Genomic DNA, 57671 nt, shown 5'->3' with positions numbered 1-57671 from the left:
ATAAGTGCGCTCCGCTTTGCCGGCGGTCTTGAGCGCATTCTCGGCGTCGGAATAGCCCCACTCTTGGTCGATCAGACCCAGGACGCGGCCGCTGGCGATTTTGGATTTATATTGGTCGCTCTTTTGCACAAACGTATCCTTATCCAGCAGACCCACATTGTACATATGGTTCAGCCAGCGGAAGTATTCTTTCTCTTCCGGACGCTTGTAGTGCAACTGAGCTTCGTTGGTTTCAGGGTTAATGAAGTATTCTCCGTCATCCGGAGCGCCTGTTGTCAAGAAGGCCGGGTTCGTTACGGTGATCATGATTCTCCAGTCATCCGCGTCCAGTGTCAGCGGAATCGTCGGCTTGCCGTCGATCGTCGGATGTTTGTCTTTGTATTGCTGGAGAACGTTTTCAAAATCCTTAACGGTTTTTACTTCCGGATAGCCAAGCTCTTTCAGGACGGCATTCTGGATTTCAAATCCGCCGCCGGCGTCAAAGTACTGCTGATCCACCGCCCCGTTCGTCGGAAGCACATAGATGGCTTTATCATCGTTGCTGTACGGCAGACGGTTCATGTACTTGCCATATACCTTCTTGAGGTTCGGGCCGTACTTGTCGATCAAATCGGTCAGGTCGATCATCGCGCCGGCTTCCACCAGCTTGTCGACGTCCCCTTTGGCAAAGATAAAGTCAGGATATTCTCCGCTCGCAGCCATCAGGGATATTTTATCGGTGCCGGCGCCGGATACGGCATATTCCGCATTGATGGTCACGCCAGTTCTCTTCGTAATTTCTTTACCGATCTCATCCTGCATCTTGTTCCAGTTCGGGCTGGCGTCAGCGCCAAAGAACGAGAACGTGATCGGGCTCGTATCGTCAGCCTTCTCCTCCTGCGCCGCATTGGAAGACGAGCTGCCGGATTCGGCCGATTTGTCGCCCCCTGAGCTGCTGCAGCCTGCGGAAACGAGCAGCATACTGGCGAGGAGCAGCATTCCAAACTTCTTCTTTGTGTTTCCCTTCATGTGAATCATATCCCCCTTCATTACTAATGGAATTACTTCGTGCTGCATTCTAGAGCCGGCATTGCGTCAAACGTCGCATGGACGCTGGGCACTGCCGCATGTTGTGCCGAAACCTAGATGAATTGAATACGTTTACAAAACTCAGATAACTAAACTTCCTCACTTCACATCTCTGGTTTCTTGTTCGACTCCACCTCTTTGTTTAAAACGTTTTCGAAAACAGCCTGCAGGGAAAATGTGTAATGAAAGTGCTTTCATATTTGAATCATAAAAGATTTAAAAACGACTGTCAAGTCATTTTAATACATATTTTTTAAATTTAATTTTTGATTCGTTTGCGATCAATAATTATCAAAAAATGTTGATACAACAGTAAATAAACACCTTTATATTATATAAGGTATAAAATTGAATAGAGTCACAAAAATCCATCACAAATAGGACCTACTGCTATGAGCAGGCCCTACCTGATGAACTTATTGCTCTTTTTTAAAAATTCGGATTACTTCGCTTCGGTCGTTCCGCCCCACAACTCGACACGGTCCTTCACCAGCTCAGTGTATTGCTGTTCCATTTTTTCCGCACCGGCGGCATTCAGTTCCTTGATCATGTTGTCATAGACTGCGTCGAATTTGTCCGGCGTCGTCAGGATCGCTTCCGGAATGCGCTTGCGGATAATGTCCTGCGTTTTCTGGTACGTTACGGTGTAATCAGAACCTTCTTCAACCGAAATGTTGTATGCTGCTCCCCAAGGCTTAACCGGGAAATCCTTTTCCGATGGGAACAGGTCTTTCCATGTCGTAGCGCCGTAAGCTTTCAGTGTTTCTTTCTCGGCTGGCGTGTAGCTGGCTACGATTTGATCCGGGAAGTTCGTCGTATAGTAGTTGCCGGATGGATCCTTCACGCCGTCACCATAGTGAGCGGAGAAGATCGTGTACAGGCCGATGCCCGACGTTTTCGTAAAGTTGGAAGCGTCGTTGATTTTCTTATCTTGAATTTCTTGAGGAATGACGCGCTTGCCGTCCTCGACATTGTAGTGCTTGCCTTCGATACCCCAGTTGATCAATACTTGCCCTTCGTCGGAAGCGAGCCAATCCATGAATTTAATCGCCCGGACCGGATCTTTACAGTTGTTCGTGATGCCGATGCCCCATCCGGATGTAAAGCCTGTATCCTGGAAGGAGTGATCCTTATATTCTTCCGACAAGGTTACCGGCAGGTGAGCGTAAGTTCTTTCATCCTTGCCCGCAGATTTCAGCGCGTTCTCTGCGTCGGAATAACCCCATTCCTGGTCGATCAGGCCAAGCACGCGTCCGCTCGAAATTTTAGACTTGTACTGGTCGCTCTTCTGTACAAACGTTTCCTTATCCAGCAGGCCTTCGTTGTACATATGGTTCAGCCAGCGGAAGTACTCTTTTTCCTCCGGACGCTTGTAGTGCAGCTGAGCCTCATAGGTTTGCGGATTGATGAAATATTCGCCGTCGTCCGGTGCTCCTGTTGCGAGGAACGCAGGGTTGGTAACGGTGATCATGATTCTCCAGTCGTCCGCATCCAGCGTCAACGGAATGGTTGGCTGGCCGTCAATCGTCGGATGCTTCTCTTTATAAGCCTTTAGCACGTTCTCAAAATCCTTGACGGTTTTTACTTCCGGATAGCCCAGCTCTTTCAGCACGGCATTCTGGATTTCAAATCCGCCGCCGGCGTCAAAATACTGCTGGTTCACCGCCGCATTGGTCGGCAGCACATAGATGGCTTGGTCATCATTGCTGTACTTCAGACGGTCCATGTAGTCGCCATATACCTTCTTCAGGTTCGGCGCGTACTTGTCAATCAGATCGGTCAGGTCGAGCATTGCGCCGGCATCCACCAGCTTGTTAACGTCACCTTTAGCAAAAATAAGATCCGGATAGTCGCCGCTTGCGGCCATCAGGGAAATCTTATCCTGCCCTCCGCCGGATACAGCGAACTCCGCATTGATCGTAACGCCTGTCTTCGCAGTGATTTCCTTGCCGACTTCATCCTGCATTTTGTTCCAGTTTGGACTCGCATCCGCACCGAAAAAACTGAAGGTGATCGGCGATGTCGTGTCGCCTGTATCTTTGGCCGCGGTATCCTCCTTGCCTCCGCCGCAGCCCGCAACCGCTAGCATTGATGCGATGATCAGAGAAATCGCGGTTACCTTGAACGCTTTCTTTGGCATTGCGTAAACCCTCCCCATGATGTCTAATCTTTTTCTTTATCTATTTTGTATAACAGGCTAGCCTGCTGATACCTCTATATAGGAATGTAACTTCTGAAAAAGCGGTATTTTACGATTTCACCGCGCCCAGCGTCATGCCGCTGACAAAATATTTCTGCAGGAACGGATAGACGATCAGGATCGGCACGGTCACGACGATGGTAATGGCCATCTTGATCGATTCCGGCGAAATCTGGGCCATTTGCTTGGCCATATCGTTCGCGTTGATCGCTCCGCCGCCCTGCTGCGTGCTCTGCAGCACCTTCATCAGCTCGTACTGCAGGGTAGTCCAGGTTGCGTTGCTGCCGTTATACAGGTACGTATCGAACCAGGAGTTCCACTGACCTACGGCAAGGAACAGCGCGATCGTCGCAAGAACCGGTTTACAGAGCGGCAGGATAATGCGCCAGTATACCGTAAAATCGTTGGCTCCGTCCAGCTTGGCCGATTCCTGAAGGGCATAAGGCAAGCCGTCGATAAAGGAACGGACGATAAAAACGTTGAATGCACTAACGAGACCCGGCAGAACATATACCCAGAACGTGCCGATCAGGTTCAGGTCGCGCATCAGGATGTATCCCGGGATCAGGCCGCCGGAGAAGTACATCGTCATCGCCAGGAAAGTCGATACGAACTTCCGGGCCTGAAAATCAGGCCGGCTGAGCGTATACGCCAGCATTGATGCGCTGAGCAGTCCCAGAACAGCACCGACGATCGTACGCAAAATGGAAATTTTCAAGCCTTGAAGCAAAGTGTCATAAGCAAATATCGTCTTATAGTTTTCAAATGTGAACGCACGCGGCCAGATGGTGATGCCTCCGCGCACCGTATCGATGGAATCGTTCAGCGATATGGCGAGCACGTTCAGAAACGGATACAGCGTAACGATCAGCACGATCGCCATGAAGATGATGTTGCATATATCGAAGATCTTATCGGATCTGGTCGCATTAAACGCTTTGTTTGGCATCTCGATTTCTCGCCTCCTACATAATGCTTTCTTTCGGAACCTTTTTGAAAATGCCGTTAGCCGTAAACAACAGGATGATGCTGACTACGGAGTTGAATATGCCGATGGCGGTACCGTATGAGAACCTGCCCATATTCAGACCGTAATTCAGTGCGTACAGATCGAGAACCTCCGAGTAATCCGTCACCAGGTTGTTGCCGAGCAGGAATTGTTTCTCGAAGCCGATGCTGATCAAGTGGCCAATCGACATAATCAGGAGAACCGAGATCGTCGAGCGGATGCCCGGCAGCGTAATGTGCCACATCTGTCTCCAGCGGCTCGCACCGTCGACGCGGGATGCTTCGTACAGCTCCGGGTCAATCCCTGTGATTGCTGCCAAATAGATGATCGTATTCCAGCCTGTTTCCTTCCAGACATCGGAACCGGTTACAATGTACCAGAACCAGTTGCCCTTCGCCATGAACTGTATAGGTTCGTCCGTGAGGTGGAGCGCCATCAAAATCTGGTTGACCGCACCGCCGTCAATTGAAAGCATTTTCGTAATAATGCCTGCCACAACGACCCAGGATACAAAGTGCGGCAGGTAAGAAACCGTCTGCACGAACCGCTTGAAGAACATGCCCCGCAGCTCATTAAGGAGAATCGCGAAGAAGATCGGAACCACGAATCCCAGAATGAGGCCCATGAAGCTCATCGCCAGCGTGTTCCGCAGCACCAGATAAAACCGGTCGTCTTGGAACAGCTCTTGAAAATATTTAAATCCTACCCATTTTTGCTCGGAAAATGACCTTGCCGGTTTGTAGTTTTGAAAGGCCATCGTCCAGCCCCAAAGCGGCAGGTAACTGAACACGAACACCCAAATGACAAAAGGGAGCGACATTAAATATAAATATTTTTGCTGGAGCACCGTACTCCAGAAGCCACCCTTTCGTTTTCGCTTTGGTGCTTTAGCAGTATCTTGACCGCTGCGGGGAATGGTGTTAGGTGTGAGCGCTTCCATTCAATAACCCCTCCTCTAATTGATACCTTCATCTTACTAAATGAAGCGCTTATAAAAATACCCATCGGATTTCACCTAAAATCATATAAAAATTAGATATAACGCTTTCATAGTCGAAATTTGACATGACTTTACACAAAAACCCCCCAAAAAATCTAATTTTCGGGGGGGTTTTTTGCCTCGAAAACGTTTTTGAAAGACGGTATAGCCAAAATCATCCTGCAGGATCAGCGAAAGTCAAGAGACTACTCGGAAGGCTCCTTTTTCCGGAATGACGACGGGGATGCCCCGACGTATTTCTTGAATTTGCTGTGAAAATAGTCCACGTTTGCATACCCGACACAGGCCGCCACTTGATGCACCTTAAGTCCCTGGGATAACAGCTCCTTCGCGTGCTCAATCCGCACGTTGTCCAGGAACGCGTTAAAGTTCTCACCCGTATAGTTTTTGAACATTTTCCCCAGGTAAGCGCTGTTGTAATTAAACACCTGGGCCAGAAGCTCCAGCTTCAGGTTCTCCTTGTAGTTCCGGTGAATAAAATCGATCATCTGCTTCAGCACGGCATCCTTGCTCCCGCCGCCGATCCTCTCGATCAGGCTGCTTAAATGGGCGGCCGCTACCGCTTTCAGCTGCTCCCATGTCGGCTGGCGGAACGCCTCCGTAATGAAGAGCGGCGCATCCTGCAGCAGCGGATACAATGCCTGGTTCTGTCCCGACAGCTTGTTGATGGCCATGGTCAAAATATGGGTCACCGCCGACTTCACCGCCTGCTCGGCCTGCCCGAAACCGACAACCCGCTCCTCCAGCTCGTCAAAAAAGCGGCCGACCGCTTCCATGCTCCGGATGTCCAGGGCATAATACAGCATATCCGACAGTTCGATTTCTCCGGTTGGATCGAGCGGCGTCTTCTCCGGGTATGACTCTGCCATCAGGGCCAAATCCCCGGGCAGCATCAAACGCTCTTCATGGAACAGAAAACGATGGTGCAGCAGCTCGGCGGCCTCCGCATACGATTGTCCAATGAGCGAAATATCGGTGATCGCTCCCCCGGCGGCGGCAAACCATCCCTTGTTATCCGGCAGCAGCGCACCCCATTCCGCGTAATAGCGGGCAGCATCGTCTTCCCGGGACATGCCCCGGTCCCACAGCACGGCCGCAAACGGCCCCGCCGAAAACACAATGACACGCTCCGCACCTTCAAAATGGACCGACAGCTTTCGTCTTAAGGCGGCTAAAGGGGCATCGTCCGCCGATCCATGGATTTCGAGCAGGACGATCTGATACCTCGGCCAGTCCAGCCCCAGCTGCATGACCATCGCCGGATCCCGAAGCGCTTCTTCCTGCAGTAGAAAGGATTCAAGCAGGTGCTCACGGAAGACATGGTCCTCTTCCGCGGAACGGTGCGATTGCTTCTCCCGGGTCAGAATCGCGCCAATCCGCTGCAGCTCCTCCCCGAGCTCCTCCTCATCCAGCGGCTTCAGCAGGTATCCGTTTACGCCGTAACCGATCGCCCGCTTGGCATAATCAAAATCGGCATATCCGCTCAAAATTAGAAAATGCGTCGAGATCATGGCGGCCCGGGCCTCTTCAATGACGTCGAGACCGGTCATGCCCGGCATGCGGATATCGATGATAGTCAGATCGGGCTTCAGCTCTTTGATTTTATCCAGCCCATCCCGGCCGTTGGCCGCCGTATCCACCACCGTAAACCCGAAGCTCTCCCAGTCGATGATCGTCTTGAGGCCTTCGCGGATCATCGGTTCGTCATCCACAATCAAAACGTTAAACATGCATTTCTCCCCCTGTTGGTATCATGAATTCCATCTTGGTTCCCTGTCCCAGGATACTCGTAATATGCAGGCCGAAGTCGTCTCCATATGTCAGCTTAATTCGCTGATGGATGTTCCGAAAGCCGATGCGGTTGCCTTCCTCCTCTTCCGCATCCAGCGTCGCCAGAACGAATTGCCTGCGTTCCTCCGACATGCCGGCCCCGTTATCGATAACCTCGACATGCAGCATATCTTCTTTCATCGAGCAGCGGACGCGCAGCATCCCGTCCACTTCCTTGCCTTCCAGGCCATGGATAATCGCATTCTCCACCAGCGGCTGAATGATCAGCGGCGGAAGCAGCACCCGTTCGGTTTCCGGCTCGACGATCAGCTCGTAGTTCAAGCGGTCCTCATACCGGAACTTCTGGATTTCCAAATACGCGCGGACAATGTCCATTTCCTCTTTCAGCGTTTTTTTCACACTGCCGACTTCGAGGTTTTTGCGCATCAGCTTGCCCAGCAGCCGCACGATGTTGGCGATTTCCTTCTCCCCGTTCAGATGAGCCTTCATCCGGATCGATTCCAGGGCATTGAACAAAAAGTGCGGGTTGATCTGGCTGGCCATCATTTTGAGCTTGATTTCTTTTTGCGCAACCTCAAGCTTGGTGTTCTTCTCATTGCTCTCATACACCTGGTTCAGCAGGTCGTTGATGCTTCGGACCATATAGTTGAACTGGCGGGAGAGCTGCCCAATTTCGTCATTGCCATCCAAGAAGGAAATCGTATCGAAGTTCCCCCGGGCCACCTTGTTCAGCTGTCTGCTCAAATGCAGAAGCCGGTTGGTCGTCAGCTTGGATACGACGAATATCAGCGTAAGCGCCAGGATCAGCACGCCGATCACCAGCGCCATGCCGATCCATCCGACCTTTTTGGCGTCCTGGACAATGCCCTGGGTCGAAAAGACCGACACGACGCTGAGGCCGTTCAAGCTCGTCTGCGGCGTCAGCTTGTCCACGATAATGTTGGAGGAGACCCCGTTGACGCGCCGGCTGATCGTCTGTTCCTGTCCTTGATGCATATCGATGTTCAAATCCAGCTGTTTCAGGGTTTTGCCGACGTTCTGCGGATTTTTGGCGGCCACAATGTATCCGCTGTCATCCGCAATGAGCGTGTTGAACGTTTCCTTGCTCAGGATCGAGTTCAGCATGCTCTGGTTGAGCGTAATGACCAGCACTCCCGGGGTTCGGTAATCCTTGAACTTGATCCGGCGCACCAGGCTCAGCTTCTTTTCGGTGCCGATGTCGCTTCCCTCCATAAAAAACCAACCGATCCGCGGGTTGTTCATGGCCGTTTGGAACCATTCTTCCCCCTCAATCTTGGCGGTAACGTTAATAAACTGGGTGTTGTTGATCATCGTCCTGTTGTAATGGTAGAAGCGGACGTTGCTGATTTCGTTATAGAGCCGCGGAAGCTCTTCAAAATCGTTGTATTTCGAATAGGCCTGCACCATTTGCAGAATGGTCGTGTAATTTGTATTGACCAGGTCCTTCAGGTTATCGTCCAAGTACAGCTTGTTGGAAATCGAGATCGGCACGGACAGCATGGTGGACAGCTGGCTTTTGATTTTATCCACATCGTTGGCTGTCTGCTCTATCGCATTGTCCAATGCATCCTGTCTGAAATAGGCGGTAATGATGCCCCCCACGATCAGCACGGGGATCATGACGACGAACAGGTAGGAAAAGATCAATTTATTCCGGATCCTCATGTTGTTGGTTGCTTGCACAAAGTACTTCCACATGGTAACGCAGTCACCGCCCGCAAAAATATAAAACGCTTTCGTAAATAGGAAACCTTAGACTCATGCTTTTATATTCTAACATAAATCGACATGAAGACTGCATTAATTTCCGGGCTGCTGGGATTTGCCAACAACCTGATCCGGGACAGAATCCGGACTTTCGGCCGGCCATGTCAGTTCATACTTGAGGTGCTGCTGAATATATTGAAATATAGTCCCGATATCATATTTTATTCTTCCGCAGAAGGAAGGAGCAATGAACGAATGAGCGACGAGATCAAACAGCTGGAATACGCCATTAGTGAAATTATGGAGATCGCTGACGGCTTCGGCCTGGATTATTATCCGATGCGTTACGAAATTTGTCCGGCGGACATTATTTACACCTTCGGTGCTTACGGGATGCCTACCCGTTTTTCACACTGGAGCTTCGGCAAGACGTTCAACAAAATGAAAATGCAGTACGACTTCGGCCTGAGCAAAATCTATGAACTGGTCATCAACTCCAATCCGTGCTACGCCTTTCTGCTCGACGGCAACTCCCTGATCCAGAACAAGCTCATCGTGGCCCACGTCCTGGCGCACTGCGACTTTTTCAAAAACAACTACCGGTTTTCCGCCACCAACCGCAACATGGTCGAGAGCATGTCGGCCACCGCGGAGCGGATCAGCCAATACGAACTCGAGCACGGCACCGAAGTCGTGGAGCGCTTTATCGATGCCGTGCTGGCCGTCCAGGAGCATGTCGACCCGCAGCTGATCAAGCCGCAGCACCTGGATAAGCAGCGCTATATGGAAATGAAGCTGAAAGCGCAAAAAGAGTCCGGCAAAATCCAGACCCAGCCCGGCGAATACGACGACTTGTGGAACCTCGATCACAAGCCGGAGCCTGAGTCCCAGGAAAGTGCGGCCAACCGCAAATTCCCGCCTGAACCGGAAAAGGACATCGTCTGGTTCATCCAGGAATTTTCCGAAGTGCTGGAGGACTGGCAGCGCGACATTATGACGATGCTCCGCGACGAAATGCTCTATTTCTGGCCGCAGATGGAGACCAAAATCATGAACGAAGGCTGGGCTTCGTACTGGCATCAGCGGATCATCCGCGAGCTGGACCTGACGAGCGACGAGACGATCGAATTCGCCAAGCTCAACTCTTCCGTCGTGCAGCCGTCCCGGCACAGCCTGAACCCCTACTATTTAGGGCTGAAAATTTTCGAGGACATCGAGCGCCGCTGGGACCATCCGACCAAGGAGGAAATCGAATTCGGCGGCCGCAAACCCGGGCAGGGCCGTGAGAAAATTTTCGAGGTGCGCGAATTCGATTCGGACATTTCCTTTATCCGCAACTACATGACGAAGCAGTTGACCGAGGATCTGGACCTGTACGTCTTTGAGAAGAAGGGCCCCGAGTGGAAAATCACCGATAAAAGCTGGGAAAACATCCGCGACCAGCTCGTCTTCGCCCGAGTCAACGGCGGCAGCCCTTACCTCGTCGTCGAGGACGGCGATTACCTGCGGACCGGCGAGATGGTGATCAAGCATATGTACGAGGGCATCGAGCTCGACCTGAAGTACATGGAGCGCACGCTGCCTTACGTGTACCAGCTGTGGGGCCGCGCCGTGCATCTGGAGACCATCGTCGAGGACAAAAAGGTAATGTTCTCCTACGACGGCAAGAAGCTGCATCGGCGGTTCGTGTGAGGGAGGTTCTAAGCCGCTCATTGGAGCAGATCATGTAAATGTTGAGCTGCGATGACCGCTCCGATGCCGGATCGTTCTTCCGATCGCTGTTGTCCCCAGATTTCCTGATCGGTAACATGCCAAGGTGGAAATCCGGGGACAAAGGCGACCGCTCCCCGCTTCTCCAGAACGATTCCGTCCTCTTCGCTGACCACTGTATCTCTAAGCCGCTCTTAGGAGCAGATCTTGTAAATCCATACGTTGAGCCTTGTAGCGGCTCATTGGAGCAGATCTTGTAGATGTTGAGCTTCGTTGACCGCTCCGATGCCGGATCGTTCTTCCGATCGCTGTTGCCCCCAGATTTCCTGATCGGTAACATGCCTAGGTGGAAATCCGGGGACAAAGGCGACCGCTGCCCGCTTCTCCAGAACGATTCCGTCCTCTCCGCTGGTGCGTGCAAATCCGATACGTGTAATTAACATCAAATACCTCTGGACCAAAAGAAAGCTTTACGCAAAAACCTCCCGAGCGGCATGGTGAACTCTGCCATGGACGCTCGAGAGGTTTTTTGGTTTGGTAAGGAATAGCCCGAACAACCGACAACTCAATCACTATATCGTCCGCTACATAAAATCCATGCTTCCTAGATGAGCTATGCAACATGCAGACGCCTAGCTCTCTGCCACCAAGTATAACTCCCTCCCACTGATGACCTTCATTCCTCCCTATCAAAATGTAGCTTCTGACCTTCCAGCTTTTTTAGGCTTCATCCTGATACCGAAAATGATAAAGGCCACATAAATGACGATTGCAACCGAGTCAATTAACGTATCCGTAAGAGACGAAGCGTCTTGAAATGCGGTTACGCCAAGAATGACCATCAGCCGTACGCTCAGAAGCGACACGATCATCCAAGCGGCAAACCGGACCTTTGATCGATCGCTTTGGAATGACATCCAAATAAACATGACCCCGAAAACCAGATTTTCCGCCGTGATGATGTGCCAAACATACATGAATACCGTCCGTGTCCCCATCGTGATCGCACCTACCTGGAGCTCCGGAAGAACAGCGGATTGCCCGTTCCATGCGTGCGTAGCGGCAAACAGTACTGCAAAAATGCCTGCGATCAGGTAATAAAAATTGCTAACCTTGATGATCATCACATCCCTCCTCGAAAATTTCCGTTTCCTTCTTACGGATACCCTGATAAATTTCGCGCACGATCTCCGCCAGCCGCTGGTCTTTTTCTGGATTGAAGTCTCTTAATGTATCGGCAGCTACGTCGAGCAGCTGACTGACCTTCTGAAGATGATCAATCTTTTTGCGTGTCTCGGCATTCTTGGCATCGAGGAACGCAGCAACCTCTTGGCAGTAAGCAGGGTCCACCTTCTCCATCCTGTGAAACCCAAACTTCCCCTTGATTTCGTCGAGAGAAAAGTCCGCATACTGCATAATTTGAACGTTCATCAAATCGATGAGGTCGTTCTTCGAGTACCTGCGGTACCGATTGTTTTCCCGCGTCGGCGAGACAATTCCGAGACGGTCATAATAGCGGAGCGTATCCTTCGGGATTCCAAGCATTCGTGAAGCTTCTTGTATAGAATATAGTTTTTCCATGAATTCACAATAACATTGGAGCAGACTCCAAGGTCAAGTCGGTTTTTACATTTTTTTCTTATAAAATCTGATGGCCTCGCACATATACAAAAAAGCCACCACATTGAGTGGTGACTTATTTTCTAAATATGACCGCCATCGCCTCGAGCATAAAGCCTGATCAGCACGTTCCAAGTTTCCCCTGCTAACATGCCCGCTACAAAGCACTGCCCCTTGCCATGCCCCGTCCTTGCGGTGCTGCACAGCCACCGCAAGGACCTTACTCCCCCACTCACCGCTGGCAGCAGCGGAGCGGGCGGAATCATGCCGGAGAAGCGGCAGCGGTCGCCTTTGTCCCCGAATTTTTACCTTCGATTCCATTCCCGAAAAATTCGGGGGCAACAGCGATCGGAGGCATGATCCGCACGCGGAGCGGGCTTCCCCGCACACATGCGCTCATCCGTCGAGCGCTCAGAACGCGCAACCTGCAGCGCCAACGCTCTGCATCGAAGCACAGCCCGCACGAAGCCTGCCTAGCAGCACGCAGAGCACGCGCCAGCCGAACGCTTTGCACCAAAGCATATCCCTACGCCGTTCCCGTCCTTGCGGTGCTGCACAGCCACCGCAAGGACCTTACTCCCCCCACTCACCGCTGGCAGCAGCGGAGCGGGCGGAATCATGCCGGAGAAGCGGCAGCGGTCGCCTTTGTCCCCGAATTTTTACCTTCGATTCCATTCCCGAAAAATTCGGGGGCAACAGCGATCGGAGGCATGATCCGCACGCGGAGCGGGCTTCCCCGCACACATGCGCTCATCCGTCGAGCGCTCAGAACGCGCAACCTGCAGCGCCAACGCTCTGCATCGAAGCATTAGCCCGCGCTCGCCGTCGCCCGCACGAAGCCTGCTCAGCAGCACGCACAGCAAGCGCCAGCCGAACGCTTTGCATCGAAGCACAGCCCGCTCCCACTCCCGTCCTTGCGGTGCTGCACAGCCACCGCAAGGACCTTACTCCCCCCACTCACCGCAGGCAGCAGCGGAGCGGGCGGAATCATGCCGGAGAAGCGGCAGCGGTCGCCTTTGTCCCCGAATTTTTACCTTCGATTCCATTCCCGAAAAATTCGGGGGCAACAGCGATCGGAGGCATGATCCGCACGCGGAGCGGGCTTCCCCGCACACATGCGCTCATCCGTCGAGCGCTCAGAACGCGCAACCTGCAGCGCCAACGCTCTGCATCGAAGCACAGCCCGCACGAAGCCTGCCTAGCAGCACGCAGAGCACGCGCCAGCCGAACGCTTTGCACCAAAGCATATCCCTACGCCGTTCCCGTCCTTGCGGTGCTGCACAGCCACCGCAAGGACCTTACTACCCCACTCGCCGCTGGCAGCAGCGGAGCGGGCGGAATCATGCCGGAGAAGCGGCAGCGGTCGCCTTTGTCCCCGAATTTTCACCTTCGATTCCATTCCCAAAAAATTCGGGGGCAACAGCGATCGGAGGCATGATCCGCACGCGGAGCGGGCTTCCCCGCACACATGCGCTCATCCGTCGAGCGCTCAGAACGCGCAACCTGCAGCGCCAACGCTCTGCATCGAAGCACAGCCCGCACGAAGCCTGCCTAGCAGCACGCAGAGCACGCGCCAGCCGAACGCTTTGCACCAAAGCATATCCCTACGCCGTTCCCGTCCTTGCGGTGCTGCACAGCCACCGCAAGGACCTTACTACCCCACTCGCCGCTGGCAGCAGCGGAGCGGGCGGAATCATGCCGGAGAAGCGGCAGCGGTCGCCTTTGTCCCCGAATTTTCACCTTCGATTCCATTCCCAAAAAATTCGGGGGCAACAGCGATCGGAGGCATGATCCGCACGCGGAGCGGGCTTCCCCGCACACATGCGCTCATCCGTCGAGCGCTCAGAACGCGCAACCTGCAGCGCCAACGCTCTGCTTCGAAGCACAGCCCGCACGAAGCCTGCCTAGCAGCACGCACAGCACACGCTCCGCCGCTGACCGCGGCGATCACTTCAGATGGACCACATACGTCACATTATACGACTTCTCGCCTTCGTACACGGTCTGGTACACCATCAGCGACTTGCTGTCAGGGCTCCAGACGGCCGGGGAGTCATAGGCCTGGATCTCCGTGGACAGCGGCGTCGTTTTGCCGCTCGCCTTGTCGAACACGTACATGCCTTTCATGCCCTGCTCGCCCTCGGTATACACCGAGAAGGCGATCTTGCTGCCGTCCGGCGACCAGCTCGGCCGGCCGAGAAGCGTTCCTTTGGCCACGGTTCCCAGCTTCTTGCCGCTGGCATCGATGAGCTGAAGCTCGGCGTCCTTGGTCGTGTTCCACTCGCGTTTCTCCAGGGCGATCGCGCTGCCGTCCGGCGACAGGCTGAATGTGACGACGCCTTCCTGGATCGTCTTGGCCTCAGGCGCCGATGCCGTAAACGACTTCAGCACGGTGTAGCCTTCGTGTACGCCCAAATAGTAATAACGGTCGCCCGCTTTGCTCGCCATGCGCGGCACGTTGTCGGACAGCTCCGGATCCGAGAATTGGACCGGGGTCCGTTTGCCCTGCAGGTCGATCAATTGAAGCTTGCTGTCATCCGTGCTCACGAGGATATGCTGCGGATCGGCCCAGAACATATCGGACAGCATGGAGAATGCGCCCGTTTTCGTTACGGTTCCGGAAGCCGCATCCAGGAGATAGCCCCCGATATCATACTTGTCTTTCGGGTTGCCCCCCGTAAAAAAGACATGCTCCCCGTCCGGCGACGCGGCAGCCAGATATTGACCGGCCGTGGCCGGATTTTCCGTCAGCTTGCGTTCGATATTGGAGGCAAAATCATGGATCATCAGCACATGATTTCGTTCCACGATGGCTTCGTGGTCCGACAGCCAGGTCCGGCCGTACACGTCTTTAAGCTTTTCGATTTGCTCCACCTGGATTTCTCCGGTATTTTTCCGGCCTTCGGCGGCCGTATCTATAACGGTGATCTGCTTGCCCGGCTTGTCGATGACCTCCCGGCTTGCATTGCTCTGCGGCGACCCGCAGCCCGCCAAAAGCGCACCTGCCATCATCACGCCGATCACTGGAGGAAGTAGTTTATGTCGTTTCATCATGAGCTTCATCCCTTCCTGATTTCTTACCCCCATCCTACACGCCAATGATATCCGGCATACGTCGAAATGTTTCCAAGTTGTAAACTTTTATTGAAAAAAGCATCAGCTAAAGCACAGTTCATTCCCTTTGGAAAAACATAGGCTATACCTTCCTAATTCTCCCGGCCGGCGTGCCGCGGAAACGAAACGGTAAATTCGGTCTCCTCCGCATCCGAACGGACGAGTTCAAGCCGGCCCCCCTGCTTCTCCGCGAGCTGGGACGCCAGCGGCAGGCCAAGGCCGGTTCCGCCGGTAGAGCGGGCGCGGTCTTGGTGCAGCGTGGAGAACGGCTCGAACAGATGCGCCCACCATTCCCGCGGGATGGTCCGCCCCGTGTTGCGGACCGATACGCTCACTTCGTCTTCCGAAGCCCGGCTTTGAATGACAATCCGGCCGCCGGGCCGATTGTATTTGATCGCATTATCCAGCAGATTCATAAAAATATGAATGAAATGGTCCCGGTCCCCCCACACCCGGGCAGGTACGAGGTCGGTCTGTATCGTTAAATCGTATTTGGTGGCCTTGGCGCTGATCCGGGATACGACATCCTGCAGCAAATCCGCAAGCTCCACTTCTTCCGCCTGGGATTCAAAATCGTACTTCTCCAGCAGCGACAAGCGCAGCACGTCCTCGACCAATTGATACAACCGCTCGGACTCTTTGGCAATCGCACTGCGCGCTTCCTCGATCAGCTGCGGATCGTCACCGTACATGCCCAGCAAATCCGTATAAGCCTGGATCGACGTCAGCGGCGTTTTAAACTCGTGGCTCACGTTATTGATAAACTGCTTCTGCTGCTGCTCGAGCGCCTGCAGCTTCTCCACGGCCAATTGCAGATGGTGCTTTTCCTCCTGGAGCGCAGCCATGTGCCCCTTGATGTCACGGCTCATATGCAGAATGCCGGTTCCGAGCTGCCCGAGCTCGTCTTTCCGCCGCAGCGGGGACCGCTCCGGATACTCCCCGCGGGAGATCCGGTCCGCCTCCGCCTTCAGCTTCACGATATCCCTGACCTGACGGTAAACATAAATAAATCCCAGAATAAAGCTGAGCAGCAATACGATGCCGCCTGTCCAGACCAGCCGGTACGCCATCCGGTTATAAAATTCATGCTGCGCCTTCAGTGACGTATGGAGCTGGACAACCCCCAGCATGCCGTCAGGCCCCTGCATCGGCGCAAGATAGATCAGGGAATCCGCCTCGGTAATGTAGGCGATTTTACCTTTCAGCGCATAAGACAGGGCATCTCCGACATCCGGTTTTTCGGCCAGCGGCAGGGAATTGCCCACCTCTTGGCCCTTCGCGTCGTACAGGATCACCCGCATGTTGGTGGAAATACCAAGGTCCACGGCCAACTCCTGCCCCTGTTTTCCCATAAAATCCACCGGTTTCAGCCGTTCGCCCGTCAAATAATCCTGCTTGACCCTCATTTCGGCTACGTCGGCCTGCCGCTGCAGGCTCTCTTCCATCTGCTCGCGCTGATTGGTCCTGATTCCGCTGAGTACAAGCCAGCTGAGCACGCCGGTCGTAAACACCAGCAGCACTGCCAGGAACAGCGGAAACTTCCATCTCAGGCCGAGGCTCATGTGCCCTCCTCCAGCGCCTTATAGCCGATCCCGTATACCGTCTGCAGCATATAGTGGGCGTCGCCCAGCTTTTTCCGCAGCCGCTGGATATGAATGTCCACCGTTCGGGTGCCCCCTGCATACTCCATGCCCCATACGAGATCCAGCAGATCCTCGCGGGTGTACACCCGCCCGGGGTGAAACACGAGCAGCGACAGCAGATCGAATTCCTTCGGCGTCAGCTCCAGCAGCCGGCCGCTGATTTCCGCTGTGCGTTTGGCGGCATGAACGGTCAGCTGTCCAAGCACGGCTTTTTTCCCGTCCGGCGCAGGCGCGGGTTCTTCCACTTTATCCAGCCGGCGGACGATCGATTTCACCCGTGCGACCAGCTCGCGGATATCGAACGGTTTGGTCATAAAATCGTCGGCCCCAAGCTCCAGCCCCAGAACCTTGTCGACGATATCGTTTTTAACGGTCAGCATCAATATGCCGAGTCCTTTGCGGTTTTCCAGCCGGCGCAGCACCTCATAGCCGTTTGCCTTGGGCATCATGACGTCCAGCACCAGCATATCCGGGCGGAAGGCATCCGCCTGCTGCAGCGCCTCCTCACCGTCCGCGGCCGTTTCAACGACGAACCCCTCCCGTTTGAGCGCATAGGAAATCGCACTGCGGATGCTCGGCTCATCGTCGGCCACCAGCACTCTTTTTTCCTCCATCGACTATCACGTCACTTTCATCCATTGATTATAAGCGGTGCCTGATTTTCTATCATTATAAGATATTGTGCACCATTCACAACATTTCTTGACCTAAGCACCTGTCCTTTGTAACACGCCGAAATGAAACGTAATCTTAAATGACCAGACAGGACGCAAAAAGGGACATGCCTGCCCGGCACATCCCTTCCCCCTATTTTAACGCAATTGATCTTCAGAAACCTTCACTTTGCCGGTCGATTGGCGGATAACCAGGCTGGCCGGCTCCATAATTTCCGGCGGCGAGTATTCCGGGTTTTCGATCATGGAGATCAGATGCTCAATCGACCTTGCGCCGATATTATGTATGTTCTGGTTCACGGTCGTCAGGCTCGGCTTAAACACCTTGGCCTCAAAAATGTTGTCAAACCCGACAACCGAAACATCCCCGGGAACGGAAAATCCCCATGCTTCAATTTCATGAATCGCCCCCATCGCAGCCATATCCGAAGTACACACGACAGCCGTCGGGGGAGACTGAAGATGAAGGAGCTTCCTCATGGCGACCATGCCGCCTTCAAAAGAATAATCACACACTTCCAGATACTTGTCCCTGTATTCGATGGAACAGTCGGCAAGGCCCTGCTTGTATCCCTGAAGCCGCCGTTCGGCTACCGTATGGCCGAGGGTACCGGCGATATAGGCGATATCCCGGTGACCGAGCCCGTACAGATGGGAGACGGCCATATGAACGCCGTTCACGTTATCCGATGTAATATTTCCGACCCGGTTTCCCATGACGTCCGTATCCACAAACATGGTAGGAATATCGGAGCGGATCAACTCGCCGATAATCCGGTGGTCCCGCTCCACGCCGAAGATGACGACCCCATCCAGGTTTCTGCTCTCGCAGTGGTCGATAAAAGAGTAACTCTCATCGTTAAGCCGGGCAGAGAGGCGCATGAGATCATAGCCGCTGTTCTCCAGCGCCGTTTTAATGCCTTCCAGCAGTTCAGCCACATAAGGGTTCGTAAAGGGAATGTTGATCAACACCCCCACGGTCCACGATCTCCCGGTAACGAGTCCGCGTGCAATGGCATTGGGCCGGTAACGAAGAAGCTCAATCGCCGATTTTACTTTTTTCCTTGTTTTATCGCTGACGTCCGGATAATGGTTAATGACTTTGGAAACGGTTGCGACAGATACTCCAGCCTCTTTCGCCACATCATGAATGGAAGCCACTATACAATCACCTCAAATACAAATCAGTTGCCGATCAATTCAAACATTTACGATTTCGAATATTCATGATGACGAATCTATTATACCTGAATGGCGAATGATGAGGTACTGGAACAAATGAAGCTTCCTTGACGCTCCTCGTCGGCGTTTACTGGTGATTCTGAATCTCCGCCAGATCCAGCGTCAGCTTCTCGATCGTCTTCACGAAAGCGGCCAGCTCCTGGGAGCTCTCCGCCTGTGCCCTGGCATGGACTGATGTCTGCCGGGTTTCCTGCTGCACGCTCTCCAGCCGGACCATGATGCCCGACACTTTATCCTGGATCGTCTCCAGCGCTTCCCGCGAATGGGCTGCGAGCTTGCGAACCTCGCCGGCCACGACGGCAAAGCCTCTGCCGGAATCCCCGGCATGCGCCGCCTCGATCGCCGCGTTCAGTCCGAGCAGATGCGTCTGGTCGGCGATGCCCTTGATCAAGCCGCCCATGTTCTCGATTTGGGTGACATCCTCCTGCAGCTCGTCCATCAGCGAATGGGCCAGGTCCTGGGAAGCCGCGGTCACTTTCGCGGTCTCGGCGATTTGGCCGGCACTCTCGTTCAGCTCGGCAATCATGCCTGTCAGCTGCTGAACGACTTCGGTTACCGCCCGGAGCACCTGCTCCCGCTCGTCGGCAAGCTCTTGGATCTTTTCCTTTTCCTTCATATCATAAGCTTCCAGAACCAATTGCGAATCGAGGTTGAACATCTTGGTCAGGGGATGGATCACCTCGATCCAGCGGTCCGGAATGGCCTTCTTGAACAGCTCAACAGCGATGTCCAAATAAACCATGTAGCTGCCGAGATAATAATCCGTATTTAAGCCAACGCGCGAATGTACCAGTCCGATGGCGATTCTTTTCTCCAGAAACGGCTCGTCAATTACACCTTCGGCCAGCGACATCCAGTATTCCCGCTGGGTCGTCTTCAGCCTGTCGATCGTCGTTTTCCGTTCAATGATACGCATGAGCTCCGGCTCCGAAGTGATATGCCGATAAAAATGGTCAACGACTTCATCGACCACCTTGCTGAATACGGGCTGGTGCGTCCGCAGAATCTCCAAATCCTTTTCCGTCAGTCCAATAAATTTCAGCTGCTTATGCCGCGCTTCCGATACTTGAATCATGTAGAATGGCTCCTTTAGAATTTCCCTGATTATACCAATTTTAAACAATCTAACTTTGTCTATTATAGTCTATATCGACGACTAAACAACTAAAATATAGTGCATCCGGCTTATATTTTTAGTACGGCTTTACGAATGAATTGGTATAGCTCGCGGTCCATTCCAAAACGGAGAGCCTGATCGGAGTGTTCCCGGTAATAGCTTTCCGCCGACCGGCTTAACAGATCATAATCACCCGCTGCATCCTGAAAACAGCTCTTCCATCGTCTTGCTAGGGCTAATACGGTGGGATGGTGCTCCGGCGTTCCTTTCTCCATTTCGGAGCGGAACCCGGAAATCAGCCTCCGGAATTCCTCCTCCTTCTCCCTCATTTGTTCTAAATTCATAGAAGTATAATTCTGCTGGATGTTTCTTGCCATCTCCCGGCTAAAATGCTGGCTCCTGCTCATATTGATCAATTGCACGACTTCGATGAACCGGGTGGAGTCAACCGGCTGTCCGAGCTGCATTAAGCTGTAAATATTGTTTAGACGATCCCTTACATCCAGCTGCATTTGAATATGTTCATTGATGCGCGCAAGCTGGTGTTCCAGCAAATGTAACGGATTAAATTCCGGATCAGTGACCGACCGCTTCACTTCTTCCAGCGAAATTCCCAATTGTTTAAGTAAAATGATATGGTGAAGCCGCTGCAGATCGTCCTCTACGTACAAGCGGTGCCCTTTTTCCGACGTGAGTGTTGGATGCAATAAGCCGATCTCGTCATAATGATGGAGCGTCCTGACGGTTAGGCCGGTTAATTTGGCGATTTCTCCAACTTTCCAAGTTTTCATCGTTCTGTTCCTTTCTGTTGGCTTGATAACGGTTATGGGATCGTTCTTCTCCCTTGAAATATGTCGAGCAAGCTCTGAATCTCGATGGGACTAAATCCATATTTCTCCCCACAGTGGCTGCAGACCACTTCTGCCGGCTCCGCCTGCAGGACGAGGCTGGCCAGCTCCTCCCGCTCAAGGCCCAGCAGCAGATTGCTAAGCATTTCCTTTGAACATTCACAATACCACTGCAGCGGCTTGGTTTCCAGAATCGCCCAACCTTCCGGCGGGCACAGAAGCAGCTCATGATGTGCCTGATCTTTTTGATGGCGGCTCAGCATAAAATCGCTCCCATCCACCATTTCCTTTACTTGCTGCATCAAACCCGGATTTCCACCTGGGAGCAGTTGGGCCAATATTCCTCTGGATGACGATACCCGCTGCTTCTCATGGTCGATACAAAGGTTTAAGGTAACCCACGTCAATGTTTGTTCGCTTTGGCCATAATAATGAGAAATATCATCCGTGATATTTGCGTAAGGCATATCCGTAATTCCTGTAAACATCCGATTCGCTCGCGTTTCCTGCACCACTTGGATGTTGCCCCTGCTCCCAATGATCTGCCCGAGCGATAAGCCCTCCGATGGCAGTTGAAACCACTCTTCACTGAGATATCCCCGAACATTACCGGAAGCGTCCGCATCCGCAAATATGTTTACGCCGGGGCTGCTTGTCTTGATTTTCAGGCTCATCTGCTGCGGATCTTTTAAAATACCCGCAATCAGCCCTGCCACCGATACCGTTCTGCCTAATGCCTCTTTCAACACCGGGCCCATTGTTCTTCTATTAAAGATTTGTTGGAGCAAATGGGTATTATCCATAAAAATGATACGGACTTTTCCGTCAAACGCAATCGATTTTGCAATCCAGCTGCTCTTCATTTTCTACATTCCTTTCCGCGATTCTAGTATCCCCACATTTTACTTCCTAACGTTACGTGAGGTTCAAGACCCGAAAAAGAAAAAAGCAGAAAAAAATGGCCCCCGATATGAATCAGGAGCCATGTTAGACACTGGAATTTATACGGTTTCTGCTGATTACCGGTTCAGCAAACTTCCTACATAGCGCAGCAGCTCGTTCGCGCATACCGGGCAGTAGCCGTGCTCGTCGATCAGCCGTTTGCTTACTTCGTTAATCCGCTTAAGCTGGGCGGCATCCGGCGTTTTGGTCGACGTCGTTATTTTTACGATATCCTTGAGGTCTGTAAACAGTTTCTTCTCGATCGCTTCGCGCAGACGGTCATGGTTATGGTATTCGAACTTTTTGCCCTTACGGGAATAAGACGAAATCCGGATGAGGATTTCTTCGCGGAACGCTTTTTTGGCATTTTCGGAAACGCCGATCTGCTCCTCGATGGAACGCATCAGTCTTTCGTCCGGATTCATCTCTTCGTCGGTGAGCGGATCGCGGATTTTCGTCCAGTTGCAGAACGCCTCGATGTTGTCGAGGTAATTCTCGAACAACGTTTTGGCCGACTCCTCAAAGGAATAAACAAAGGCCTTCTGCACTTCTTTTTTCGCCAGCTCGTCGTATTCTTTCCGGGCCACCGCGATGAAGTTCAGATAACGCTCCCGTTCGTCCTTCGTAATGGAGGCGTGCTGGTCAAGTCCGTCTTTGATGGCCCGCAGCACATCCAGTGCGTTAATGCATTGAAGGTCCTGCTTAATCAAAGCACTGGAAATCCGGTTGATGACATACCGCGGATCGACGCCGGACATGCCTTCTTCCAAATATTCAGACTGCATTTCCTTCAAATCGGCTTCTTTATACCCTTCAATCTCTTCGCCATCGTACATTCTCATCTTTTTGACCAGGTCCATTCCCTGCTTCTTCGTCTCCTTGAGACGGGTCAGAATGGAGAAAATCGCGGCGGAACGCAGCGCATGCGGCGCAATATGGATATGCTTCATGTCGCTTTGCGAAATGAGCTTGCCGTAAATCTTTTCTTCATCCGATACCTTCAGGTTATAAGGAATCGGCATGACGATCATCCGGGACTGCAGCGCTTCGTTTTTCTTGTTGGCGATAAAGGCCTTGTACTCCGATTCGTTCGTGTGGGCAACGATGAGCTCGTCGGCGGAAATAAGCGCGAACCGGCCTGCCTTGAAATTGCCTTCCTGCGTGAGCGAGAGCAGGTTCCACAGAAACTTCTCGTCGCATTTGAGCATTTCCTGAAATTCCATCAGGCCGCGATTGGCCTTGTTCAGCTCTCCATCGAAACGGTAGGCGCGGGGGTCCGATTCCGAACCGTATTCCGTAATGGTAGAAAAGTCGATGCTGCCGGTCAGGTCAGCGATGTCCTGGGATTTCGGATCTGAAGGGCTGAATGTACCGATACCGACACGGCTGTCTTCCGAGATCAGCACCCGGGTGACGGGCATTTTCTCGATATCGCCGTCGTATTCGGTTTTCAGGCGCATTTGGCAGGAAGGGCAGAGATTGCCTTCGATCCGCACGCCAAGTTCTTTTTCCACTTCAGGCCTCAGGTCCAGCGGAATGAGATGAAGTGGTTCCTCATGCATCGGGCACCCGTCAATGGCAAATACGGCGCCTTGCGGTGTTCTCGAAAATTTCTCAAGGCCCCGCTTCAGCAGGGTCACAATCGTCGATTTCCCGCCGCTGACCGGACCCATCAGCAGCAGAATCCGTTTACGGACGTCGAGCCTGCGGGCCGAGGAGTGGAAGTACTCCTCCACCAGCTTTTCAATGGCACGATCCAGGCCGAAAATTTCCTGCTCAAAAAATTTATAACGTTTATGGCCGTTGACCTCTTCCACGCCGTATGATTTGATCATGTCATAGACGCGGGCATGCGCCGTCATCGCCGGTGATGGGTCCTGACGAAGAAGGTCGATGTATTCTTTAAAGGTGCCATTCCATGCCAGTTGATCGCTCTCTGCCCGATATGCCGCTACGCGTTCGAAAATATCCATGCAAGTACCTCCTATGACTCGGTTATGAAATCGCAAGCTACTCCTACAAAATGCGTCAAGGGTCAACTGCTCCCATCGATTCTTAAAAAGTGTATTACATACCTATGCGGGACCGTGGGATTAGTTGACCTCTTTTTTCGCCCATGTCAGATTGTCTTTTTCTATAAAAGCAAGGGTGCTGCGACTTTCCCGGCGGGATATCTGCCCCTAGGATTCGGGTTCTTCATTTGAAATGATATAATGAACAAAGAATTCAGAAGCGGATCACCGCAGAAGGAGAGCCTGAACATGTCCGTCCAGCATGAAACCGAACTTTACGAGCCATTGAAGGCTTTTTTTGAGCGGCAGGGCTACGAGGTCAAAGGCGAAGTTCGCCACTGCGATCTGGTGGGCCTGCATCCGGACGAGGAAGAGCCGCTGATCGTGGAAATGAAAAAGACGTTCAACCTCTCCCTGCTGCTGCAGGGAGTCGAACGTCTCAAGCTGAGCCCTCATGTATATTTGGCGGTGGAGCGCAACCGCAGCAAGCGGGGTGCCGTGAACCAGCGCTGGGATGACATCACCGGTTTATGCCGCAGGCTGGGCGTCGGTCTGATCACCGTCACCTTCTATAAAACCAAGAAACCGCTGGTAGAGGTGCTCTGCGAGCCGGGAACGCCTTACGTGCCAACCCGCAGGATGAAAGTCCGCAAGTCCCGGCTGCTCTACGAATTCCGCGAACGCAGCGGCGATTATAACGTCGGCGGCACCACCCGGGCGAAGCTGATGACGGCTTACCGGGAAAAAGCGCTTCGCGTCGCAGGCGCCCTCGCAGGCGCACCGGAAGGCGGCCTGTCGCCCGCGCATTTGCGGGAGAAAAGCGGCGTGCCGAATGCAGCGGCCATCCTGCAGAACAACTATTACGGCTGGTTCCAGCGGATCTCCCGCGGCCGCTACCTCCTGACGCCGGCAGGCACCGCCGATCTGGAGCGCTATGCCGGCATCCTGGAGACGGGGGCATCCAGTTTGCCCGCTCTTGTGGAAACGGCCACGCCGGCGCGTGCCTCTCGCCGCAAAAAGACTTAGCTGCGCGCCGTAAATTCGCCGATCGCTTCGCCGATCAGATTCATGCCCAGCAGCAGCTCGTCACGGCCGGGGTGAGTGAAATTCAGCCGAATCCAGCCGCTTCCCCGCCCGTCCGGGTAGCACAGCGTGCCGGGGAGAAAAGCTGCGCCCTTACCCAAGGCGCATTTCAAGAGGGCCAGACTGTCCAGCCCATCCGGCAGCTGAAGCCAGATAAACATGCCCCCTTTGGGGATGACGTAGCTGGCATCCTGCCATGCCGGCCGCTGCAGCAGCCCGTTCATCAGCTTCAGGCGGGTGTCGTATTCGCGGTTCAGCATTTTGATATGCTCATGAATATCGAAAGCGGAGGATTCCAGCATGTTGTGCAGGAAGCGCTGGTTCAGCGTGCTGGACTGCCAATCGGCCAGCTGCTTGGCGGCAGCCAGCATATTGATCAGCGGCCGGCTTCCGGCGGCCCAGCCCGTACGCAGCGCCGGGGCGATCGTTTTGCTGAACGAACCGATGTAGAGCACCCCCTGTCCGCTGCCCGAGCCGTCCAGCGCAAACAGGGAGGGGTACAGACTGGTGAATTCCCGCTGCGATAACTTTTCAAAATAAAGTTCCCCGTAAGAATTGTCTTCTATAATGAGGATACTGTGCTCCCTGCACAGGTCAAGCACTTCCTTACGCCGCTCTAAGCTCCAGAGGACCCCCGTCGGATTGGAGAAATTCGGTGAGGCTACCAGCAGCTTCGGCTGCGTCCGCTCAATCTGTTCCAGCAAACGTTCCGGAATCAGGCCATTCTGGTCGCTGTCCACCGGAATAACGACAGCCCCCTGCATCTTGAACACCTGCAAGTATCCCGGCGAAGCCGGACTTTCCACAAGCACGCGGTCCCCTGGCTCTACATAGACGCGGGCCAGCAGATCCATTGCCTGCTGCACACCAGTCGTCAGCAGAATTTGATCCGGACCCACATCGATGCGCTTGGTGCGCCTCCAGTCCTCCGACAACCACTCGCGCAACGGCAAAAAGCCCTGCGGCTCCCCATACTGAAGTGCCGTAGGACTATTCGAAATCACTGCTGCCGCTGCTGCCTCCAGGGAAGATACGGGAAATAACTCTTCGGCCGGAAGCTCCTCTGCAAAAGAAATGAAGGATTCCCGATTTGCCAAGGACCGGATGAGATGAAGCGGTGACGACAGCATGACCTCCGTACGGGCCGCAAAGGAATACTGCATGGTCTCTCCTCCCATTTATCTCTTATTGGGTTCGGTCTCTCTATATAATTTGCAACCCTAAAGTATGTATTCAGAGACGCATGGAATTATGCCGTATTCAAATGTACATCGCTCGCTTCTGGCGTGAATGAAGCGCAAATTTTTCGATGGCCTGGGCCCGTGTGGACACCCCTAGCTTGACGTAAATTTTGCGCAGGTAGTTATCGATGGATCTTCGGCTGACGGTAATTTCCGTTGCGATCTTATCGTAGGTAATCCCCTGTACGATCCGTTCCATAATAAAAATCTCCGTCTCGGTCAGATCAAACATCCCTTCTGCCGAGGGAGCCGCCTGCATCTGCCAGATCCCCTGCTTCAGCCATTCAATCGGCAGGGCGGCAAAGCCTTCGCGCAGCCCGTCGATCATCAGCATAAGCTGGGAGGCCGAGGCCTGTTTCGACAAAATTCCGCTCCCCCCGTGATGAATGATCGGATGCAGCAGCTTCAAACCGTCATGATCCGTCAAGATGAGGACATGGCTCTCCGGAGAACTGCTCTTCAGCTTCTCCAGCAGCGGTTCCGCCGTTCCCTCGGGCATCTGGTAGTCCAACAGAACCAGATCGGGCTGGTGCTCGATCACCAGCACCAATCCTTCGTCCCAGGTTGAGGCCATCCCCGTTACCTTCAGATTCTCCCGTTCCTCCAGTATCAACTTGGTGCCTAGCATACTCGTGGGGTGGCTATCGATAATCACAACCCGCCAAACTCTCGTCATTTCAATGGTAACCTCCTGGTACTGATCGTTATTGAATATAAAGTACAGCAGCGTTTCTCCTCCGCTCACAAGCGCGTTAAACGCTTGTTTTAAGACGTTTCTATTTTCATATCAAGGCTCGCTAAACGGTTATGTATAATATAAATCTATCAGTCTTAAACAGATTGTATCGCACCCCTATTATTTCGTGCAATCTATTTTTAGGTATTTTTATGACTTGTATTCATTTTTGCGAAAATAATAGGGTAATGATAGAATGGGGACTGGAAAAAATTCAACGAAAACCGAGGTGATGACATTGCAAACTTCGACAGGGCCTTCCGCACCATTCGGAAACCAGCCCAAGAGGGAGAAGCCACCCTCCGTCAAGTTCGTGCTCCTGATATGGATACTGCTGATTGTACTGGGCATCGGCGCTGCCTATTTATATAGCAATCATGTGAAACAGGAAATGATAAAGCAGCTTCAGGCAAGTACGGAAAACCAGATGAACGATTTAAAAAAGAGTTACGAGGCTCAGTTTAACGAACTGGCGGGGCAAGTTAAGGAGCTGGAGAGCAAGGTGCAGTCCTTTAACGAACTGCTGACGTTCACCAAGGATAACGCCACGAGCAAAACCGATAACAGCAACAAGCTGTACACCCAGCTGAACGAAGTGAAGAAACAGCTGGACACGCTGCAGAAAAAGATGGATCTGCTCAAATGAATGTAAGCATCAAACAGATCAACCGCTTTTTTCTGCTCGTGACCGCTCCGTTCGTTGGATTGTTCATCTATTTGCTGTTCAGCCTAGGTCCCCTACATATCCAGGTCGATACCGCAGCGTACGTTCCGGCAGATACGCTCAAGCCGCATACCGACTCGCTGCTGAAGGAGCTGGACAAGGCCGACAAAACTGTGAAAGTAACCATTTCGTCCATCAGCAAGACGTCCAGACTATACAAGCAGACGACTTCAGCGATGAATGCGATCGAAGCGACGGCCAAAACACAAGCCGGACGTCCCGAGTTCATCTACAATAAACGGATTACGTCCAAGCTCGGCGCCCCTATTGAACGCGTCGATAGCGAACGAATCCGGATCGAGCTCTACAAGGTCAACCCGGGTGTGTACAATGGATATGCCATGAAGGTGAAGCTCAAGGATCCCTCTGCCATGGGCATGAGCCTTGCCAAGGACAAGCTGGGAAGCTCCGAAACGACGATGCAGGCCGTAAGCCGGCACGGGGCCGTGGCCGGGATCAATGCCGGAGGATTTGCCGACACCAGCGGCAAGCGTTATCCGCTCAGCACCACCGTCATGAATGGAGAGTATCTTACGGGATTCCAGTCCAGCTTCAAGGATCTCTTCTTCGTGGGGCTGAACAAATCCGGCAAGCTTATCGGCGGCAAGTTCCAGAATCAATCCGAACTGGACCGCCTGCAGCCCAAATTCGGGGCGACCTTCGTGCCGATGCTGCTAAAAAACGGCCAGCCCGTTGAAATCCCGCTCAAATGGAAGCAGTCTCCCAACCGTGCGCCGCGGACCGTGATCGGCAAATACAAAGACGACCAGCTGCTGATCATCGTCGTGGACGGGCGCAACGAAAACGGCAGCTCGGGAGCCACCCTCCAAGAGCTGCAGAGTAAAATGTTCCATCTCGGCGTCATCGATGCCTATAATCTGGATGGCGGGGGCTCTTCGACCCTGGTGCTGAACGGCAGGGTGGTCAACCACCCGTCGGACGGCAGCATGCGCCCGGTCCCGACCAACTTTTTATTTTATAAATAATGTATCCTTAAGCTGCAAAAAAATTATGAACAAAATGACGAATTCATTTATTTTTCCAGCAAGTGTGGGTATAATAGGCTTATTGAGCAATGGTAGTTCAGCGGGAGGTGGCCTTAAATGTCGTTCTCATTAACTTTTTGGATTTGTATGGTGGTGCTGCTAATGTTCCTGGTCGGCATCCTAACCGCAGCTTATAACGATGATAAAACTAAAGGACTGTAAGGCCGAAGAGGCTTCCTGTATAGGAAGCCTTTTTTCATGGAAACCTGATCCATTTAAGCGAACCAGGTTATAAATAGACCTGGCTATAAAAGAAAAACACCACGAAAACTCGTGATGCCCAAATGAATGCTATGCATGCTTTTGCAATTGCAGCATGTCGGATTGACACTGGCCGCAAATATACCGCTCTTTGAATTCCGTCACTTCGTCCATCGAACCGCAAAACACGCATTTCGGACGGTAACGTTCCAGAATGATGTGGTCCCCCTGCACCAGAATCTCGACAGGATCTCCTTCGTTCATCTGATAACGTTTTCTAAGCGACTTCGGCAGGACGATTCTTCCGAGCTGATCTACCTTGCGTACAACACCGGCAGGTTTCATGTTCAACACCTCTCCCTATGACTAATCGAATGTAAAGTGATTAGAAAGTACCCCCTGTGATCATTATTCATACTTTCCAATCCAGAAATATGGGTCTTTTCTAATAGTTCGATGTGACGATGTCGAATCCTGCTCCGGATTAAAATTTTATTACTTTATTTTAGAAGCTGAATTTTTCCGTGTATTGTATCCAAATGCAGTCCTTATTCCATCCCCGGATAATCGAGCTGCCGCAGCGCCTCGTACACGATGATCGCCGCCGAATTGGACAGGTTCAACGACCGGACCTTATCCGTCATCGGCATGCGCATACACGTATCAGGGTTGGCAGCAAGCAGTTCCTCCGGAAGTCCCTTCGTTTCCTTGCCGAACACGAGAAAATCCTCATCCTGGAACTGAAAGTCCGTGTATCGTTTGTCGGCTTTTGTCGTCGCATAGAAGAAACGCCGGCCGGCGTACATCTCCTGCACCTCTGCAAAAGATTCATGGTATTCAATATGAACCGCATACCAGTAATCCAGACCCGCACGCTTCAACGTCGCGTCATCAGTGCGAAAACCAAGCGGCTTCACGAGATGCAGGTGAGCTCCCGTCGCTGCGCAGGTTCTGGCGATATTGCCGGTATTCGCGGGAATTTCAGGTTCAACAAGTACGATGTGCAATGCCATAGATCGTTTTCCACTCCATTCATTTTCTATACAAAATGAACTAAAGGCTAATCATGCTTCACCTTTTTAGTTCAAATGATATTGCTAAAGTTTAAAAAGCCTCTCGCCGGCTAACGGCGAAAGGCGCTTCACTCATGGATGTTCTGGCTTCAGGCTTCATTACCCATGATTCTTTTGAAAATGGTTCATAAAATCAGCCAGTGCTTTAACATTCTCGTAAGGAACGGCGTTGTAAATCGAAGCGCGCAGACCGCCGACGCTGCGGTGTCCCTTCAGACCTACAAAACCTTCCTGTTCCGATTCCTTAATAAACTGCTTCTCCAGCTCTTCGGAAGGAAGACGGAATGTAATATTCATAATCGAGCGGCTGCCCGCCTCTACCGGTCCGCGGTAGAAGCCTTCGCTGCTGTCTATTGTATCATAAACCAAGCCGGCTTTCTCCCGGTTGATCTTCTCCACTCCGGCTAGAGAGCCTTGTTCTTCGATCCACTTCAGCACTTCGTTGACCATGTATACCGAAAAGGATGGTGGGGTGTTGTAAAGAGAGTTGTTCGCCGCATGCGTGCTGTAGCGCAGCATCGTCGGAATATGCTTCGGCGATTCGGCCAGCAGCTCTTCCCGGGCGATGACGACCGTTACGCCGGAAGGTCCCAGGTTCTTTTGCGCTCCCGCATAGATAAAGTCGAACTGATTCACGTCGAACTCGCGGCACAGGATGTCGCTGGACATGTCCGCAATCAGCGGTACGCTGCCTGTATCCGGGTACTGCTGGTACTGGCTGCCTTCGATCGTTTCATTGGACGTTACGTGCAGGTACGCGGCATTTTCCGGAATTTCGATGCTGCTCAGATCCGGAATCGACATAAACTTATTGTTCTCCGAAGAAGCAGCAATATGCGTCTCCCCGATCAAGCGTGCTTCCTTCTCCGCTTTGCTGGCCCAGCTTCCTGTCAAGACATAGCTTCCGGTCTTGCCGGTTGTCAGAAAGTTCATCGGCACCATCGCAAACTGGGTGCTGGCACCCCCCTGCAGAAACAGCACCTTGTATCCCGAAGGATTGCCCAGGAGGGACAGCAGACGGCTTTGCGCTTCGTTATGGACTTCGTCATAGACCTTGCCGCGGTGCGACATCTCCATGATGGACATCCCTGTCCCCCGGAAATCCACGAATTCAGCTTGTGCGCGTTCCAGCACTTCCAGCGGCAATGCGGCAGGGCCGGCGTTAAAATTGTATGCTCTCTTTGTCAAAACAACTCCCCATCCTCTCTCTTATAGCGAATGATAATATGGCAATGATAGCAGTATTCCCAAGGGCCATCAAGTACAAAAAAGCACATAGTATGACGCCTTGCGGACGTTTGTTTTTATCTATTACTTTAACACAGTTTATTTAACGGAGTAAAGCACTGCAGGAAATGGCAGATCAAAAGTCGACAATTTTCGTCAGAACCAGCCAGGGGGACCTCGATAACCGTCATCACCGGAGTTTTCCCAACAGTCCTACTCCTGCTCGCTGCCCCCGAACTGTCCACACTTACTTCCATGCCCAGCGGAGCGGACACCGCAATTCCGGAACAGTGGAACGGTCGCCTTTGTTTTCCCGTTTCTACCGCGGACAGCGGCTAAATTCGGGAAACGGAAAAACAACAGCGAGTGGAGGAATGCGGTGGACGCGGAGCGCTCCCAAGGAAAGTGGTGTGCGGAGCCCTTCCCAGGATGCGGTGGACGCGAACGCTGGCCCGGCATGGCATATGCTGCCGCATGCAGGCTTGGCTCTCTTTGGCAGACAAATCACCTCATTGTGAAGGCACCAGCACAACTGCTTCTCTGAACCGCCCACACTTACTCCCCTGCAAAGCGGAGCGGACACCGCAATTCCGGAACAGCGCAGCGGTCGCCTTTGTTTTCCCGTTTCTACCGCAAACAGCGGCTAGTTCAAGAAATGGGAAAACAACACGCGAGTGGAGGAATGCGGTGGAGGCGGAGCGCTTCCCAGAATGCGGTGTACACGAACGCTGGCCCGGCATGGCATATGCTGCCGCATGCAGGCTTGGCTCTCCTTGCCAGACACATCACCCTCTTCGTAGAGGCTGCTGACGTGTTGTCTCCCTGAGCACCTACTTCCCTGAACCGCCCACACTTACTCCCCCTGCATAGCGGAGCGGACACCGCAATTCCGGAACAGCGCAGCGGTCGCCTTTGTTTTCCCGTTTCTACCGCAAACAGCGGCTAGTTCAAGAAACGGGAAAACAACACGCGAGTGGAGGAATGCGGTGGCTGCGGAGCGCCCCCAACACGCGAGTGGAGGAATGCGGTGGCTGCGGAGCGCCCCCAACACGCGAGTGGAGGAATGCGGTGGCTGCGGAGCGCCCCCAACACGCGAGTGGAGGAATGCGGTGGCTGCGGAGCGCCCCCAACACGCGAGTGGAGGAATGCGGTGGCTGCGGAGCGCCCCCAACACGCGAGTGGAGGAATGCGGTGGCTGCGGAGCGCCCCCAACACGCGAGTGGAGGAATGCGGTGGCTGCGGAGCGCCCCCAACACGCGAGTGGAGGAATGCGGTGGCTGCGGAGCGCCCCCAACACGCGAGTGGAGGAATGCGGTGGCTGCGGAGCGCCCCCAACACGCGAGTGGAGGAATGCGGTGGCTGCGGAGCGCCCCCAACACGCGAGTGGAGGAATGCGGTGGCTGCGGAGCGCCCCCAACACGCGAGTGGAGGAATGCGGTGGCTGCGGAGCGCCCCCAACACGCGAGTGGAGGAATGCGGTGGCTGCGGAGCGCCCCCAACACGCGAGTGGAGGAATGCGGTGGCTGCGGAGCGCCCCCAACACGCGAGTGGAGGAATGCGGAGTACGCGCAGCGTCCCCCCAAACAAAGAGGCTGCCCCTCCAGTCATCCCTGACCGGAGAGGGCAGCCATTTCTTGATACGAATTAGCAGTCGAAGTACAGACCGTACTCGTGCGGATGCACGCGGATCGAAACGGCTTTCGCTTCAGCACGCTTCAGGCTAACGAAGTTATCAATGAATTCTTTGGTGAATACGCCGCCTTCCAGAAGGAAGTCGTAATCAGCTTCCAGAGCGTCCAATGCTTCGTCCAGGGTGCCCGGTACGCTGCGGATTTCCGCTTTTTGATCGTCGGAGAGCTCATAGATGTTTTTGTCCATCGGTCCGTATCCGAGCTCAACCGGATTGATTTTGCGCTTGATACCGTCCAGACCGGCCATCAGCATAGCCGAGAAGGCCAGGTAAGGGTTCGCCGTGGAGTCCGGTGTACGGAACTCGATGCGGCAGCCTTTAGGCGTTACAGCGGCGACTGGAATACGGATCGCTGCCGAACGGTTACCTTTCGAGAACACGAGGTTAACCGGTGCTTCGTAGCCAGGAACCAGACGCTTGAAGGAGTTTGTCGACGGGTTCGTGATGGCAATCAAGGCCGGAGCATGGTACAGGATACCGCCGATGTAGTTCAGCGCCATTTCGCTCAGGTTCGCATAAGCGCCTTTTTCATAGAACAAAGGCTCGTCGCCATTGAAGATGGACTGGTGAACGTGCATGCCGCTTCCGTTGTCGCCAAAGATCGGTTTTGGCATGAAAGTAGCCACTTTACCGTATTGACGAGCTGTGTTGTGAACGATGTATTTGTACAGCAAGAGGTTATCCGCTGTTTTCTTCAGAGTATCGAAACGGAAATTGATTTCCGCTTGGCCTGCAGTGGCCACTTCATGGTGATGACGCTCGATGCGGAGGCCAGCTTCTTCCAGCAAACGACACATTTCGCTGCGGATGTCTTGTTGGGTGTCGACCGGAGCGACAGGAACGTATCCGCCTTTCACGCGTACTTTGAAGCCAAGGTTGCCGCCTTCTTCTTTACGGTTCGTGTTCCACGAAGCTTCTTCGGAATCCACGAAGTAAGAAGAACTGTTCATGCCGCTCTCGTAACGGACGTCGTCAAAAATAAAGAATTCGGATTCAGGCGCAAAGAAGGCTGCCGTACCAACGCCGCACTGTTGCAGATACTCTTCGGCTTTGGCTGCAATGCTGCGCGGATCGCGCTCATAGCGCTCGCCGTCCGGCGTGTTGATGTTACACATGATGTTCAGTGTCGGATGAGCGGTGAATGGATCGACAAAAATCGATTCCGGATCTGGCATCATAACCATATCCGATTCTTCGATTCCCCGGAAACCGGCGATGGAAGAGCCGTCGAACGCAACCCCGTTCACGAACGTTTCTTCATCCACTTCAGAGGCAGGCAAAGAAATGTGATGCGCACGGCCAGCCAAATCTACGAAACGGAAATCCACCCACTCAATTGCTTTCTCCTGAATTGTTTTTAATACGTTTTCAACCGACATGCTCTCTTCCTCCCAATTTCCGAACATTTCCCCGCATTTAAAACGTAAACGTTCAGTATCTAATGATTTATGTCGTCATTATAAAACTTCAAACCTGACATCGTCAATATGTATGTAAGGTATTTTTAAAAATGGTGTGAGGTATCCTTACACTTTTCAACACATTATTTGCACTAATTGCAAATAGCCTGCACGGACTGATTTTCAGGGGAAAATCAGCCGGCAGGCTTCGATGTCTATCCGGTATTACCGGGGAAATATTATACCCCTACTTTAAAGGCTTCAGCAGGCGCCTTGGACGTACTGAAGGTGCGTCCGACGAGCGGAGCCAGCTTTTCCAAGTCTTTAAGAAGCGCGGCGAACTGGTCCGGGAACAGCGACTGCACGCCGTCTCCGGTCATCGAATTGTCCGGGTCTGTATGCATCTCGATAATCAGTCCGTTAGCCCCAGCTGCAACCGAGGCTTTGGACATAGGCTCAACCAGTTCTCTGCGGCCCGTGCCGTGGCTCGGATCGGAAATGACCGGCAGATGGCTCAGCTGCTGCAGGACAGGGATAGCCGACAAATCCAGCGTATTTCTAGTATAGCTTTCGAATGTACGGATTCCGCGCTCACAGAGCATGACGTCCGGGTTGCCGCCAGCAAGGATGTATTCCGCCGCATTCAGCAGCTCATCGTAGGTGGCGCTGAAACCGCGCTTGAGCAGTACCGGCTTACCGCAAGTTCCCAGCTTGCGCAGCAGATCAAAGTTCTGCATATTCCGCGTGCCCACCTGCAAAATATCGGCATATTCGGCGCAGATATCCACGTATTCCGGTGTCATGACTTCCGTAATAGTTAGCAGGCCGTGCTTTTGCCCGGCTTCAGCCATCATAATAAGACCTTCGACACCTATCCCTTGGAAGCTGTATGGTCCTGTCCGTGGCTTGAAGGCCCCGCCTCTCAGCACCTGTCCGCCGGCAGCCTTCACCAGGCCCGCAATTTCATCAATCTGCTCGGGGGATTCAACCGCACAGGGTCCTCCCATGACGACGAGCTCGTCGCCGCCGATTTCCACGCCTTTTATCTTGATCACCGTGTTCTCCGGATGAAAATCACGGCTTGCCAATTTGTATGATTTGGTAATCTTCACTACATTCTCTACTCCCTTCATTTGACGCAGGTGCTCAGCAAGCTGCGGGTTGACCTGACCGATCAGCCCAATGACCGTCCGGTCTGCGCCTTTGGAAACAGAAGCCTGCAGTCCTTCCTTCTCAATCACACGCACAATATCCGCAATTTGTTCTTCCGGAGTCGTATTGGATGTAATTACGATCATGGCTATCATTCCTCCTGTGAAGCGCCTCGCTTCAGCGTACGCTTCTCGTATATTTTCAAATGATTCGGTATCTTTATCTGGTCTACCGTTCTCGCCTCTCACTTCACTAATACGCTTAAACGCGTTTTCGCTTTTAAGCTTTTATCCGCTAAAGCAACTATATCGGAAATCCACCTATCCGTCAACCCTAAATCAAAAATGGGATTTTTCTTGCAATATCAGGATGCCAAGGCTCTGGAGCTTATACTTTCTGATATTTATAAAAAAAAGAAGCAGGGTCCCATTAAATGGAAGCCCCGCTTCATCTCATTCGTCATTACGCCTTGGTGCTACCTGCCGCTTTTACGGGCGGAAGCAGTTTCTTCATATTGATTGTGCGCTTGATTTCCCACGTATCCGGATTCTCCGGATCGTATTGTTCCAAATATGCGATCACTTCCTTGGTGATCGGGGTCGGCGTGGAAGCGCCGGAAGTGACGGCCACTTTGGATATGCTTTCGAGCCATTCGCGTTTCAGCTCGGTAATGTCGGCAATCCGGTAAGCCTTGACGTTGGCAATTTCTTCGGAGACCTGAGCCAGCCGGTTGGAGTTGTTGCTCCTCGGGTCGCCGACAACGATCACCAGATCCGCTTGTCCAGCCTGCTCCGCGACCGCTTCCTGCCGCACCTGGGTGGCCAGGCAGATCTCATTATGAACCTCGGCGGACGGATACAGCTCCAGCAGCTTTTTCATAATGGCCTTAATGTCCCATTGGCTCATCGTCGTCTGGTTCGTAATAATGATGCGGGAGGCGGATATGCGCAGATTGGCAATCTCGTCTTCCTTCTCGATCAGATGAACGTGATCCGGCGCAATGCCTATGGCGCCTTCGGGTTCGGGATGGCCCTTCTTGCCAATATAAATCACCTCATACCCTTCCGCCACTTTCTCGCGGATCAGGTCATGAGTCTTGGTGACGTCCGGACAAGTCGCGTCAACGGTCGTAAGACCTTTGTCACGGGCCAGCTTCCGGACTTCCGGCGAAACGCCGTGGGCGGTAAAGATAACCGTGCCTCTGTCCACCTGGTTCAGGATCTCCATCCGGTTCGGTCCGTCGAGCGTGATGATCCCTTCGTCTTCAAAAGAATTCGTGACATGACTGTTGTGCACGATCATGCCCAATATATAAATCGGCCGCGGGAGGTCCAGGTTCTGGGCCGCCTGGCGCGCCAGCACCATGGCATCGACCACGCCGTAGCAGTACCCCCGGGGCGAAATTTTAATCACTTCCATGACTTTCACCTGCTTTCTCTGGCATGCCTTAACCTAACCATTATACCCTATTCCAAAGGGACGGGAAAGACGACCGGCAGCCAGATAATGAAGGTCGTACCTTCTCCTTGACGAGTAACGACCTCGACCGAGCCGTCCAGCTCGTCGATAATCCATTTGGCGATGGACAGGCCCAGCCCGATGCCATCCGTCATGCCGCGGGACTGATCCGCACGGTAGAATCGGTCAAAGATATACGGCACCTCGTCCTTGTCCATGCCGATGCCCGTATCGGCAATCCGGATGCCCACCTGATCTTCATACAGCAATGCGTCAAACGTCACTTGGCCTTCAGGCGTATACTTAAATGCGTTTTCAATAAAAATGAACAGCATCTGCTGCATATAGTCCTTATTGCCGTTGACATAGACGCCGTTCAGGATCGAAAAGTCACCGGTGATCCAATCAGCCTGCCGCGGCAGGAATTGGGCCCTTCTGGCCACTTCCTCCACGAGAATTTCGAGCGGAATCGGCTGCTTGTCAAACGTCCGTCCCGTGTCGGCCCGGGCCAGAGAGAGCATGTCGCCGACGAGCCGGCTCATCCGCTTGGATTCGTCGGCAATGTCGCTGATGGCCTCCCGGGTCATCTGCTTCAGTGTCGCTTCGTCCAGCTTCGGACGGTCTCCTTCCTCGTCTGACCACATTTTCTCCAGCAGATCCACGTTACCTCGGATTGTCGTCAGCGGTGTCCGCAGCTCATGCGACGCGTCGGATACGAACCGGCGCTGCGTCGCGTAAGATTCCTCGAGGTTTTTATAAAAGCCCTCCATCCGTCCCAGCATGCTGTTGACCGTGTCGATCAGCTGTCCGACTTCATCCTGGGGCCCGTCGTAATCGATGCGGACGCTGAGGTCCTGGCCGTTCTGGATCTGGCTCGCCGCTTCGATGACGTTGCCGATCGGGCTCATAGATTTGCGGGCCAGGAACAGACCGAGCGAGGAGGCCACGATTATCATGATCGTTGCGCTGATGACCAGAATATTCCGCAGCAGGGTCAGCAGTTCCACTTCATGTCCCGTATAAATGGCTACTTGGAGCAATGCAATCACCTGGCCGGTACTGCTTTCCGTAATGGTGCGCTGATATAAGTAAAAAGGATTTCCCTGAATATACACGGATTTAAAACCCTGCTGTTTCACCGCATGGTCGTAATCTGGATAAGGAAATTTGATGTTTAAAGCCCCAAGGTTTTCGGACACCGATAATTTATTATGATCGTAATCAATCATCTGCACGTAAGTCTGCGAGGCCAAATCGGAAGGCGCCGAAAAACTTAAATAATTTCCTTTGTTCCAGTTCAAAACCACAGCCGGCTTGATTTTATCAAATTGCTGAGCCAGCCGGTCTCTCACGGAATTATACGTATTAAAATGGACGACCCCGTACACCGCCGAACCGAACACGATCAGCGTTACGGCCAGAATGGCGGTATACCAGGCGGTCAAGCGCAATCTTATGGACATCTCTTATGAATCCCCTCTCAGGATATAACCTGCGCCGCGGATCGTTTGAATGACACGCTTCCCTCCGTGTTCTTCCGTCTTCTGACGGAGCATCGCAATGTACACTTCCAGCACGTTGGACTCACCGCTGTAATCGTAACCCCAGATTTTATCCATAATTAAGTCGCGGGACAGCACCCGTTTCGGATTTTGCATAAACAAATGAAGAAGCTCAAATTCCTTGGCCGTCAGCTCGAGTCGCTTGCCGCCGCGCAGCACTTCCCGGGAGTCGACGTCCAGCACGATGTCCTCATAGGTCAACCGGTGGTCGCCGGCTTCCTCCTGCCCCGGCTTCCGGCGCAGCAGCGCGCGCACTCTGGCCAGCAGCTCTTCCAATGCAAACGGCTTGACGAGGTAATCGTCCGCCCCAAGGTCAAGCCCTTTGACCCGGTGCTCGATTTCATCCTTGGCGGTGAGCATCAGGATTGGCACCTGACTTCCGCCTTCCCGAAGCCTGCGGCACACTTCAAATCCGTCCACCTGCGGCATCATGACGTCCAGCACGACGATATCGGGCTCCCCGTTCAAAATGACCTTCAGTCCCTCTGCCCCATTGTTAGCGGTAATGACGTCGTACCCTTCAAATGCCAGCCCCCTGCGCAGCATGGAAATGATCTTTTCATCATCGTCAATAATCAAAATTTTCGATCGCATCAACGGACTACTCCTTTATCTCTTTATCTAGTATCATGGCACAAGCCTCTGCTTCTTATTGTAGCAGTGAACATTTTCCTTTGCACCATGGTACGACAACAGCGGAAGGGAGTTCCCTTCCGCTGTCATCTCGAAGCGTATGGTTTACTGGCCGCTGACCGCGCTGTTGTCCGTGAATTTATTTTTGTCGCCGATGGTGACCTGCAGATCCATCTTCTTGTTGTTGCGGACGATGTTCAGGGTCACTTTCGTGCCGACCTTTTGTTTTTGGATAAACGCCGTCAGATCGGAATTGGTTTTATAAGCCGTACCGTTCACGCCGGTAATAATGTCGTAAGGACGGAGGTCCGCTTCGTAAGCCGGGGATTTGTAGACAACCTCGGCGACGACGGAGCCCTCTTTAACATCGGAATCCATTTGTTTAGCCACTTCTTCAGTCATCGTCATCAAGGACGCTCCGATAAACGGAACCGGATCCTTCGGAATTTCCTGGTTTTTCTCCAGCTTGTCGACGACATTCTTGATCGTGCTTGTCGGAATCGCGAAGCCGATGCCTTGGGAATCGGCGCTGACGGCTACGTTCATGCCGATGACTTGGCCGCTCAGGTTGAGCAGCGGTCCGCCGGAGTTACCCGGGTTGATCGAAGCGTCGGTTTGCAGCAGATGCTGATATTTGCGTGTGCCGCTGCCCGATTCCTCGCTGATATCGATGGAACGTTCACGGGCGCTCAGTACACCTGTCGTTACCGTATGGTCGAAGCCCTGCGGGTTACCGATCGCTACAACCGGCTCACCGACTTTCAGGCTCGAAGAATCGCCGAGCGGTACTGTCGGAAAGTTGTTGTTGCCTTCGATTTTCAGAACGGCAAGGTCGAGATCTTTGCTGCTGCCCAGAAGCTTCGCTTCGTAGGTCTTCTCGTCGTTCTCGATGGTTACCTGAATGACGTCGGCGTTCTCGACCACGTGCTGATTGGTCAGGATATAACCTTCCTTATTGTAGATAAAGCCGGAACCGATGCCGTAAGGAACGAGCTGCGAAGGATTCGAACCCGAACCCGAGCCTTGGGATTGGGAATCCGATCCCGATCCGCCGTAACCCGAATCGCCGCCGAACTGGTCTCCGAAGAAATAGGAGAATGGATCGTTCAGATAAGGATTACTTTGAGAATTGGTGCGGCTGCTCTGTTTAACGAGCGTTTCAATTTTAACGACCGCCGGGCCCGCTTCCTGCACTACCCCGGATACATCCGTCGGTTTCGAAAGCGGCAGCGAGGTCGTATTCGCCTTCCCGGTAGGCTCGCTGTTGTCGGCAGCAGCTGACACCGTTGTGGCTGTTTCGGACGTGAGCGATGTGTTAGGCGTAAAAAGATTCATGCGATCCGCCGTAAACATCAGCCCGGTGATGACAACCATGCCGGCGAGGAAGGAAATCAGCACCGTTTTTACCGAGGTTTTCGGACGCTGGTTAAACTGCCAGTTACCGCCGTTGCTGCCGCCATTGTTACCGCCACCGCCACCCGAACCTCCGCTGCGTCCGGGGCTGCCGGACTCGCCGGAGCTGTGGTACTGGCTGGAGGTTACCGGAAGCTGTCTGACCGGATTCGGAGGAGTAATCTCCACTTCCTCCGAGTGCGGCCTGTCGGAGGACTCACTGCCTGGATGCTCTGTATTGTTGTCTTTTCCAAGGGACTTAAACGGCCCGTAAGAATAGTAATAAGATGAATTATTCGAATCGGAAGACGGCTGCTCACGCTTTGTTGGCTCTTGATCAAACGAATCTTCCGGCTGGCCAAATCTGTTTCTTTCGTCCATGTGATTCATGCCTCCTGCTTTCCCTGATTTATAGCGTTCCGTAAGGGATATTGTTTAACTGTTTATATCATGTACTATAAACCTTAATGACAGATTAAAAACAATTAAAAAGCAGATAAAACATGTCGGGAAAGGCTATGACTGCACCCATCCTCTGCGGTGGGCGTAGATGGCCAGCTGCGTCCGGTCTTCCAGCTCGCATTTCATCAGCAGGTTGCTCACATGGGTCTTAACTGTTTTGATGCTGATATGCAGCTCCTCAGCGATATCCTTGTTGCTTTTGCCTTCGGCGACGAGCAGCAGCACTTCCTTCTCGCGTTCGGTCATCCCGGTGGAATCCCCCTGAACGGTCCGCTGGCGGATGCCTCTAGTCAGCGCCTGGGACACATCCCCCGTCATGACCGGCATGCCCCGGTTGGCCCCTTGCAGCGCATAGATCAGTTCGTCGGCGGAGACGGTCTTCAGCACGTAGCTGACAGCTCCGGCTTCCACCGCGTCCACCACCAGGTCGTCTTCGAGAAAGCTCGTCAAAATAACGATTTTGATCGAAGGGTATTTCGCCAGAACGGCCCGCGTCGTTTCGGCACCGTTCATCACCGGCATCATCAGATCCATCAGCACCAGATCGGGATGCTCCTCCTGCGGTCGCTGGTCCAGCCAGTCCAGCAGCTCTTTGCCATTGCCTGCTTCCCCGATCACTTCAAAGGAAGGCTCCAGCATCAAATATGTTTTCAGTCCCATTCTGACCATATCGTGATCATCCACGATGACCACCTTCACGCTCTCTGCCATTTCGATTTCCCCCTGCCTGTATTGATGAACCGTTCAAGATAAACTTATGTAAACTTCGGTATATGTACACGGATGGTCGTACCCGCGCCTTGGCGGCTCATAATTTCGACCTGTCCGCCCAGCTTCTCGGCCCGCTCCCGCATCGTTGAAAGTCCGTACGATCCAGGTCTGTGCGGAATCGAGTCAAAACCCTGGCCGTCGTCACTGATGCTGAGCACCACCTGCCGGCTCTCTTCGCGAAGCGACATGCTGACCAGTCTGGCGTGGGCATGCTTCACTATATTCGCCACCGCTTCCTGAATGATCAGAAACAGCTGATGCTCGATTGCTTCCGACAAGCTGCCCTTCAGTTCGACCTCCTTCATGCCTTTGAGGCCGTTCTGGCGGCAGTAGTCCGGGAACCAGACTTCCAGCGCTTCAGCCAGACTCTTGCCTTCCAGCTCGACGGGACGAAGCTGCGCAATCAGCGCCCGCATCTGCTTTTGGGCCATCTGGGACATCGTAATGAGCTGCTCCATAACGACTTTGCCCTGCTCCTTGTTCCGTTCAAGCACCCTCGGCAGCGACGACGCCGACATATGAATGGCGAACAGCTGCTGGCTGACGGTATCGTGCAGATCCCGGGCCATCCGCCGGCGCTCCTCGATAACAGCCGATTCCGCGGCTTTTTCCTTTTCGATGACTTCCTGCTCGCCCATCCGCTGCAGCAGCTCCATTTTCTTTTCAATCGAATCCATCACATTGTTGAACTCATGATAGAGCCGGGCAAACGTCGGGTCATCGGTTTCGCCAATCCGTACCGACAGATTTCCTTTGGAAACCTGCAGCATGTTAAGCTCCAGCACATCGATGTGCCTCTGGATCCGCTGTCCGGCCATGTATCCGATGATGATCGACAACAGCAGAAACCCCAGGCAGGAATAAATCCATACCCAGGTTCCTTTAATAACGAGATATCCGCTGTCGCTGCCGATATAGAAAATCGCCGTCATCAGAAGGCCGGTCAGCATAAAGTAAAACAACAGCATCCATTTGGTATTTTTCATGATACTTTTCATACGATCAACCTACTTTGTTTACTTTAATATCACCGATAAACGCGCTGACGTTAATTTTGATTTTCTTGCGCGCTTCCTTGTAATACGGCGTACGGGTCGAAATGTTCCCCGCAAATCCGCTCCGCGATTCGTTCAGCACCGACATATCCCCGATAAAGGAGCTCGAGTTCACCGTGACGCCCAGATCGGTATCGTCCGGGATGTACACCTTGATATCGCCGATAAACGCGGAGATGTTGATTTTGGTCTCCCCATAAGGAATATGCGCCCGGGTCAGGTCCAGTACCGTGTCTCCGATAAATTGGGACAGGTTGGTCGGCTTCAGCTGAAAGGAATCGTGTCCGAGATAAATATCCCCGATAAAAGAGGACTTGTTGATTTTCCCGTCGTGGTCGGATTCGCTGAAAGGGCCGTGGTGATCCCAATCATGATCCTCCGGCTCACGGAACGGTCCGCCCCGGCGGGCTTCCTCTCTGGCGTAATGCTTGTAGTATCTTTTGTAGTGCCGCTTGTACTTGTTCTTGTAGTGCTTCTTCATCCGGTCCATTTCGTCGTCATCGTCCGAATCCAAATCGTCCATATCAACCTCTTCCTCATAAGAGGATTTCGGCGGAACGCCCTGCGGTCCCTTCTCCTTGCTGTACGGAATGCCAAATTTTTCCTCAAACTGCCGGTCCAGGGACGAACCGTCAAGCTCTACCGGCTCCGGCGGTACCGGAGGTTCCGGCGTAAACGCAGGCTCCTCGGGACGGCGCTTGTCGGCTGGCGGAGGGGTCCGGTCATTCGGTTTGAAAATGACATACAGCCCGCCGATAATCAGCAGCGCAGGAATGATGATTTTAAACAGATTGCCTGGCGAGATCCAGAGCCATCCCAGATTACGGCCCAGGAAATAAGCCCCGATCAGGAGCAGGATCGCCCCGCCAAAGAATGAGCGCCGGCCCTTGGCCAGCTCTTTGAGCCCCAAAACAACCAGAATCACCGGCCAGTAATCTCCGACCAGTCCCCAGAAGCTGACGTCGATATATCCGAGCTGATTCAACAAAAATACAACTCCGATCGCAATCAGCACCAGGCCTCCAAAAAGGCGGTCCACCCATTTTTTTTGCATAACCGTATCTCCTTTAACTCCATTGTTCATATCCTATAAAGTTCGCATCGCTTGCGAATCTGATATCAGTGTACAATAATGGCGGCCAGGCCGACAGCGGCGGCGGAATGATCCTGTTCTCAGTCCCCAGACCGAGACGCATTACTTTTTTTTCCATATAAAAATAAAACACCCGCTTTTCAGCGGGTGCTTTAGAAAAATTGACGAAAGAATGATTATTGTTGATCGTTTTGTTTAAATTCTTCGTCAAACTTTTGGTTAGGTGTTTTGAAATTGCTGCTTTGTACTTTTTGCTTTTGCGTCGAAGTTGCGCTCTCGTTTCCGATTTCGGCAAACTCCTCGTCAAACTTTTCGTTTGGCGTTTTGAAGTTGCTGCTTTGTTTCTTTTGCATTTGGTTTCACCTCCCTGTAGCTTGTCTGGCCGGGGATCCAAGCATCGCTTTACCCCTGTCGTAGTATGTGAAGCCTCCTGGAATTTATACCGTTCTACGGCAAATTTGAAGAATGGAAAACGATACATGTATGGCACCGAAAAACAATAAAAGCCCTGCAGCACCGCGTTCCGGGCCCAGGGCTTCTTTATTAAGTTCACACCGCTTCATCCAGCAGCGAAGCCGGGACGGTCTTATACGTTTGGATCGCTTTTCCCAACGTCTGCAGCATTTCCTCACTGCATTTGCCGTTCCCCCGCTTGATCACAAACACGTCCACCTCTTTTTTCCCCCACTCCTTATACACCTGCTTGGTCGTGGAGAAATACAGGTCGATCTTACGGCCCTTGATGGCCGAACCGGTATCCGCAACAACACCATAACCGTAGCCTGGTACATAAAGGATCGTTCCGAGCGGGAACCATTTCGGATCGGCCGCGATCGTCGAAATCGTATTTTTGTCCCTGCGCACCTTTACGCCGGAATACGTAATGCCGTATGACGGATGGCTCGGATGTTTGCCCGTAGATTCATAACCCGCGGTGTATCCAGTGGCTGTGACTTTGACCTTGCGGATAACCTGCTCCTGTCGCGGCATCAAGACCGGCATGGACGGCTCCTTAACGGCACCTGCCTCCTGCTGCGGTTTAACCTCGGCTTTGCCAATCGCGGGAACAGCCGCCTTGGCCGTATACTTGGGCATGAACTCATTTTGCTTAAATACGTTCTGTGCCGCCCTTTTTTTCAAATCAACCACCTGAAACATTTCCGGCTTCGTTGCATATTTTAACGGCTTTTGATAATAGTCATTGGCCGCCAGCATCGGACTCTTTGCACTTTCATTCCCCGTAACTCCGTCACTCTCCAGCAGCGAGAAGGATGCCGCATACATCTTGGGCGCCCCTGCAAGCATGCCAAACAGAAACATACAACACAAAATCCTCTGCCATGTTTTCACCTTGTTCATATGAAATCCTCCCCCTTTACTTGCGAGGATGTCCATATGTTCCGGCGTTTATACATGTAAAAGTGAAGTCGTCTCACTTTGCAGAGGATTGTGCAAGCTTATCAAGTTATCGTTTTACACGAGTTTGTGTCTTAGAAAATTTCGCGTTTCGCGATTTGTTCACGGAGCAGCGAAATCGCCTCATCCACGGTTTTGGCCCCGATGTCGCCTTCGCCGCGTTTGCGGATCGACACGGTTCCCGCGTTCATTTCGTTATCGCCGACGATGAACATGTACGGTACTTTCTCAAGCTGGCCTTCGCGGATTTTGTAGCCGAGCTTCTCATTGCGCACGTCCGCTTCCACGGATACGCCCTGAAGCTTCAGCTTCTCGGCCACTTCCTTGGCATAGCCTTCGAATGCGATGGAGACCGGAATGACCTTGACCTGCACCGGAGACAGCCACAGCGGAAGGTTGCCCGCGAAATTCTCCAGCAGGAAGGCCGTAAAGCGTTCCATCGTGCCCAGAATGCCGCGGTGGATGACCACCGGACGATGCTTCTGCCCGTCGTCGCCTACGTATTCCAGTTCGAAGCGCTCAGGCAGCAGGAAGTCCAGCTGTACAGTGGACAACGTTTCTTCCTTGCCAAGGGCGGTGCGGATCTGCACGTCGAGCTTCGGACCGTAGAAAGCGGCTTCGCCTTCGGCCTCGAAGAACGGGATGCCTGTTTCTTCCACAACCTCGCGCAGCATGCGCTGGGACATTTCCCACATGGCATCGTTCGGGAAGTACTTCTCGGTATCCTCCGGATCGCGATAGGACAGGCGGAAACGGAAGTCGTGAATGCCGAAGTCCTCATACACCTTCGTGATCAGCTGAATAACACGCAGGAATTCTTCCTTGATCTGATCCGGACGGCAGAAAATGTGGGAATCGTTCAGCGTCATCGCGCGTACGCGGTGCAATCCTGTCAGTGCCCCGGACATCTCGTAACGATGCTGCATACCGAGCTCGGCGATCCGGATCGGCAGATCGCGGTAGCTGTGCATTTCGCTCTTGTACACCATCATATGGTGCGGACAGTTCATCGGACGGAGCACCAGCTCTTCATTGTCGAGCTCCATCTTAGGGAACATGTCCTCTTGGTAATGCTCCCAGTGGCCGGATGTCTTGTACAGTTCTACGTTACCGAGAACCGGCGTGTAGACATGCTGGTACCCCAGGCTTTCTTCAAGGTCCACGATGTAGCGCTCGAGGGTGCGGCGCAGCTTGGCGCCTTTCGGCAGCCACATCGGCAGGCCTTGTCCCACCAGCTGGGAGAAAGTGAAGATGTCGAGCTCTTTACCGAGCTTGCGGTGGTCGCGCTTCTTGGCTTCCTCAAGGAAGTGAAGATGCTCATCCAGCTGCGCTTTCTTGACAAAAGCGGTTCCGTAGACCCGCTGCAGCATTTTGTTCTTGCTGTCACCGCGCCAGTAGGCACCGGCTACGCTCATCAGCTTGAACACCTTGATTTTGCCGGTGGAAGGCAAATGCGGTCCGCGGCACAGGTCGAAAAATTCGCCCTGCTCATAGATGGTGATGACACTGTCCTCAGGCAGCGCGTTGATCAGTTCGAGCTTGTAGGGATCCCCGAGCTCGCCGAAAATGTCCAGCGCCTCTTTGCGGCTGACTTCCTTACGGACGATCGGCAGGTTTTCGCCTACGATACGCTCCATTTCTTTTTCGATCTTCTGCAGATCTTCCGGATTGAGCGGATGCTCCAAATCCATGTCGTAGTAGTATCCGTCCTCGATGACAGGTCCGACGCCGAGCTTGACCTCTTTGGCCCCGAACAGGCGCTTCACGGCTTGGGCCGTCAAGTGCGCTGTACTGTGGCGCATCACTTCGAGGCCTTCCGGCGAATCGAGCGTAACGATTTCCACTGCGGCTCCTTCCACGAGCGGGGTGGACAAATCGACCACGATGCCGTTCAATTTCCCTGCGGCCGCATTTTTCTTCAGGCCGCTGCTGATCGAAGCGGCGACGTCTTCAATGGTGCTTCCGTCCGCATATTCGCGAACCGAGCCGTCTGGCAGTTTGATGCTTACTGACACGTTGTATTCCTCCTTGGTATTTCGGCGGACAGCCGCCCTTTTCAAAATCGTACAGGCAACGCAAAAAAACACCCATCCCTATACAAGGGACGAGTGTTTGTACCCGTGGTTCCACCCAACTTCGACAGACCTCCATATTCCCTGTTGCCAGTAAATACGAGATGGCTGTCCTTCAGCATCAGATAACGGAATGACCCGGCGGCTTATACTGAGCTTCCCCGACTGATCAAGAATCCGGGTAAACAGGTTCCAAACCGCAGCTGTAGAGGGGTAGACCGAAGCCGGAATTCGTGAGGAAATTTCAGCCAAGTTCCCTCTCTCTGACCGTCCGTATCTTCAGGTCCATGTCTCTGTCGACGCTTTTATCGAATTATGTGTAATTATAAATCCCTGTCCAGCGGCGAGTCAAGCTATATCTTCCCCGTTTCGCGGAAATAGGCGTGGCAGTCCGGGCAGTAACGGCAAATTTCCACCCGCTCATCGAAAATCTGCATCAGCGTGCGAACGACGGTCATATGCGGTTCCCGCGTATGAATGACGATTTTGGCAGGGGACACGGAAATCAGCGTCGTGACGACCGTATCCTCCATTTGCAGGTCCTGCTGGTCCAGCCGCTCCACCACGACGCCTTCGTCATGACGGTACTCCAGCGGTCTTAAGTCACCGTCCAGCACGAGCAAATCCTGGCCTCCCTTATGAATGACATGGGCGATCGGCACCTGCGGCTGCTGGAAATAGACGAAGTATTTCAGAATGCTGACAAACTCCTCATACTGCCGGTCCATCAAAAACTCATCCACCGCGTACTCCACGACTTCCTTAAGCTCTTTAATGTAAGCAGCGGCACGAAAGGTCAGAAAACCGTCGACATGGAGCAGCGGCCGTTCGCTCAGGCACTGCTTGATGCCGCGAACGAGCATATCGTAACGGCGGGACCATGCGCCCCCTTCGGAGCTTTTTTCCAGGCTCATCCGGCAGTGCTTCAAAATTTGCTCTTTTTCCTCCGGATCGGGAAAATCAAAATCATCGGCCAGAATCTTCTCGATCAGCCGCTGCTCTTTTTCCTGCAAAATATAATGGGCCACCGTCTTGGCGGCAGCGGCGTACACCTGCTGCAGATGATGCTCCTTAAAGAACCGCGGATCGTCCTCCCGGCAGCTCCACAGCATCATATCCTCATGGACCGTACAGCTGATTGCGAGTGATTTGTACTTGTTATGTAAAACCTGGTTCGCTTCCGAAACCATGCGCTTATATTCCTCCGCTTCCCGCGGACTAAAGGTTCGGGCTGCTATGCTGAACAGTTCCATGGAGAACACTCCTTTCAAATTCCTTCTTACAAAGTATATGTTTTAGCCGGGGGGATATACGGGAGGGATCGATGGAAAACAGGCTAACATTTCTCAGTTAAAATCGACATGAAATGCTTGGTAAATGGGGGTTTCCGCTGAATAAAAAAGGTACCTTTTGCCGGGAAATAATAAAGGGCCTCCCCCTTTGAACACCAAAGGAAGAGGCCCCTATTCATATCTGAAATCGATGGGTTGTCAAGCCAGCCGGCCCGCGGCCTTGACCTTCACGAGCAGTGCGTTGCCCGGCAGGTATGCAAGCGGAATATCCTCGGAAAATACGACCTGAACCGTATCCCGCTCCGCCCCGGCTAGGACGGCCTGCTGAACGGCATGGTTCTTCGCATCAAGCATCGCTTCGTCATACGTCATCTCGTCCAGCGCGTAGATCCGTTCGGTCTCGCCGCTGACTTCCCCGAGCGCGGCGCCGATGGCGTTGGCGGCGTCGTAATGGTCGGGTCTGACAATCCGCGCGACGCCTTCAAGACGGTCTGCCACAAGGATGCTGCCGCCGCCGACAAGCACGACGTCGACCGGATCGGAGCTCGTCTTCATGCGGTCGATCGCGTCCTCGATGTCGCGCGTGATGATGCCGTCCGCCTGGCGGCACACCGTCTCGTCCAGCCCTGCTGTGTCTGCGCCGTTCCAGGCGTGCCGTCCGAGCTTCACGGCCACGTCGGTGGCCGTCAGCGTGTCGCCGCCGAAGATCCGGCCGCGCTGCAGCAGCTCGTAGCCGACGCTGTCCGGCCCGACGGTGACGCTGCCGGCTGCGTCCTGCCGCACGATCGTGCCGCCGCCGATGCCGATGGACAGAATGTCCGGCATCCGGAAGTTCGTGCGCACGCCGCCGATCTCGACCGCGGCCGAGGATTGGCGCGGGAAGCCGTGGGCGAGCACACCGATGTCTGTCGTCGTGCCGCCGATGTCCACGACGAGCGCGTCGCTGAGGCCCGACAGATGGGCCGCGCCCCGGATCGAGTTGGTCGGACCGCAGGCGATGGTCAGGATCGGGTAGCGCAGGGCGTAATCGCTGAGCATCAGCGTACCGTCATTTTGGCAAATGTAGACACCGGCCTGGATGCCAAAGCTCTCCAGCGCCTGCTCAAAGCCTCGGACGACGCCGGCAATGACGTTCAGCAGCGCAGCGTTCAGAAGCGAGGCGTTCTCGCGCTCCAGCAGTCCAATGCTGCCGATCTCATGGGAGAGCGTTACCGGCGTGTTATCGCCGAGCACCGCTTTGACGATCTGCATCGCCCGCTTCTCCTGCTCGCCGTTGACCGGGGAGAACACGCCGCAGACCGCGACCGCGTCCACTTCTCCCCGCATCCGGCCCGCCACTTCGGCAATTTGTGCCTCATCCAAGCCGACGATCGCCCGGCCGTCATATTCATAACCGCCGCTCACCACATAAGCATGCGGGCCGACCGCCGCCTTCAGCGCATCGTCCCAATCCGCAAGCGGCGGCACCGAGGTCGTTGCCGGGGCGCCGATGCGAATCAGACCGACCTTTCCCAGGTGCTTCCGCTCGACGATGGCGTTGGTGCAGTGCGTCGTTCCAAGCATCGCATAGCGGATCCGGGCCGGATTCACGCCGCTCTCTGCGAGCAGGCGGCGGATCGACTCCACGATTCCCTCATTGACGTCGCGAGTCGTATGAACCTTGACCGTGTGCACCGGTCTCAGGCTGGAATCGAGGAGAGCCGCGTCCGTATTCGTACCGCCGACGTCGATGCCGATCCGGTAGAGGTCTTCGCTGCCGCTAAGTTTCTCCCTACCGGATGGAATCACGATATCGTTCAACGGACTGCTCATATTACTCACGTTCATCGGATTACTCATGAGCCGCGCCTCCTTTCCCTTCGGCCAGAACTTCAATCGGCACGTATGACGTGTCGTAACCGAAGTATTGCGGCCCCACCGTCTCCAGTCCCTTCGGCGTACGCCATTTTGGGTCGCATGGGAAGCCGACGGCCGTCACGCGGGCGCCGTATTTCAGATTTTCCGTCGTAATCGGCATGCCCGTGTCCTGATCCAGCAGCGCAATGAGGTCCGGCGTCACCGCCAGGGATTTTCCGTCCTCTGTTGCCAGCAGGAACTCGTTCTGGAAAAAGAGCTTCATCGTCCGGCCCTTCTGTGCATCCGTGCCATCGAATACCGCCTCGCCCCGCGTAAATCCGCCCTCCGTGCGGCGGCGGATATCCACGGCTTTGCCATGGAACAGCGCATAACCGCTCAGCTGCTTGAGCAGCGCTTCGATCGGGTTCTGCTTACGCTCTTTGGACAGATACAGCGTCCGTCCGATTTCATAGGCTTGTGTCAGCGTATTGCGTACCACGCTGCGCTTCGCTTGGGCCCCTGTGACCGGATAGTCGCAGATCGACGCCGATCCGCCCATCTGAATCGTCACGGCCCGCGCCATCCGTTCCTCCCAAATGCCGTCGACGGCATGCATCAGCACAGCGTTTCCGCGTTCGTCCGCCATCGTAATCGGGCTGCAGTCGTACCCGTCGAGGTAGAATGTTACCATTTGCGACTCCGGAAAAGCGCGGCCCATGGCGTCGGCGTCCAGCATCGGAATGCCGCGCTCCGCCGCCGCGATGACCGGCACGAGCGAGTTGCCGCCGCCTACCTCGATCGGCATGATGGCCGTCACTTTACGGCCGAGCTCCCGCTCGAGGAGATCGAGCGGCTTCGTCATCTGCTCGGCGGACGGAATTTTCTCGTTCATGACGGTCGGCGCACCGATCATCGACAGCGGCACGACCAGGTCGTCATCCGCCAGCTCGTCCGGCTGCAGGAGCCGAACCGGACCGTATTTGCGGATGGCCTCGATGGCCATCAATTTACCGATATGGGGATCGCCGCCCCCTCCGGTCCCGAGCACCGCCGCACCGACGGCAATATAATGGACGGCTTGCTCGTCCAGTTCCGTTAACACGTTGTTCATGATGTAGATTTATCCTTTCTTACTTGCAATTTTTCCAATGATCCACTGTACGATAAAGGCAAAAACAAAGGCATCCAGCGCAGGGACGCGCGTCAATTGGAAGAGGCCGAACCCGTCCGGTGACGGTGTGGTCATATAAGCGAACAGCGTAGCCAAAATCCAGACAACCAGGGAACGGAAAATCCAGTTCCGGTTGCGGTCCAGCCCTTCAAACGTAAATTTCTTCCGGTCTACCAGCAGATACTCGGCAGTATACAGCCCTCCGATCGGCGACACGAAGCTCGTAATGACATTCAGGAACGACAGGAACTTGTCGTAAATGCCGAAGACGGCAAGCGAGGTGGCGATCAGTCCCGCAATGATGGTGATCCATTTTTTCGGGAACTTCTGAAATACGACCGAGAAGCCGAGCGACGCCGAATACAGGTTGTTCGTATTGGTCGTCCATTGCGCCAGTGTCAGAACGATGATGGCCGGCAGTCCGAGCCCGAGGGCGATAAAAATGTTCGTCAAATCGTCGGTGTCCATCAGCCGCGAGAGGAAAATCGCGATAATCGTCATCAAGCTGTTGCCGACGAAAAATCCGATAAATGCGGCCGTCACGGCATGCATCGGCGTGCGCGCCCAGCGCCCGATGTCCGGCGAGAGCACCGTACCGACGATAAAGATGCCGATGACAAGCGAAATGGCGATGCCCATCGGAATCGGCGCCCCGGCAATCGGTTCCCATATCGCCGATGTTCCTTTCGTCTTAAACGCCGCTACGATGGCGACGCCGATAAAAATGACCAGCAGCGGCACGGACCATACGCTGAGGCGCTCGATCGAGCGATAGCCCCAGATGGCTGTCGACATCATCAGCAAACCGCCGACAAAGGACAGCACGCCGAGCGGCAGGTCAATCCCCAGCAGCTTGTCAAAAGCGGTATGCATGTTCGACGAGAAAAATCCGACCTGCACGCCGAACCAGCCTAGCGAGAAAATTCCGAGCACGATCGATACGATGCGCGCACCAACGTTCCCGAACAGAAACCGGCTGATCATCGCGGTGGACAATCCCGTTTTCGCCCCGACATAAGCGCAAAGCGCGCCGATCAGACCGAGGATGACCGAGCCGACGATGGTTGCGGTCAGCGAGTCCGCCAAATTCATGCCGTTGCCAAGCTCCGCGCCGAGAAACATGGCTGACAGGTCGATCCCGATCGCGATCCAGACGAGCGACATGGACAACCATTTTTTGCGCAAATGCTGGGGAACGGGTTCCCTTTCAAAATCCTGTGTACTGCCTTCACTGCCGATAACTTGACTCGCTTCACTCATGTAAACCCATCCCCCTGTTGTACAATCTTCTCGGTGAGGTGACCCGCCTTACGAACGCACGCCGCTCCAGAAGGTCTCGAAGGCGTTGTTCACTTTGCGGGTGTACACCTCTTTGGAGGTGTAGTAGAAATATTGCATGCTCAAACCGTCCATCAAGTTCAAAAAAGCGTCCACGAGCTGCTGCACTGGCTGCTCCCGGACTGCCCCTTCCTCAATCCCCTGCACGATCCACCGTTCGACCGCCTGTGTCAACAGCTCATCGGCCTGCAGAAATGCCTTCTCGATCGTCTCCTTCAGAAAGTCCGGCGGGAACAGCACGTACCGCAGCACGAACATGCTCGCCTCCGGATGCTGTCGGTAAAACTCCGATTGTCTGGACACCGCGCCGTACAGGCAGTCCCGGGCGCTCATCGCCTGCTTCTCCTCCGACAGCTCCTGAATAAAAGCGTTGTACGAGAGCATCGCTTCGCGAAAGACCGTCATAAACAGATCCTCTTTGTTTTCGAAAAAGGCGTAGATCGCCGGGGTTTTGACCCCGACTTCCTTGGCGATTTCGGAAAGGGCCGTTCCGTCGTACCCTTTTTCCCCGAACAGCCGCAGCGCGGCTTCCTTCAGCTTGTTTCTGGTCATGAAATATCCTCACACTTCCTATTTAATTAACGTTAATTAAGTAAACTATACAAAATAACGCATAAAAATACAACGGCTATTTTTTAAGAATCCACAGGAAGAATAATGGAAACCTGCACCGGTACGTACCCTTTGCCTTTTGTACAACACAAAAAACCGCCTCGCGTAAGCAAGGCGGCCGGTTGTATCAAAAAATATTTAAGATCCGTTCTAGTTCTGCATGACGAAGTCGCGTTCCACCTGGGAACCTTCTTCAAAGACGCGAAGCGTCTCGTATCTCGTGTTCCGCTGCGCCGGGATTTTACCTGCTTCGCGGATCAGCTGCAGGATGGAAGTGATGTTAACCTTATGCACCGCACCCGCAGAGGACACGACGTTCTCTTCCATCATGGTGCTGCCGAAGTCGTTGCAGCCGTAGCTGAGGGACAATTTGCCCACTTCCGGTCCCATTGTGACCCAGGAGGACTGCAAATTCGGCACGTTGTCCAGCACCAGGCGGCCGATCGCCACCGTCTTCAAATACGCTTCCGGCGTTTCGCGTTCCCGCTTCAAGCCCGTATTGTCCGGCTGGAATGTGAACGGAATAAAGGCGAGGAAACCTTTCGAGTCGTAGCCGTTCGCGATGCATTCGTCCTGCGCGTCGCGGATGCGCAGCATATGCAGGGCGCGCTCTTCCATCGATTCACCGAAACCGATGACCATCGTGGCCGTCGTGTTCATGCCGATTTTGTGCGCCATCTGCATGACGTCCATCCAGTCGCGCCAGGTTCCTTTATGCCGGCTGATCTTGGAGCGGATCCGGTCGTCGAGGATTTCGGCGCCGCCGCCCGGCAGGGAATCCAGTCCCGCCGCTTTCAGCTCGCGCATGACTTGTTCCAGAGACAGCCCCGACACTTCCACCATTTTGCGGATCTCCGCCGGCGAGAAGGAGTGCATCGTGATGTTCGGGAACCGCTGCTTGATGCCCTTCAGCAGGTTCGTGTAGTAATCGAACGGCAGGTACGGGTTCGTTCCGCCCTGCATTAGAATTTCCGTGCCGCCCACGTCTTCGGTTTCCTTGATTTTTTGGAAAATCACTTCGTCCGGCAAGGTATACCCTTCTTTGTGGCCTGGGACACGGTAAAATGCGCAAAATGTGCAGTATGTATCGCACACGTTTGTATAATTGACGTTCCGTCCGATGACGAAAGTCGTAATTGGATCGGGATGAACCCTCTTCATCATGATATCGGCAGCATGACCCATTTTCTCCACTTCATTGCTTTCGAACAATGTCACGCTGTCTTCCAAATTCAGGCGTTCGCCCCGCAGTGCTTTATCCAGAATACGGTCAACCGCACTCATATTTGGCAGCCTCCTATCATATGTGAATTTTGTAACATAAATTAAAACATGACCAATACCATCTTAACACAATTGGCGCACAGGGCAAACGAAATTCATAGAATCCGTTGGCCGAACGCGGGCTGGCAAGCGTCGCGGGCTGGACGAAGGAAAGGCACCGCCGAAGCGGTGCCTGCTTGATGATTTAACCTTGAAGCGCCTGATCCAGATCAGCGATCAGATCGTCGACGTCCTCGAGGCCGACAGAGAAGCGGAGCAGCCCGTCGGTAATGCCGCGCTCCAGCCGAACCTCTGCCGGCATTGCCGCATGGGACATCATCGCCGGATAGGACAAAATGCTCTCCACCGCGCCCAGGCTGACGGCCACGAGCGGGATCTGCGCGCGGTTCAGCACCTGTTTGGCCCGCTCGCCGGAGCCCACGTCAAACGAGACGACGGCCCCGTAGCCGGTGGACTGCTTCTCGTGAATTTCTCTGCCGGGATGATCGATGAGCCCCGGGTAAAAGACCTGCGTAATATCCTGACGCCCTTTGAGCCAAGCGGCCAGTACGGCCGCGCTCTCTTCGCTGTGCTTCATGCGTGCCTGCAATGTTTTCATGCCCCGCATCAGCAGCCAGCTCTCCTGTACGCCCAGCACCGTTCCCAGGCCGTTCTGCAGCTGCTTCAGCTGGCGGCCGATTTCCTCGGTACGGGCGACGGCCAGACCGGCCAGCACGTCGCTGTGTCCGCCAAGGAACTTCGTGGCGCTGTGCAGTACGATATCCACACCCACCTCGATGGGACGCTGGTAATACGGCGTCATAAACGTGTTATCGACCATCGTGAGCAGATCATGCTCTTTGGCCCACTTGGTGACGGCTTCGATATCGGTTATTTTCAGCGTCGGATTCGACGGGGTTTCCATATATACAGCCTTGGTGTTCGGCTTCAGCGCAGCCTTCACCTGTTCCAGGTCGGTCATGTCGACGAAAGTGCTCTCAATGCCGTGGCGGTTCAAAATGCTTGTAAGCAGGCGGTACGTTCCGCCGTATACGTCCTCGGTCACGATCATGTGGTCGCCGGCCGACAGAAGCATAAACGTGCTCGAAATGGCCGCCATGCCCGACGAATAGGCGAACCCGCGCACCCCGCCTTCGAGCAGGGCAATATAGTCTTCCAGCGCCTGGCGCGTCGGATTGCCCGAACGGCTGTAATCATGCACCGGCGGATTGAAGATATCTGCATGGTGGAACGTAGACGCCTGATAGATTGGCACGCTGGAGGCTCCCGTCGCACCATCGATTTCCGAGCCGAAATGGAGCAGCTTGGTCGCGAATTTCCGCTCCTGCTTGCTTTTATCCTGATGTCCTTTGCCCAAATCACTCATCCTTGGCTGCTCCCTTCCACTTCCTTGATCGCGGCATCCAATGCGCCGCCCAGATCCGCAATCAGGTCATCGATATGCTCGATGCCCACCGAGAAACGGAGCAGGCGGTCGTCAACGCCGACAGCTTTGCGGATTTCTTCCGGTATATCGGCATGCGTCTGCACGGCCGGGTAGGTCATCAGCGACTCGACGCCGCCAAGGCTTTCCGCAAAGGCGATCAGCTGGATGTGGCGAAGCACGGGCTCTACGTAACGGGCATCCTTCACTTTAAAGGAGAAGATCCCCGTATTCCCCCGGGACTGCCGGCTTTGGATGTCATGTCCCGGATGGTCCGGAAGCGCCGGATAGAATACTTCGGCAACCGCCGGATGTGTCTGAAGGTACTTGGCCATCGCTGTGGCGTTGCTTTCATGGCGCTCCATCCGCAGGGCCAGCGTTTTCATTCCTTTCATGAGCTGATAGGAATCCGTCGGCCCGAGCACCGCCCCGATGGAATTGTGCAGAAACGCTATTTCCTCGGACAGCTCTTTACCCTTGGTCACGATCAGGCCTGCAAGGACATCGTTATGTCCGCCTAAATACTTGGTCGCGCTGTGCACGACGATATCCGCGCCGAGCTCGATCGGACGCTGGAAGAACGGCGTGAGGAGCGTATTGTCCACGATGGACAGCAAGCCGTGGCGGTGGGCCCAATTGGAGACGGCCTCGATGTCCGTAATCATCATGAGCGGATTCGTCGGCGTCTCGATAAACACCGCTTTCGTGTTCGGGCGTCTGGACTGTTCCAGCTCGTCCAGATTGTTGGTGTCGACATACGTCGCGGTAACCCCGTATTTGGAAAGGATTCTTTCCAGCAGGCGGTATGTACCACCGTACAGGTCCAGCGAAACGATCAGGTGATCGCCCTGGCTGAACAGGGTGAAGATGGTTTGCAGCGCAGCCATGCCTGAGCTGCAGGCAAAGCCGGCGTCCCCGGATTCCAGCTTCGCTGCCGCGGCTTCGAGCACTTTGCGGGTCGGGCTGGCGGTCCGAGCGTAATCAAAACCGGTACTTTGCCCAAGCTTCGGATGGCGGAAGGCGGTTGCCTGATAAATCGGGAAGTTTACCGCTCCGGTCACGGGTTCTTCGACGGAGCCGATTTGGGCCAATCTGCTTTCAATTTTCCATGGTTCCTTTTCCATATGCGTATCCTCCTGTAGGGTCAACTAAATTTGCGGCCAGACTTCAAGACTCTCCCCGATATCATAAGGAGTCTCCTGATATACATAGTAATTCAGCCAATTTGAGAATAATAAGTTGGCATGCGAGCGCCAGATGGCGAGCGGAGTCTGATTCGGATCGTCGTTCGGGTAGTAGTTGACCGGAATTTTCATGTCCATGCCTTTCGCGATATCGCGCTCATACTCCCATTTCAGCGAATCCGGATCGTATTCGGAGTGGCCTGCTACAAAGATCTGCTTGCCGTCCTTGCTTGCTACCATATGAATGCCGGCTTCCTCTGACTCCGAGAGAATTTCCAGCTCCTCCACATGCTCGATATCCTCCCGCCGCACCTCGGTGTGGCGGG

The 57671-nt window shown here is 53.8% G+C and carries 53 protein-coding genes (1 of these 53 only partly in view); 9 read left to right on the top strand and 44 right to left on the bottom strand.

All coding sequences use genetic code 11. The features are described 5' to 3' along the window. The 6 genes from BCV73_RS01930 to BCV73_RS01905 all read right to left on the bottom strand — a co-directional run. A protein-coding gene (locus tag BCV73_RS01930; RefSeq protein WP_089545760.1) for an ABC transporter substrate-binding protein crosses the window boundary here: on the bottom strand, positions 1-1008 show its 5' portion. Its footprint begins 717 nt before the window's first position; the window shows 1008 of its 1725 coding nt (coding positions 1-1008); the start codon lies at positions 1006-1008; its stop codon lies off the left edge, out of view. A 502-nt stretch (positions 1009-1510) separates the two neighbouring features. Then, positions 1511-3208 (bottom strand): ABC transporter substrate-binding protein, encoded by a 1698-nt coding sequence (locus tag BCV73_RS01925; protein ID WP_089545759.1) that lies wholly within the window; start codon positions 3206-3208, stop codon positions 1511-1513. A 109-nt stretch (positions 3209-3317) separates the two neighbouring features. Next, a complete protein-coding gene (locus BCV73_RS01920) occupies positions 3318-4217 on the bottom strand; it encodes a carbohydrate ABC transporter permease (protein WP_076170554.1) in 900 nt (299 codons plus the stop codon). Positions 4218-4233: 16 nt separating this feature from the next. Next, positions 4234-5217, bottom strand: a complete 984-nt coding sequence (locus tag BCV73_RS01915) for an ABC transporter permease (protein ID WP_089545758.1) — start codon at positions 5215-5217, stop codon at positions 4234-4236. Positions 5218-5462: 245 nt separating this feature from the next. Further along, the gene (locus tag BCV73_RS01910; RefSeq protein WP_089545757.1) at positions 5463-7007 is read right to left on the bottom strand and encodes a response regulator transcription factor; all 1545 of its coding nucleotides are present in this window, start codon (positions 7005-7007) and stop codon (positions 5463-5465) included. Further along, positions 7000-8787: a sensor histidine kinase gene (locus tag BCV73_RS01905; protein ID WP_089545756.1), complete on the bottom strand. Its 1788-nt coding sequence runs from the start codon at positions 8785-8787 to the stop codon at positions 7000-7002. Before BCV73_RS01905 ends, BCV73_RS01910 begins: the two co-directional genes overlap by 8 nt. Before the next feature lie 264 nt (positions 8788-9051). Here BCV73_RS01905 and BCV73_RS01900 point away from each other — a divergent pair, with 264 nt between their 5' ends. Beyond that, positions 9052-10488 carry a SpoVR family protein gene (locus tag BCV73_RS01900; RefSeq protein WP_089545755.1) on the top strand — a complete coding sequence of 479 codons (1437 nt, stop codon included), beginning with the start codon at positions 9052-9054 and terminating at the stop codon, positions 10486-10488. Positions 10489-10505: 17 nt separating this feature from the next. Here the strand turns inward: BCV73_RS01900 and BCV73_RS34925 are convergent, their stop codons facing one another. From BCV73_RS34925 to BCV73_RS01885, 4 genes are all read right to left on the bottom strand, one after another. Next, positions 10506-10682: a hypothetical protein gene (locus BCV73_RS34925; protein ID WP_179231860.1), complete on the bottom strand. Its 177-nt coding sequence runs from the start codon at positions 10680-10682 to the stop codon at positions 10506-10508. 63 nt (positions 10683-10745) lie between these two features. Next, positions 10746-10949: a hypothetical protein gene (locus tag BCV73_RS01895; protein WP_143811817.1), complete on the bottom strand. Its 204-nt coding sequence runs from the start codon at positions 10947-10949 to the stop codon at positions 10746-10748. Positions 10950-11195: 246 nt separating this feature from the next. Beyond that, the gene (locus tag BCV73_RS01890; protein ID WP_179231859.1) at positions 11196-11630 is read right to left on the bottom strand and encodes a hypothetical protein; all 435 of its coding nucleotides are present in this window, start codon (positions 11628-11630) and stop codon (positions 11196-11198) included. Further along, complete coding sequence (locus BCV73_RS01885) at positions 11614-12087, bottom strand: MerR family transcriptional regulator (protein WP_089545753.1); 474 nt, start codon at positions 12085-12087, stop codon at positions 11614-11616. The genes BCV73_RS01890 and BCV73_RS01885 overlap by 17 nt, the downstream gene beginning before the upstream one ends. Before the next feature lie 218 nt (positions 12088-12305). Between BCV73_RS01885 and BCV73_RS34705 the strand changes: the two genes are divergently transcribed. The 3 genes from BCV73_RS34705 (at position 12306) to BCV73_RS34695 (ending at position 13917) form a co-directional block, all read left to right on the top strand. Next, a complete protein-coding gene (locus tag BCV73_RS34705) occupies positions 12306-12938 on the top strand; it encodes a hypothetical protein (protein WP_143811816.1) in 633 nt (210 codons plus the stop codon). 107 nt (positions 12939-13045) lie between these two features. Further along, complete coding sequence (locus BCV73_RS34700; protein ID WP_218828084.1) at positions 13046-13564, top strand: hypothetical protein; 519 nt, start codon at positions 13046-13048, stop codon at positions 13562-13564. Then, positions 13561-13917: a hypothetical protein gene (locus BCV73_RS34695; protein WP_143811815.1), complete on the top strand. Its 357-nt coding sequence runs from the start codon at positions 13561-13563 to the stop codon at positions 13915-13917. The genes BCV73_RS34700 and BCV73_RS34695 overlap by 4 nt, the downstream gene beginning before the upstream one ends. A 156-nt stretch (positions 13918-14073) precedes the next feature. On the opposite strand, the gene BCV73_RS01880 is transcribed toward BCV73_RS34695, so the two are convergent. The 8 genes from BCV73_RS01880 to BCV73_RS01845 form a co-directional block, all read right to left on the bottom strand. Beyond that, complete coding sequence (locus BCV73_RS01880) at positions 14074-15177, bottom strand: TolB family protein (protein WP_218828083.1); 1104 nt, start codon at positions 15175-15177, stop codon at positions 14074-14076. A 155-nt stretch (positions 15178-15332) separates the two neighbouring features. Further along, positions 15333-16802, bottom strand: a complete 1470-nt coding sequence (locus tag BCV73_RS01875; protein WP_089545751.1) for a sensor histidine kinase — start codon at positions 16800-16802, stop codon at positions 15333-15335. Further along, on the bottom strand, positions 16799-17497 hold the full coding sequence (locus BCV73_RS01870) for a response regulator transcription factor (protein WP_089545750.1): 699 nt from the start codon (positions 17495-17497) through the stop codon (positions 16799-16801). Before BCV73_RS01870 ends, BCV73_RS01875 begins: the two co-directional genes overlap by 4 nt. Before the next feature lie 198 nt (positions 17498-17695). Next, on the bottom strand, positions 17696-18718 hold the full coding sequence (locus tag BCV73_RS01865) for a LacI family DNA-binding transcriptional regulator (RefSeq protein ID WP_089545749.1): 1023 nt from the start codon (positions 18716-18718) through the stop codon (positions 17696-17698). 148 nt (positions 18719-18866) lie between these two features. Continuing rightward, a complete protein-coding gene (locus tag BCV73_RS36095) occupies positions 18867-19874 on the bottom strand; it encodes a globin-coupled sensor protein (RefSeq protein WP_089545748.1) in 1008 nt (335 codons plus the stop codon). Positions 19875-19984: 110 nt separating this feature from the next. After that, positions 19985-20707, bottom strand: coding sequence for a MerR family transcriptional regulator (locus tag BCV73_RS01855; RefSeq protein ID WP_089545747.1), 723 nt, complete (start codon positions 20705-20707; stop codon positions 19985-19987). A 32-nt stretch (positions 20708-20739) separates the two neighbouring features. Further along, entirely contained in the window at positions 20740-21627 is an 888-nt protein-coding gene (locus BCV73_RS01850) for an Hsp33 family molecular chaperone HslO (RefSeq protein ID WP_089545746.1), read from the bottom strand. Between the two features lie 156 nt (positions 21628-21783). After that, entirely contained in the window at positions 21784-23679 is a 1896-nt protein-coding gene (locus BCV73_RS01845) for a PrkA family serine protein kinase (RefSeq protein ID WP_076170627.1), read from the bottom strand. Positions 23680-23967: 288 nt separating this feature from the next. Between BCV73_RS01845 and BCV73_RS01840 the strand changes: the two genes are divergently transcribed. Next, complete coding sequence (locus BCV73_RS01840; RefSeq protein WP_076170628.1) at positions 23968-24744, top strand: DUF2161 domain-containing phosphodiesterase; 777 nt, start codon at positions 23968-23970, stop codon at positions 24742-24744. Here the strand turns inward: BCV73_RS01840 and BCV73_RS01835 are convergent. Together BCV73_RS01835 and BCV73_RS01830 are read right to left on the bottom strand one after the other, a co-directional pair. Then, on the bottom strand, positions 24741-25964 hold the full coding sequence (locus BCV73_RS01835) for an aminotransferase-like domain-containing protein (protein WP_089545745.1): 1224 nt from the start codon (positions 25962-25964) through the stop codon (positions 24741-24743). The two genes, BCV73_RS01840 and BCV73_RS01835, sit on opposite strands and share 4 nt — an antisense overlap. Before the next feature lie 97 nt (positions 25965-26061). Then, a complete protein-coding gene (locus BCV73_RS01830; protein WP_076170630.1) occupies positions 26062-26718 on the bottom strand; it encodes a response regulator transcription factor in 657 nt (218 codons plus the stop codon). 292 nt (positions 26719-27010) lie between these two features. Between BCV73_RS01830 and BCV73_RS01825 the strand changes: the two genes are divergently transcribed. Together BCV73_RS01825 and BCV73_RS01820 are read left to right on the top strand one after the other, a co-directional pair. Next, positions 27011-27424: a uroporphyrinogen-III C-methyltransferase gene (locus BCV73_RS01825; protein ID WP_076170841.1), complete on the top strand. Its 414-nt coding sequence runs from the start codon at positions 27011-27013 to the stop codon at positions 27422-27424. Next, on the top strand, positions 27421-28488 hold the full coding sequence (locus tag BCV73_RS01820) for a phosphodiester glycosidase family protein (RefSeq protein ID WP_089545744.1): 1068 nt from the start codon (positions 27421-27423) through the stop codon (positions 28486-28488). The genes BCV73_RS01825 and BCV73_RS01820 overlap by 4 nt, the downstream gene beginning before the upstream one ends. A 351-nt stretch (positions 28489-28839) precedes the next feature. Here BCV73_RS01820 and BCV73_RS01815 read toward each other — a convergent pair whose 3' ends face one another. From BCV73_RS01815 to serC, 3 genes are all read right to left on the bottom strand, one after another. Beyond that, positions 28840-29094, bottom strand: coding sequence for an AbrB/MazE/SpoVT family DNA-binding domain-containing protein (locus BCV73_RS01815; RefSeq protein WP_076170632.1), 255 nt, complete (start codon positions 29092-29094; stop codon positions 28840-28842). A gap of 203 nt (positions 29095-29297) precedes the next feature. Beyond that, positions 29298-29762, bottom strand: a complete 465-nt coding sequence (trmL, locus tag BCV73_RS01810; RefSeq protein WP_076170633.1) for a tRNA (uridine(34)/cytosine(34)/5-carboxymethylaminomethyluridine(34)-2'-O)-methyltransferase TrmL — start codon at positions 29760-29762, stop codon at positions 29298-29300. A gap of 159 nt (positions 29763-29921) precedes the next feature. Continuing rightward, a complete protein-coding gene (gene serC, locus BCV73_RS01805) occupies positions 29922-31010 on the bottom strand; it encodes a 3-phosphoserine/phosphohydroxythreonine transaminase (RefSeq protein WP_089545743.1) in 1089 nt (362 codons plus the stop codon). Between the two features lie 413 nt (positions 31011-31423). Here serC and BCV73_RS35340 point away from each other — a divergent pair, with 413 nt between their 5' ends. Both BCV73_RS35340 and BCV73_RS35335 read left to right on the top strand, forming a co-directional pair. Continuing rightward, the gene (locus BCV73_RS35340; RefSeq protein WP_218828082.1) at positions 31424-31567 is read left to right on the top strand and encodes a hypothetical protein; all 144 of its coding nucleotides are present in this window, start codon (positions 31424-31426) and stop codon (positions 31565-31567) included. A 137-nt stretch (positions 31568-31704) separates the two neighbouring features. Continuing rightward, a complete protein-coding gene (locus BCV73_RS35335) occupies positions 31705-31875 on the top strand; it encodes a hypothetical protein (RefSeq protein ID WP_218828081.1) in 171 nt (56 codons plus the stop codon). An 818-nt stretch (positions 31876-32693) separates the two neighbouring features. Here BCV73_RS35335 and glnA read toward each other — a convergent pair. The 21 genes from glnA to BCV73_RS35630 form a co-directional block, all read right to left on the bottom strand. Further along, positions 32694-34118, bottom strand: coding sequence for a type I glutamate--ammonia ligase (gene glnA / locus BCV73_RS01800; protein ID WP_076170635.1), 1425 nt, complete (start codon positions 34116-34118; stop codon positions 32694-32696). Positions 34119-34378: 260 nt separating this feature from the next. Then, positions 34379-35437: a 3-deoxy-7-phosphoheptulonate synthase gene (gene aroF / locus BCV73_RS01795; RefSeq protein ID WP_076170636.1), complete on the bottom strand. Its 1059-nt coding sequence runs from the start codon at positions 35435-35437 to the stop codon at positions 34379-34381. 316 nt (positions 35438-35753) lie between these two features. After that, positions 35754-36710 carry a 4-hydroxy-3-methylbut-2-enyl diphosphate reductase gene (locus tag BCV73_RS01790; RefSeq protein ID WP_089545742.1) on the bottom strand — a complete coding sequence of 319 codons (957 nt, stop codon included), beginning with the start codon at positions 36708-36710 and terminating at the stop codon, positions 35754-35756. Between the two features lie 47 nt (positions 36711-36757). Continuing rightward, entirely contained in the window at positions 36758-38212 is a 1455-nt protein-coding gene (locus BCV73_RS01785; protein WP_089545741.1) for a sensor histidine kinase, read from the bottom strand. A gap of 3 nt (positions 38213-38215) precedes the next feature. Beyond that, on the bottom strand, positions 38216-38905 hold the full coding sequence (locus BCV73_RS01780) for a response regulator transcription factor (RefSeq protein ID WP_076170639.1): 690 nt from the start codon (positions 38903-38905) through the stop codon (positions 38216-38218). Between the two features lie 144 nt (positions 38906-39049). Further along, positions 39050-40717, bottom strand: a complete 1668-nt coding sequence (locus tag BCV73_RS01775) for a S1C family serine protease (RefSeq protein ID WP_089545740.1) — start codon at positions 40715-40717, stop codon at positions 39050-39052. Positions 40718-40852: 135 nt separating this feature from the next. After that, positions 40853-41509 carry a response regulator gene (locus BCV73_RS01770; RefSeq protein WP_089545739.1) on the bottom strand — a complete coding sequence of 219 codons (657 nt, stop codon included), beginning with the start codon at positions 41507-41509 and terminating at the stop codon, positions 40853-40855. 44 nt (positions 41510-41553) lie between these two features. Continuing rightward, complete coding sequence (locus BCV73_RS01765) at positions 41554-42567, bottom strand: sensor histidine kinase (protein WP_089545738.1); 1014 nt, start codon at positions 42565-42567, stop codon at positions 41554-41556. 4 nt (positions 42568-42571) lie between these two features. Continuing rightward, the gene (liaF, locus tag BCV73_RS01760) at positions 42572-43678 is read right to left on the bottom strand and encodes a cell wall-active antibiotics response protein LiaF (RefSeq protein WP_076170642.1); all 1107 of its coding nucleotides are present in this window, start codon (positions 43676-43678) and stop codon (positions 42572-42574) included. A gap of 215 nt (positions 43679-43893) precedes the next feature. Continuing rightward, complete coding sequence (locus BCV73_RS34920) at positions 43894-44070, bottom strand: hypothetical protein (protein ID WP_163878701.1); 177 nt, start codon at positions 44068-44070, stop codon at positions 43894-43896. A gap of 196 nt (positions 44071-44266) precedes the next feature. Beyond that, the gene (locus BCV73_RS01755) at positions 44267-44812 is read right to left on the bottom strand and encodes a 3D domain-containing protein (protein ID WP_116232664.1); all 546 of its coding nucleotides are present in this window, start codon (positions 44810-44812) and stop codon (positions 44267-44269) included. 395 nt (positions 44813-45207) lie between these two features. Further along, positions 45208-47148 carry a threonine--tRNA ligase gene (gene thrS / locus BCV73_RS01750; RefSeq protein WP_089545737.1) on the bottom strand — a complete coding sequence of 647 codons (1941 nt, stop codon included), beginning with the start codon at positions 47146-47148 and terminating at the stop codon, positions 45208-45210. A 410-nt stretch (positions 47149-47558) separates the two neighbouring features. Then, positions 47559-48458 (bottom strand): putative sporulation protein YtxC, encoded by a 900-nt coding sequence (locus BCV73_RS01745; protein ID WP_076170644.1) that lies wholly within the window; start codon positions 48456-48458, stop codon positions 47559-47561. A gap of 237 nt (positions 48459-48695) precedes the next feature. After that, entirely contained in the window at positions 48696-50336 is a 1641-nt protein-coding gene (locus tag BCV73_RS01740; RefSeq protein WP_256992717.1) for a hydantoinase/oxoprolinase family protein, read from the bottom strand. Then, a complete protein-coding gene (locus BCV73_RS01735; RefSeq protein WP_089545736.1) occupies positions 50329-51444 on the bottom strand; it encodes a DUF917 domain-containing protein in 1116 nt (371 codons plus the stop codon). The genes BCV73_RS01740 and BCV73_RS01735 overlap by 8 nt, the downstream gene beginning before the upstream one ends. Before the next feature lie 9 nt (positions 51445-51453). Next, positions 51454-52764, bottom strand: coding sequence for a cytosine permease (locus BCV73_RS01730; RefSeq protein ID WP_089545735.1), 1311 nt, complete (start codon positions 52762-52764; stop codon positions 51454-51456). Positions 52765-52812: 48 nt separating this feature from the next. Continuing rightward, the gene (locus BCV73_RS36090) at positions 52813-53394 is read right to left on the bottom strand and encodes a TetR/AcrR family transcriptional regulator (RefSeq protein WP_076170646.1); all 582 of its coding nucleotides are present in this window, start codon (positions 53392-53394) and stop codon (positions 52813-52815) included. Positions 53395-53604: 210 nt separating this feature from the next. Continuing rightward, positions 53605-54738: a cyclic dehypoxanthinyl futalosine synthase gene (gene mqnC / locus BCV73_RS01720; RefSeq protein ID WP_089545734.1), complete on the bottom strand. Its 1134-nt coding sequence runs from the start codon at positions 54736-54738 to the stop codon at positions 53605-53607. 184 nt (positions 54739-54922) lie between these two features. After that, positions 54923-56104, bottom strand: coding sequence for an aminotransferase class I/II-fold pyridoxal phosphate-dependent enzyme (locus tag BCV73_RS01715; protein WP_089545733.1), 1182 nt, complete (start codon positions 56102-56104; stop codon positions 54923-54925). Then, positions 56101-57285, bottom strand: a complete 1185-nt coding sequence (locus BCV73_RS01710; RefSeq protein ID WP_076170649.1) for a PLP-dependent transferase — start codon at positions 57283-57285, stop codon at positions 56101-56103. Before BCV73_RS01710 ends, BCV73_RS01715 begins: the two co-directional genes overlap by 4 nt. 24 nt (positions 57286-57309) lie before the next feature. Beyond that, positions 57310-57671 (bottom strand): homoserine O-succinyltransferase (locus BCV73_RS35630; protein ID WP_256992716.1); only part of this gene is annotated, 362 nt, incomplete at its 5' end.

Source organism: Paenibacillus sp. SSG-1 (assembly GCF_002224835.1).
In the GTDB taxonomy this organism is placed as follows: domain Bacteria; phylum Bacillota; class Bacilli; order Paenibacillales; family Paenibacillaceae; genus Paenibacillus_AQ; species Paenibacillus_AQ favisporus.
Note: the sequence above shows the minus strand (reverse complement) of the source record. Positions and strands in the feature narration are given on the sequence as shown.

What these genes read in the sequence shown, in the direction of transcription:
- BCV73_RS01925 (WP_089545759.1), bottom strand. Translation starts at nt 3,208, where the DNA reads ATGCCAAAGAAAGCGTTCAAGGTAACCGCGATTTCTCTGATCATCGCA.
- BCV73_RS01920 (WP_076170554.1), bottom strand. Translation starts at nt 4,217, where the DNA reads ATGCCAAACAAAGCGTTTAATGCGACCAGATCCGATAAGATCTTCGAT.
- BCV73_RS01915 (WP_089545758.1), bottom strand. Translation starts at nt 5,217, where the DNA reads ATGGAAGCGCTCACACCTAACACCATTCCCCGCAGCGGTCAAGATACT.
- BCV73_RS01910 (WP_089545757.1), bottom strand. Translation starts at nt 7,007, where the DNA reads ATGTTTAACGTTTTGATTGTGGATGACGAACCGATGATCCGCGAAGGC.
- BCV73_RS01905 (WP_089545756.1), bottom strand. Translation starts at nt 8,787, where the DNA reads ATGTGGAAGTACTTTGTGCAAGCAACCAACAACATGAGGATCCGGAAT.
- BCV73_RS01900 (WP_089545755.1), top strand. Translation starts at nt 9,052, where the DNA reads ATGAGCGACGAGATCAAACAGCTGGAATACGCCATTAGTGAAATTATG.
- BCV73_RS01895 (WP_143811817.1), bottom strand. Translation starts at nt 10,949, where the DNA reads ATGTTAATTACACGTATCGGATTTGCACGCACCAGCGGAGAGGACGGA.
- BCV73_RS01890 (WP_179231859.1), bottom strand. Translation starts at nt 11,630, where the DNA reads ATGATCATCAAGGTTAGCAATTTTTATTACCTGATCGCAGGCATTTTT.
- BCV73_RS01885 (WP_089545753.1), bottom strand. Translation starts at nt 12,087, where the DNA reads ATGGAAAAACTATATTCTATACAAGAAGCTTCACGAATGCTTGGAATC.
- BCV73_RS34705 (WP_143811816.1), top strand. Translation starts at nt 12,306, where the DNA reads ATGCCCCGTCCTTGCGGTGCTGCACAGCCACCGCAAGGACCTTACTCC.
- BCV73_RS34695 (WP_143811815.1), top strand. Translation starts at nt 13,561, where the DNA reads ATGATCCGCACGCGGAGCGGGCTTCCCCGCACACATGCGCTCATCCGT.
- BCV73_RS01880 (WP_218828083.1), bottom strand. Translation starts at nt 15,177, where the DNA reads ATGAAACGACATAAACTACTTCCTCCAGTGATCGGCGTGATGATGGCA.
- BCV73_RS01875 (WP_089545751.1), bottom strand. Translation starts at nt 16,802, where the DNA reads ATGAGCCTCGGCCTGAGATGGAAGTTTCCGCTGTTCCTGGCAGTGCTG.
- BCV73_RS01870 (WP_089545750.1), bottom strand. Translation starts at nt 17,497, where the DNA reads ATGGAGGAAAAAAGAGTGCTGGTGGCCGACGATGAGCCGAGCATCCGC.
- BCV73_RS36095 (WP_089545748.1), bottom strand. Translation starts at nt 19,874, where the DNA reads ATGATTCAAGTATCGGAAGCGCGGCATAAGCAGCTGAAATTTATTGGA.
- BCV73_RS01855 (WP_089545747.1), bottom strand. Translation starts at nt 20,707, where the DNA reads ATGAAAACTTGGAAAGTTGGAGAAATCGCCAAATTAACCGGCCTAACC.
- BCV73_RS01850 (WP_089545746.1), bottom strand. Translation starts at nt 21,627, where the DNA reads ATGAAGAGCAGCTGGATTGCAAAATCGATTGCGTTTGACGGAAAAGTC.
- BCV73_RS01845 (WP_076170627.1), bottom strand. Translation starts at nt 23,679, where the DNA reads ATGGATATTTTCGAACGCGTAGCGGCATATCGGGCAGAGAGCGATCAA.
- BCV73_RS01840 (WP_076170628.1), top strand. Translation starts at nt 23,968, where the DNA reads ATGTCCGTCCAGCATGAAACCGAACTTTACGAGCCATTGAAGGCTTTT.
- BCV73_RS01835 (WP_089545745.1), bottom strand. Translation starts at nt 25,964, where the DNA reads ATGCAGTATTCCTTTGCGGCCCGTACGGAGGTCATGCTGTCGTCACCG.
- BCV73_RS01830 (WP_076170630.1), bottom strand. Translation starts at nt 26,718, where the DNA reads ATGACGAGAGTTTGGCGGGTTGTGATTATCGATAGCCACCCCACGAGT.
- BCV73_RS01825 (WP_076170841.1), top strand. Translation starts at nt 27,011, where the DNA reads ATGACATTGCAAACTTCGACAGGGCCTTCCGCACCATTCGGAAACCAG.
- BCV73_RS01820 (WP_089545744.1), top strand. Translation starts at nt 27,421, where the DNA reads ATGAATGTAAGCATCAAACAGATCAACCGCTTTTTTCTGCTCGTGACC.
- BCV73_RS01815 (WP_076170632.1), bottom strand. Translation starts at nt 29,094, where the DNA reads ATGAAACCTGCCGGTGTTGTACGCAAGGTAGATCAGCTCGGAAGAATC.
- trmL (WP_076170633.1), bottom strand. Translation starts at nt 29,762, where the DNA reads ATGGCATTGCACATCGTACTTGTTGAACCTGAAATTCCCGCGAATACC.
- BCV73_RS35340 (WP_218828082.1), top strand. Translation starts at nt 31,424, where the DNA reads ATGCGGTGGACGCGGAGCGCTCCCAAGGAAAGTGGTGTGCGGAGCCCT.
- BCV73_RS35335 (WP_218828081.1), top strand. Translation starts at nt 31,705, where the DNA reads ATGGGAAAACAACACGCGAGTGGAGGAATGCGGTGGAGGCGGAGCGCT.
- glnA (WP_076170635.1), bottom strand. Translation starts at nt 34,118, where the DNA reads ATGTCGGTTGAAAACGTATTAAAAACAATTCAGGAGAAAGCAATTGAG.
- aroF (WP_076170636.1), bottom strand. Translation starts at nt 35,437, where the DNA reads ATGATCGTAATTACATCCAATACGACTCCGGAAGAACAAATTGCGGAT.
- BCV73_RS01790 (WP_089545742.1), bottom strand. Translation starts at nt 36,710, where the DNA reads ATGGAAGTGATTAAAATTTCGCCCCGGGGGTACTGCTACGGCGTGGTC.
- BCV73_RS01785 (WP_089545741.1), bottom strand. Translation starts at nt 38,212, where the DNA reads ATGTCCATAAGATTGCGCTTGACCGCCTGGTATACCGCCATTCTGGCC.
- BCV73_RS01780 (WP_076170639.1), bottom strand. Translation starts at nt 38,905, where the DNA reads ATGCGATCGAAAATTTTGATTATTGACGATGATGAAAAGATCATTTCC.
- BCV73_RS01775 (WP_089545740.1), bottom strand. Translation starts at nt 40,717, where the DNA reads ATGGACGAAAGAAACAGATTTGGCCAGCCGGAAGATTCGTTTGATCAA.
- BCV73_RS01770 (WP_089545739.1), bottom strand. Translation starts at nt 41,509, where the DNA reads ATGGCAGAGAGCGTGAAGGTGGTCATCGTGGATGATCACGATATGGTC.
- BCV73_RS01765 (WP_089545738.1), bottom strand. Translation starts at nt 42,567, where the DNA reads ATGAAAAGTATCATGAAAAATACCAAATGGATGCTGTTGTTTTACTTT.
- liaF (WP_076170642.1), bottom strand. Translation starts at nt 43,678, where the DNA reads ATGCAAAAAAAATGGGTGGACCGCCTTTTTGGAGGCCTGGTGCTGATT.
- BCV73_RS34920 (WP_163878701.1), bottom strand. Translation starts at nt 44,070, where the DNA reads ATGCAAAAGAAACAAAGCAGCAACTTCAAAACGCCAAACGAAAAGTTT.
- BCV73_RS01755 (WP_116232664.1), bottom strand. Translation starts at nt 44,812, where the DNA reads ATGCCCAAGTATACGGCCAAGGCGGCTGTTCCCGCGATTGGCAAAGCC.
- BCV73_RS01745 (WP_076170644.1), bottom strand. Translation starts at nt 48,458, where the DNA reads ATGGAACTGTTCAGCATAGCAGCCCGAACCTTTAGTCCGCGGGAAGCG.
- BCV73_RS01740 (WP_256992717.1), bottom strand. Translation starts at nt 50,336, where the DNA reads ATGAGTAATCCGATGAACGTGAGTAATATGAGCAGTCCGTTGAACGAT.
- BCV73_RS01735 (WP_089545736.1), bottom strand. Translation starts at nt 51,444, where the DNA reads ATGAACAACGTGTTAACGGAACTGGACGAGCAAGCCGTCCATTATATT.
- BCV73_RS01730 (WP_089545735.1), bottom strand. Translation starts at nt 52,764, where the DNA reads ATGAGTGAAGCGAGTCAAGTTATCGGCAGTGAAGGCAGTACACAGGAT.
- BCV73_RS36090 (WP_076170646.1), bottom strand. Translation starts at nt 53,394, where the DNA reads ATGACCAGAAACAAGCTGAAGGAAGCCGCGCTGCGGCTGTTCGGGGAA.
- mqnC (WP_089545734.1), bottom strand. Translation starts at nt 54,738, where the DNA reads ATGAGTGCGGTTGACCGTATTCTGGATAAAGCACTGCGGGGCGAACGC.
- BCV73_RS01715 (WP_089545733.1), bottom strand. Translation starts at nt 56,104, where the DNA reads ATGAGTGATTTGGGCAAAGGACATCAGGATAAAAGCAAGCAGGAGCGG.
- BCV73_RS01710 (WP_076170649.1), bottom strand. Translation starts at nt 57,285, where the DNA reads ATGGAAAAGGAACCATGGAAAATTGAAAGCAGATTGGCCCAAATCGGC.